The following is a 42,132-nucleotide window of genomic DNA, read 5'->3' on the forward strand; positions in this document are numbered from 1 at the left end:
GATACGGCAATTCCGTGATCCTAAATGCGTTACCTATGTCTCCCGACACCTGTTACCCATGTCTCCCGGCAGAACACGAAGCGATACCCATCCTGCGAAGAGCACCTCGACGCAAATCCACGGGCGAAAAAAAAGTGTTACCGGCAAGGCCGATAACACTTTTTCCGCCAGCTGCGCGCAGCGTCAGGCGAGGCTCTTGCTCACCACCTCGTAGACGTCGCTGGACAGCTCGCCCGAGGCCAGGATGCGCTCCAGCTCGGCGCGCATCAGGCCCTGGCGCGCCGGGGCGTACTTGCGCCAGCGGGTCAGCGGCGCCAGCAGGCGCGAGGCGATCTGCGGGTTGAGCGCGTTGAGGGTGATCACCTGGTCGGCCAGGAAGCGGTAGCCCGCTCCGTCGGCGCGGTGGAAGTTGACCAGGTTCTGGTTGGCGAAGGCGCCGATCAGGGCACGAATCTTGTTCGGGTTCTTCAGGGTGAAGGCCGGGTGGCCCATCAGCGCCTGCACGCGCTCCAGTCCGCCGGGCAGGGTGCAGCCGGCCTGCACGCTGAACCACTGGTCCATCACCAGCGGGTTGTCCTTGAAGTAGTCGGCGAACATTTCCAGGCCCTTGGCCTTCTCGTCGTCGTACGGCGAGTTGACCAGCACCGCCAGGGCGGTCAGGCGTTCGGTCATGTTGTCGCAGGACTCGTACTGCTCCAGGCAGGCCGCCAGCACCTCGTCGCCGCCCACCAGCATCAGGTAGGACAGCGCGATGTTCTGCAGGCTGCGCCGGGCGATGTGCTCGGCCTCGGCCACGTACGGGGTCTTGCGCGAGGTCTCGCGGTTGGCCTGGTAACGCTGCCACAGCGGCTCGCGCAGGGCCTCGGCGATGCGCTTGCGGGTGAACTCGCGGGCGGCGTGGATGGCCTCGACGTCGGCCACCTCGCTCAGTTCGGTGAGGTAGGCCTCGCTGGGCAGCGAGAGCATCTCGGCGACCATCGCCTGGTCCAGCGCGTTGTCCTGCAGCAGGGTGTGGAAGACGCTGAGCAGGCGCTCGTCGAGCACCAGTGGCTCGCCGCGCTGGTGCTGGCCGATCAGCTCCTGGAGCACCTGCACCGAGAGCTGCTGGCCGGCTTCCCAGCGGTTGAAGCCGTCCTCGTCGTACTGCATGAGGAACATCAGCTGGTCGCGGTCGTAGGGGAAGCTCAGCTTCACCGGCGCGGAGAAGCCGCGCAGCAACGAGGGCAGCGGCTTATCGGCCAGGCCGACGAAGGTGAAGGACTGCTCCGCCTCGGTCACCTGCAGCACGCGGTTGCTGCCGTGGGCATGCTCCTCGCCGGCCAGGCGCAGCGGCAGCGGGTTGCCCAGGGCGTCGAGCAGGCCCATTTCCACCGGGATGACGAAGGGCTGCTTGACCTGCTGGCCCGGGGACGGCGGGCAGCTCTGGCGGAAGGTCAGAGTGTAGCTCTGCGCCGCCGCGTCGTAGCTTTCCTCCACCGCCAGGCGCGGGGTGCCGGACTGGCTGTACCAGCGCTTGAACTGCGTCAGGTCGACGCCGTTGGCGTCTTCCATGGCCTTGACGAAGTCGTCGCAGGTCACCGCCTGGCCGTCATGGCGCTCGAAGTACAGGTCGGTGCCCTTGCGGAAGCCCTCGGCGCCGAGCAGGGTGTGGATCATGCGCACCACTTCCGAGCCCTTCTCGTAGACGGTCAGGGTGTAGAAGTTGGAAATCTCGATGAACGAGTCCGGGCGCACCGGGTGGGCCATGGGGCCGGCGTCCTCGGCGAACTGGTTGGTGCGCAGGAAGGCCACGTCCTCCACGCGCTTGACGGTGCGCGAGTTCATGTCGGCGGAGAACTCGCTGTCGCGGAACACGGTGAAGCCTTCCTTGAGCGACAGCTGGAACCAGTCGCGGCAGGTCACGCGGTTGCCCGACCAGTTGTGGAAGTACTCGTGGGCCACCACGCCCTCGACGCGCTGGTGCGCGGCGTCGGTGGCGGTCTCGGCCTTGGCCAGCACGCAGCTGGAGTTGAAGATGTTGAGCCCCTTGTTCTCCATGGCGCCCATGTTGAAGTCGTTGACTGCGACGATCATGAAGATGTCCAGGTCGTACTCGCGGCCGTAGACCTTCTCGTCCCAGCGCATGGCCTTCTTCAGGCTGTCCATGGCGTGCTGGCACTTGTCGATGTTCTCCGGCTCGACGTAGATGCGCAGGGCGACCTCGCGCTCGCTCAGGGTGGTGTAGGTGTCTTCCACCGCCCAGAGGTCGCCGGCGACCAGGGCGAACAGGTAGGCCGGCTTCCTGAACGGGTCCTGCCAGGTGGCCCAGTGCCGCCCGTCCTCTTCCGAGCCGCTGGCCACCGGGTTGCCGTTGGACAGCAGCACCGGGTACCTGTGCTGCTCGGCCGAGACGGTGGTGGTGAAGCTGCTCATCACGTCCGGGCGGTCGAGGTAGTAGGTGATCTTGCGGAAGCCCTCGGCCTCGCACTGGGTGCAGAACATCTTGCCGGACTTGTACAGGCCTTCCAGCGCGGTGTTGCTCTCCGGGTGGATGCGCACCGTGCTGTCGACGGTGAACTGCCGGGCGGTGGGCTGCAGGGTCAGGTGGTTCTCGTCCAACTGGTAGTCGCCCTCCTCCAGTACCCGGTCGTCCAGGGCCACCCACTGCAGCTCCAGCTGCTGGCCGTCGAGCACCAGCGGCGGCAGGCCCTCGCCGCGCTCGGGGTTGCGGCGCATGACCAGTTGCGCGTGGACCAGGGTGTGGTCCTCGTACAGTTCGAAGGTCAGGTTGGTCTCGTCGATCAGGTACTCGGGCGCCTGGTAATCCTTGAGGTAGATGACTTTCGGTTGATCAGTGCGCATGGTGGCCCTCCGGGCAGCTGCAAGCTCCAGGCTTTACGCTGCAGGTTCGTTGTTCGCCGGCTCAGCTTGCCGCTTGAGGCTCATAGCTGATAGCCAGCTGATAAGCTGTGTACTTACGGATATTGATGACGCCGGTGTCGAAGATCAGGTACTGGCCCTTGATGCCTTGCAGGGTACCCTCCACCACCGGCGTCTTGTCCAGATCGAAGCTGGTGATCTTGGCCAGATAGGCCTCCACCGGGTAGCGGATCTCGATCGGTTCGAGGTCGGTCACCGGCTGGATCGCCTGCAGGCCGAAGCGCTGTTGCAGCTCGCGCAAGCCCTCGGCGCAGTGGTCGAACAGCTGCTCGCGGATGGCCGCCAGGTCCAGCGGCTCGGCCTCGCCCTTGAGCAGGGCGCGCCAGTTGGTGCGGTCGGCCACCTGGCTGCGCAGCAGGTCCTCGACCAGCCCGGACTGCTGGCGCGTGGCCACGCGCAGGATCGGCAGCGCCTGGCGCGCGCCCTGGTCGATCCAGCGGGTCGGCACCTGGGTGGCGCGGGTGATGCCCACCTTCACCCCCGAGGAGTTGGCCAGGTAGACCACGTGGTCGGTCATGCAGAAGCGCTCGCCCCACGCCGGCTCGCGGCAGGTGCCATCGTCGTAGTGGCACTTTTCCGGGCTGACGATGCAGCTGTCGCATTGCGCCAGCTTGGTGAAGCAGGGGTAGCAGTAGCCCTGGCTGAAGCTTTTCTTCGTCTTGCGCCCGCAATGGCAGCAGAAGATCGCGCCCAGGTACTCCAGGCGCACCGTCCTGCCGATCAGCGGGTTGACCGCCAGCTCCTCGTCGCCGAGGCGGAAGGCGTACTGCACGGGGCTTTCCAGGCGCGCCGACATCTTGCTCAGGGCGCCGCGTCCAAGCTCTTCCATCAAAACCCGGCCATCAGTGCAGCGAATTGGACGAGAAGAGGATGTTGGGGATCGGCTCGGCGTGGGACTCGCACGCCTGCGGGCCCATGTAGCCGGTGCGCTGGTCTTCGGGCAGGTTCTGCAGCTCCCAGGCGATCATCGCCTGCAGGCACAGTTCCTTCTGCTCCTGGGTGAGCTTGCGGCCGTCCGGCCACTTGCCGATCTCCACGGCGAGCTTGAGGCCCTCGTAGATTTCCGGGGTGATGTTCTCGATGGTTTCGGCGAAGGACGACATGGGGCCGGCTCCTGCTGGGGGCAAAACCGGCATTCTACCGGGCCCGGCGCTTCGGCGCACGGGCACAGGTCAGGTGGTGGGTTCGCGAGCAAGCTCGCTCCTACGAAAAGCGGTGCTCCCTGCAGGAGCGAGCTTGCTCGCGAACCTCTAGGCGCCGCGCCCGCGCGCCAGCAGCCCGCCCAGCGCGCCGGTCAGGCAGCCGATCACCAGCCCGCCGACGTGGGCGCCGTTGGCGATGGAGCCGAAGCCCAGCAGGTCGATGACGCCGGACAGGCACACCAGCAGCCAGATCAGCATCATCGCCACTACGCCCCTGGGCAGGCGGTAGGCCGGGGTCGGCGCCAGCAGCTGGAAGATCCAGCAGTGCCCGAGCAGGCCGTAGAGCACCCCGGACAGGCCGCCGAACAGGCTCGGCCCGGAAGCCAGGTACTGCACGACGTTGGACACTAGGCCGAAGCCCAGGCTCAGGCCCAGCAGCAGGATGCCGCCCTGGCGGTACTCGATGCGCCGGCCCAGCTCCCAGTACCACATGGCGTTCATCGCCAGGTGCAGCCAGCCGAAGTGGATCAGCATGGGCGTGAACAGGCGCCACCACTGCCCCGCCGCCAGGCCGTCGGCCAGCGGCTGGAACATCACCCGGTCGCTGCCGACCAGCTGGAAGTCCTGGAAGGTGAACCAGCGCAGGGTGTCCGGGTTGCCGCCAAGCAACGTCAGGGCGGCGACCACGAAGGTCACCAGCAGCACCGCGGTGGTCACCTTGCTGGCCCGGACCTGGGCCAGGAAACCCGGCCCGCGGCGCCGTGGCTGGGCCGTGGCGGCCAGCTCGGGGTCGCCCTGGGGGTAGCGCCGGTAGAGGTCACGCACCTGCTCGGCGAGGCTTTCGTCCGGCACCCAGAGCACCTGTTCGCCGGCCTCCTCGCTGACCCGGAAGGGTACGTTCAGGCGCTGCAGCAGGCCGACGAAACCGGCGAGGTCCGCCGCCAGGGGCAGGCGCATGGCTACTACCGCACTCACTCATCCTCTCCCGGACGCTTCACGTCCACCCAGACGAACTTGTCGCGCTGCAGGCGCGTCTCCTGGTCCAGCCGGTAGGCCACCAGCTTGCCGTACATGACCGCGCTGTAGTCCAGGCAGGCCAGGTTCGGGCGGATCGGCGCCGGCGTGCCGCTGCGCCAGTAGTGGCCGACGAACAGCAGCGGCTGGTCGGCGCCGTAGCTCAGCAGGCTGGACTTCTGCTCGGCGCTCAGGCGCTCGGCGGCCACCTCGTCGGGCAGCGCGTCGGGCTGGAAGACGATATCGCCGTAGGTCTCCGGCTCGCGGTCCTCCTCCCAGAACTTGGTGCGGAAGAAGGCCCGGGTGAAGCCGTCGCTGCCGGTCAGCGTCATGCCGTGGGGCAGGCGCATGTCGGTGCCGCGCAGCAGCCGGTTGCACACCTGGTAGGCGAAGCTGCCGTGCGCGGCGGAAGTCTGGACGAAGGCCTCGTCGATGCGCCCGTCGGGGAACTGCCGGCGCAGCGAGTCGATCAGCCCGTTGTCCCAGCAGGCATGGACCATGCGGAAGCGCCCGGCGTCGAGGAACAGCGGCAGCTGCTGGAACCAGCCGAGGAAATCGCGCCAGTCGCCGGGGTGGCCCTCGAACTGGTCGAGGGTCTCCTGGATCAGCCGCGCGTGCCGCGGGGTGTGCTCGCGCACGTACTGGCGGCCGCTGCCCGGCGCCGCCGGGGTGGACCAGCCGAGCAGGTTGAATTCGTGGTTGCCCATGATGCACAGGGCCTCGCCGGCGGCGACCATGTCGTGCACCCGGTGCAGGGCCTCGCGGATGCGCGGGCCGCGGTCGACGATGTCGCCGAGGAACAGCGCCTGGCGCCTTGGGTGGCGCCACACGCCGCCGTGCAACTGGTAGCCCAGCTGCTCCAGCAGGCGGTCGAGGGTGTGCGCGCAGCCGTGGACGTCGCCGATCAGGTCGTAGCCACGGCCCGGGTCGAGTTCGCTCACTCGGCGCTCCCCAGGCGGCTGCCCCAGCCGAGCTTGGTCCGGCAGACCTCGTAGTAGTTGTGGTCGATCGGGTGGATCAGGCGCAGCTTCTGCGGCTTCTTGCTCACCGTGACCATGTCGCCCGGCGCGCAGGTGAAGTGGTTCTGCCCGTCGCAGGAGACCTGCGGGTAGATCTGCATGTTCGGCGACACCACGATCTTCAGCTCGCTGTTGCCGTCGACCACGATGGGCCGGCTGGACAGGGTGTGCGGGTACATGGGCACGATGACGATGGCGTCCAGCTTCGGGTGCATGATCGGCCCGCCGGCGGACAGCGAGTAGGCGGTGGAGCCGGTGGGCGTGGCGACGATCAGGCCGTCGGCCTTCTGGCTGCAGACGAACTGGCCGTCGATGTGCAGTTCGAACTCGATCATCCGCGTCGACTTGCCGGGGTGCAGCACCACGTCGTTGAGCGCGTCGCCCTGGCCGATGGACTCGCCGTGGCGGCGCACCTGGGCGTCCAGCAGGAAGCGGCTCTCGACGATGTACTGGCCGCCGAGCACCTCGGCCACCTTGGTCTCCAGCTCGTCCGGGCGGATGTCGGTGAGGAAGCCCAGGCTGCCGCGGTTGATGCCCAGCACCGGCACCTTGTGCCGGGCCAGCGCGCGCGCCGCGCCGAGCATGCTGCCGTCGCCGCCGACGACGATCACCAGGTCGCAGATCTCGCCCATGATCTTCCGCGAGCAGGTCTGCAGGCCGTGGCCGGGCAGCACTTCGGCGATGGTGTCCTCGAGGATCACGTGCAGGTGCCGCTCGGTCAGGAAGCGCTTCAGCCGACGGATGGTTTCCAGCACCTGGGTGCTGCCGAGGCGGCCGATGATGCCGATATTGCGAAAGGATTCCATGAGACTCCAGGCGGCGGTGCGAGCGGGAATGACGGAATTATGGGGGAAACCCCCGAACAGCGGCAAACCCGCGCGGCAGCGCGGGCGTTCGGCTAGGCTGCACAAATGAAGCCGACCGCCCATCTGCTCGAAGAGCTGCTAGCCGAACTGCGCCAACCCGCGGTGCGCGACCTCGCCTGGACCCTGCTCGCCGAACCCCTGCTGGATGCCGGCCCCCTGCCCCTGCGCCATCCGCTGGCGGCGAGCCGCTGGCTGGCCGAGCCACGGCTTCTGGAAGACTGGCTGCGCGCGCAGGAAAGCGACAGCGAGGCGCTGCGGGCCTGGCTGCAGCGTTCGCCACAGCAACGCCTGGGGCGCTACTACGAGCGCCTCTGGCAGTTCGCCCTGCAGCAGGCCCCCGACCTGCGCCTGCTCGGCGCCAACCTGGCGGTGCGCGACAACGGCCACACCCTGGGCGAGCTGGACCTGCTACTGGAAGACGACGACGGCCTGCACCATTTCGAGCTGGCCATCAAGCTCTACCTGGGCCCCAGCCGCGAAGGCCCGGAGGACTGGCTGGGCCCCGGCGCCGAGGACCGCCTGGCGAACAAGCTGCGCCACCTGCGCGAGCACCAGCTGCCGCTCTCCTCCAGCCCGCACGGCCGCGCGCTGGTCGCCGGTTTCAGCCAGGCCCCGGTGCAAGCCGCGCTCTGGCTGGGCGGCTACCTGTTCTACCCCTGGCCCGGCGAGTGCCCGGCGCCGGAAGGCGCCAACCCCGAGCACCTCGGCGGTTCCTGGCTGCACCGCCGCCACTGGCCCCTGTACCGCGCCCAGGGCGCGGGCCGCTGGCAGCCGCTGCCACGCGGCGAATGGCTGGCCCCGGCTCGCAAGGCCGACGACGAGAGCTGGACGCCGGAACGCTTCGACGCCTGGCTGGCGCAACTGCCGGCGGACGCCTTTCCCCAGCTGCTGGTGCGCCTGGAGCAGGACCGGGGCGAATGGCACGAGGCCGAGCGGCTGTTCCTGGTCGGGGACCAGTGGCCAAGAGTGCATAACGGGTATTCCCATTGAGAGGAGCATGGCTCGCTCCTACGAAGAGCAGCGCGGCGCGGTCGGCAAGACAGTCGCGCCTACGTCCGTGCCCTCCAGAAACCGTAGGGCGCATAACCGTTCGCGGTTATCCGCCGCCGGTCCGAGCGCCATGGCCATATGGGTGCCAGATGAGCCGTCCGATCGGCGGATAACGCTTCGCGTTATTCGCCCTACGTGTTCGCCGTGGGGTACGGCACATACCTGTAGGAGCGGGCCCTGCCCGCGATTTCGCGCGCAGGGGAATGGCGTCGGTATGCCCGGCTGGCGCGCACGAATGCCCTACGGCAATCGCCGCAAGCGCTCTTCCATCGCCCGCCGCCCCTGCAGGCCACCGCTGTGCACGGCGATCAACCGGCTGCCAGGAGGCACACGGCCAGCACATACCTCGTCATGAAGGGCCAGCAGCAGCTTGCCGGTGTACAGCGGCTCCAGCGGCACGCCGGTCGCCGCCTCGAAGTCGGCCATGAACCGCGCCAGCCCGGCGTCCACCTTGCCGAAACCGCCGCGGCTGGCGTCCAGCAGGCGATAGCCGGCGTCTTCGCGCCCCGCCTCGGCCAGCAGGCGCGGCAGCATGGCCTCCACGCCATGGCCGGGCGGAACCGCCAGGGCGCCGGTCACCGGGTGCGCTCCCCGCTCGCCCAGCACCAGCCCGGCCAGGGTGGTGCCGGTGCCACAGGCGGCCCAGAGCTGGTCGTAGCCGTTCCAGCCGATGCCCGGCAGTTGCCCGGGCAACTGCGCCACCAGCGGCGCGCAGCCCAGCGCACCGGGCAGGCCGCCACCGCCCTCGTCCACCGCCAGCAGGCGTGGGTAGCGTTCCCGCCAGGTATCCCAGAAGCCTTCGGCATGGCGCTCACGGTAGCCGGCGTAGCCGAGCCAGTGCAGTTGCATGCCCCAGGCGCGCAGGTCGCGCACCGTGGGCGTGTCCTGCTCGTTGCCGCGCAGCAGGCCGACGCTGGCGAAGCCGAAGCGCTGGCCGGCGGCGGCCAGGGCGTGCAGGTGGTTGGAATGGGCGCCGCCGAGGCTGATCAGGCCGTCCAGGCCCTGCTCGGCGGCCTGGCGCAGGTAGGGCGCCAGCTTGAACCACTTGTTGCCGGACACCCGCTCGTCGACCTGGTCCAGGCGCAACAGGGCCAGCTCGACGCCGGCCCGCTCCAGCCAGTCGAGGCGCACCTGTTGCAGCGGGGGTAACGGGCGCCAGTCGGGAAATCGCAGGGCGGCCACCTAGCCCGCGGTCACGCCGCGCAGACCGCCGCTGGTCTTGTGCCGGGCGCAGCAGTTGCTGTCGCCGTCGACGAAACGGCCGGGGGTATCCACCCGGTCGACCGGCAGCGCGCAACGTTCGCCGTTGGACAGGTGGCCGTCGCAGGTCGGCTGCTGGTAGTGGGCCAGCCACTGGCGATACTGGGCTTCGGAGACGAAGCATTTGGCGGCGGCGTAGGCCATGGGGTTTTCCTGGTAGCGCGGGATGTCCTGCAGGGGAATGGTCAGGTGCCCGGCGCCGGGATGATAGACGACGAAGATCACCCCGAGCGAGGTCAGCTTCTCCAGCAGCGCATCGCTCTCCGCCCGCGCCGCCTGGGCGGCCAGCTCGCGGCGCAGGGCCTCGTTGTCCTGCTGCAGCTGGCGGTCCAGCTCGCTGCGGTAGCTCAGCTCGGCGTCGCGCACCGCCAGCTGTTCCTTGTACTGGGCGATCACCGCCGCGACCTTGGCATCGGCCTCGCCTTCGAATTGCGCGCGCAGCTCCTCCAGCTCCACGCGCCCCTGCTGCTCGATGCTGCGCAGTTGCGCGGTCAGCTCCTCGCGGCCGCGCTGGAAGCCGTCCACCCGCTCGTCCAGCTCGCGGCGCAGGCCGGCGTTGATCTCTTCCTCGCGCTTGAGCCCCTCGCGCAGCGCAGCCAGCTCGGCCTGCAGCACCTTGACCTGTTCCTCGGCGCCCAGGCGCAGGCGCTGCAGTTCCTGCTCGTGCTGCTGGCTCAGGCTGGACAGGCGCGAGGCCTGCTGGCCGAGCAGCTCGGCGGTCTTCTGCCGCTGTTCCTCGAGCATCGCCTGGGCCAGCTTCTCGGCCTGCTCCCGCGGGTCTTCCGCCGGCGCCGCGTACCACTGGTGCTCGGCGGCGACCTTCAGGCGCTGCGGCTCGACGGCGACGGGCTCTTCCTCGACCAGCAGGCCGAGGTGGTTGCGGCGGATGGCGTCGCGCAACATCACCAGGTGGTTGTTGCCCGTCACCAGGCTCGGGTCCCACAGGTGCATCTGGTGCCAGGACACCGGGCACTGGCTGCGGCAGGCCAGGCGGATGGGCCCGGCGCCCATGTCCGGGCCGCGCCCGGCGCGGTCGGCGAGCTGGCGCAGCGGCAGGTTCCAGCCGCGGTCGGCCTCGCCGTTGTCGTCGAAATCCAGGTAGAAGAACACCGCCGCCTTGACCTGCAGGCGCGCGTTGATCAGCACGTAGGCCAGGCGCATCTGCCGGTCGGCGTATTCGTGCATCTGCACGACGTTGTCGAGCAGGGCCTCGAATTCGGGATAGAGCATCTGCTTGCAGATGCCTCGCTCATCGAAGAAGGCCACGGCCTCGACCATCTGAGGCTTCTTCTGCAGGCTCATGACGGGACCTCTGGACTGTCGCGAACAGGGTTGGGCCCGCAGAGGGGCCGGCGGCCGGGCCTCGAGCGCACCGGTGCCGGGGCAAGTCTAGGGGAAATGGTGACGCAGGCAATGTGACTGGGTTGGCAGTCGCTCGGCCGTTCGTAAGAAAGCGACGTACGACAGACGGAAAACTGTGACGGGTTCCGCCCTTTGCCGCCCGGACAGCGCGTCCGGGCGGCAGGGACGGTGGATCAGAGTTCTGCGGCCAGGCGCGAGCCCTGGTTGATGGCGCGCTTGGCGTCCAGCTCGGCGGCCACGTCGGCGCCGCCGATCAGGTGCACCTTCTGCCCGGCGGCGACCAGGCCGTCGTGCAGCTCGCGCAGCGGCTCCTGGCCGGCGCAGACGACCACGGTATCCACCGGCAGCACCTGCGGCTCGCCTTCTTCGCCGATGCGGATGTGCAGGCCGGCGTCATCGACCTTGAGGTACTCGACGCTGTTGAGCATCTGCACCCGCTTGTTCTTCAGCCCGGTGCGGTGGATCCAGCCGGTGGTCTTGCCCAGGCCGTCGCCGACCTTGGACTTCTTGCGCTGCAGCAGGAACACCTGGCGCGCCGCGGCATGCGGGTGCGGCTGGATGCCGGCGACGCCGCCGCGGGCCTCCAGGGCCTCGTCGATGCCCCACTCCTTCCAGAAGGCATGGCGGTCCAGGCTGGTGGACTCGCCGTCGTGGGTGATGTACTCGGAAACGTCGAAGCCGATGCCGCCGGCGCCGATCACCGCCACCTTCCGCCCCACCGGCTTGCGTTCGAGGATGGCGTCCAGGTAGCTGATCACCTTCGGGCTGTCGATGCCGGGGATGGCCGGGGTGCGCGGGACGATGCCGGTGGCCAGGAGGATCTCGTCGAAGCCGCCCTTGGCCAGGTCGTCGACCGACACGCGGGTGTTCAGGCGCACGTCGACGCCGGTGGTCTCCAGCTTGCGCTTGAAGTAGCGCAGGGTCTCGTAGAACTCTTCCTTGCCCGGCACGCGCTTGGCCACGTTGAACTGCCCGCCGATCTCGCCGGCGGCGTCGAACAGGGTCACCTGGTGGCCACGCTCGGCGGCCACGGTGGCGGCGGCCAGGCCGGCCGGGCCGGCGCCCACCACGGCGATCTTCTTCACGTGGGTGGTGGGGATGTAGTTCAGCTCGGTCTCGTGGCAGGCGCGCGGGTTGACCAGGCAGCTGGTCAGCTTGCCGCCGAAGGTGTGGTCCAGGCACGCCTGGTTGCAGCCGATGCAGGTGTTGATCTCGTCCGCGCGGCCTTCGGCGGCCTTGTTGACGAAGTCCGGGTCGGCGAGGAACGGCCGGGCCATGGAGACCATGTCGGCGTCGCCCTCGGCCAGCACCTGCTCGGCTACCTCCGGGGTATTGATGCGGTTGGTGGTGCACAGCGGGATACCCACCTCGCCGCGCAGCTTGGCGGTGACCTTGGTGAAGGCTGCGCGCGGCACCTTGGTGGCGATGGTCGGGATGCGCGCCTCGTGCCAGCCGATGCCGGTATTGATGATGGTCGCGCCGGCCTTTTCGATGGCCTTGGCCAGCAGGACGATCTCGTCCCAGGTGCTGCCGCCCTCCACCAGGTCGAGCATCGACAGGCGGTAGATGATGATGAAGTTCGGCCCCACCGCCTCGCGCACGCGGCGGACGATCTCCACCGGCAAGCGCATGCGGTTCTCGTAGCTGCCGCCCCAGCGGTCGGTGCGCTGGTTGGTGTGGGCGACCAGGAACTGGTTGATGAAGTAGCCTTCCGAACCCATGATCTCGACGCCGTCGTACCCGGCCTGCTGGGCCAGCACGGAGCAGGTGACGAAGTCCTGGATCTGCTTCTGGATGCCTTCCTCGTCCAGCTCGCGCGGCTTGAACGGGTTGATCGGCGCCTGGATGGCGCTGGGCGCCACGGATTTCGGACTGTAGGCGTAGCGCCCGGCGTGGAGGATCTGCATGCAGATCTTGCCGCCGGCCTCGTGCACCGCCTGGGTGACGACCTTGTGCTTCTCGGCTTCCTCGACGGTGGTCAGCTTGGCCGCGCCGGCGTACACGCCGCCTTCCTCGTTCGGGCCGATGCCGCCGGTGACCATCAGGCCGACGCCGCCGCGGGCGCGCTCGGCGAAGTAGGCGGCCATGCGCTCGAAGCCGTTCGGCTTCTCTTCCAGGCCGGTGTGCATCGAGCCCATCAGGGTGCGGTTGCGCAGGGTGGTGAAGCCCAGGTCCAGGGGCGCGAGCAGGTGCGGGTAGCGGGCGGCGGTCATGATTCCTCCACATCGGGCATGGTTGCCGGGGCCTCGGACGGGCCACGGTCGGTATGGGGCAGACTCTAAGCAGCGCCCGGGGCGCGCTCAATGACCGGAAATGACAACTTACTGATCGAAGATGACAGCACGGCTTGGCAAGCCGGCGCCGCTCCCCTACCCTGGCAGCCAGTCCCGGAGCCCTGCATGCGCAAGCTGACATTCCTCATCCTGGTCACCCTCTTCGCCGCCTACGCCGGCTGGGCCGAGCGCCGCCCGGTGGGCCACTACCTGTCCGACCTGCGCAGCCAGGTGGTGCTGAACCAGGGCGCGCCCTCCGAACGCGGCAACCTGCTCGGCGTGCAGCCGGAGCTCTACGCCGCCGACTACCAGAACGTCGAGCGCCTGCGCCTGAAGCTTGCGGCCTACCTGGAGAAGGCCCGCAGCGAGGGCCTGCTCGGCCCGCGCACGGTGGTGGTGTTCCCCGAGCACATCGGCACCTGGCTGGTGGCCGCCGGCGAGAAACCCGAGGTCTACCAGGCGCAGCACCTGGCCGAGGCCATGAAGTGGATGGCCGTCAGCAACCCGGTGAAGCTGGCCCGCGGCTGGCTCATCGCCAAGGGTCGCGACCGCTTCACCGACGCCCTGTTCCGCATGAAGGCGGTGGACATGGCCCACGACTACCAGACGCTGTTCGGCGGCCTGGCCCGGCAGTTCGGCGTGACCCTGGTGGCCGGCTCCATCGTCCTGCCCAACCCCAAGGTGGAGGACGGCGTGCTGGTCACCGGCAACGGCAGCCTGTACAACGCCAGCCTGGTGTTCGGCAGCGACGGCAAGCCCCTGGGCCAGCCGCAGCGCAAGGTCTTCCCCATCGACGACGAGAAGCCTTTCATCCGCGCCGGCCACAGCGACAACCTGCAGGTGCTGCAGACCCCCGCCGGGCGCCTGGGCGTGCTGATCTGCGCCGACGCCTGGTACCCGATCAACTACGCGGTGCTGGCCTCGGAAAAGGTCGAGCTGCTGGCGGTGCCCGCCTTCCTCACCGGCAACGGCCAGTGGCAGCGGCCCTGGCGCGGCTACAACGGCGCGCGCACGCCTTCCGACGTGCAGCTCAAGCCCGGCGCGCTGAGCGAAGGCGAGGCCTGGCAGCAGTTGGCCCTCGGCGGACGCCTGGCCGCCAGCGGCGCCCAGGCCGGCATCGCGGTGTTCCTGCGCGGGCAGTTGTGGGACCTGGGCAGCTCCGGCCCCGGCCTGGTGGTCGACCGCGGCGGCCAGCAGCTCGCCGAGGACGGCCCGGGCGCGCGCCTGATCAACCTCTGGCTGTGACCATGAAGCAACCGGGCATGCGGCTGGGCGACCTCTCCATAGGTTTCGTCCACGGCCTGGCCGACGCCCTGGAAGAGCGCGGCGTGCCGGCGCAGCCCCTGCTGCTGCAGTATGGCCTGGACGCGGCGCGCCTGGCCGAGCCCGGCGGACGCCTGTCGATCCCGCGCTACATGCGCCTGGGCCATGCCGCCATCCAGCTCAGCGGCGACCCCGCGCTGGGCCTGCGCATGGGCCAGTTCAGCCGCATCCAGCAGCTGGGCCTGGCCGGCGTCAGCGCCGCCCTGGCCCCCGACCTGCGCGCCGCCAGCCGCGCGCTGATCCGCTTCGAGCCGCTCTACGCGCAGAACTACCGCGGCCGCTCGAGCCTCGCCGAGGACGCCGGCGGCGCCTGGCTGAGCTTCTACTCCATCAGCCCCTACAACGCCTACAACCGCTTCGTGGTGGATTCGGTGCTGGCCGGCTGGCTCAGCTACCTCGGCCGCATCGCCGGGCAGGCGGTGCGCCCGCTGCGGGTGGAGATCGAGTACCCGGCGCCGGACTACGCGGCGCGCTACGAGGAATTCTTCAGCTGCCCGGTGGAGTTCGGCGCCGGCGCCAACCGCTTCCGCCTCGACCAGGCCACGCTCTCCCTCGGCAACCGCGAACATTGCCCGAGCACCTGGCGCCAGCTGCTGGAACTCTGCGAGAAGGAACTGGAGCAGTTGACGCGCACCCGCAGCCTGCGCGAACGCGTGGTGCAACTGCTGGGGCCGCTGCTCAACGGCCGCGAGCCGGACCTGGAGGAAGTCGCTGCGCGCCTCAAGCTGCCGACCTGGACGCTGCGTCGCAAGCTGGCCGAGGAAGGCACGCAGTTCCGCAGCATCCTCAACGAGACGCGCCGCGACCTGGCGATGATCTACATCCGCGACACGGACCTGGCCTTCGGCGAGATCGCCTACCTGCTCGGCTTCGCCTCGGCCGAGGCCTTCCAGCGCGCCTTCAAGCGCTGGAGCGGCCAGCCGCCGGGGGAATACCGCCGCACGCAGCGGCAGGCCGGCTGATCACATCTCGGTGGCGTCGTCCGTCGGCTCCGGCGGATCGCACTCGGCGCGGCGTGCTTCGAGCAGTTCTTCCTGGGTCGTCCATTGAAGGCAATGGGTCCAGCCTGGACGGCCCGGATGACCTCCGCATGACCGCGGGTTTTCCCGGCGCAACGAAAAAGCCCCCAGGCATGACTGCCTGAGGGCTTTGAATATGGCGCAGCGGACGGGACTCGAACCCGCGACCCCCGGCGTGACAGGCCGGTATTCTAACCGACTGAACTACCGCTGCGCGTCGGCTGGACTTGCGTCCAAGGGTGTTGCAGCCTTCCATCCTGCCTGTCGCTACGGAGCTTGCGCTCTACGTGGCGGCGAGTTCGGGGTAGTGAACTCCAGGAGGGGGAAGATGGCGCAGCGGACGGGACTCGAACCCGCGACCCCCGGCGTGACAGGCCGGTATTCTAACCGACTGAACTACCGCTGCGCGTAACTTGCGAGATGGTGGGTGATGACGGGATCGAACCGCCGACCCTCTGCTTGTAAGGCAGATGCTCTCCCAGCTGAGCTAATCACCCTTCGTCTCGAAGTGGGGCGCATTCTACCGGGGACGAATCCTAAGTCAATGCCCTGATTGAATTTTTTTTGGAATTTCGCGTTCGCAGAAACGCGAATGCACGGATCCCTGCGTAGGGCGCATGACGCCCACGGCGTTATCCGCCGTTTTTGTGTCGGGTTTCGGTAGCGGACAATCGCGGACGGAGTCCGCTCCTACGCTGCCCCGCCTCCCGCGCTCCCACAGTTCCAGGGAAGCTCGGACGTAGGAGCAACTGTCTCGCGGCCTGCGCCTAGTTGCTCTTCGTAGGAGCGAGCTTGCTCGCGAACCGCATGGCACCGCGTTTGTTCGCGAGCAAGCTCGCTCCTACGAGAAGCCACGCTCGCCTGGAACGTAGGACTCCGTCCGCGATCCGGCCGCCGGGCCCAAACGAAAAAGGGCGGCCCCCGGGCCGCCCTCCTCCGTCACCATCCCGACCTCAGTCGAGATAGATCATCTTGCGCGTCATGCCGCCGTCGACGACGAACTCCTGGCCGCTGACGAAGCCGGCGTTGTCGCCCAGCAGCCAGGCCACCAGCGCGGCGACGTCTTCCACCGTGCCGACGCGGCCGACCGGGTGCTGGTCGTGATCCAGCTCGGTGAGCGGCACCGCTTCGCGCTCGTGGCGATCGCGGGCATCGATCCAGCCGGGGCTGACCGCGTTGACGCGGATTTCCGGGCCCAGGCTCATGGCCAGCGCGTGGGTCAGCGCCAGGAGGCCGCCCTTGCTCGCCGCGTAGGCTTCGGAGCTGCGTTCGGACTGGTGCGCGCGGGTCGAGGCGATGTTGACGATGCTGCCCTGGTGCGCCCGCAGGTAGGGCGCGCAGTGCTTGGCCAGCAGCATCGGGCCGCTGAGGTTCACCGCCAGGGTGCGGTTCCACTCGTTGAGCGTCAGGCTCTCCAGGGGCGTGATGCCCGGGCGGGCGATGGCCGCGTTGCACACCACGGCGTCGAGGCGGCCGAACTGCCCGAGCACCTCGGCCACGGTCTGCGCCACCTGGCTCTCCTGGGACACGTCCAGGGCGATGAACCAGGCCTTGTCGCCCAGCGCCTCGGCGACCTTGGCGCCGCGCTCGCGGTCCTGGTCGACCAGCACCACCTGCCAGCCCTCGGCGATCAGCCAGGCGCCGATCCCCAGGCCGATGCCCCGCGCCGCGCCGGTGACCAGCGCGACCTTGCCGTTTCCGATGATCGATGCCAGGTCGCTCACAGTGCCGCCAGGCCTCGTGCCAGGTCCTTCTTGATGTCGTCGACGTCTTCCAGGCCCACTGCGACGCGGATCAGGTTGTCGCGGATGCCGGCGTTCGCGCGCTCCTGCGGCGACAGGCGGCCGTGGGAGGTGGTCGCCGGGTGGGCGATGGTGGTCTTGGTGTCACCCAGGTTGGTGGTGATGGAGATCATCCGGGTGGCGTCGATGAAGCGCCAGGCCGCGGCCTTGTCGCCCTTCACCTCGAAGCTGACCACCGCGCCGAAGCCCTTCTGCTGCCGCTTGGCCAGCTCATGCTGCGGGTGGCTGGCAAGGCCGGCGTAGTAGACGCGCTCGATGCCCGGCTGCTGTTCCAGCCACTCGGCCACGTCCTGGGCCGCGGCGCAATGCGCCTGCATGCGCACGCGCAGGGTTTCCAGACCCTTGGTGAAGATCCAGGCGTTGAACGGGCTGAGGGTCGGGCCCGCGGTGCGCAGGAAGCCGACCACGCCTTCCATCAGCTTGCGGCTGCCGGCGACCACGCCGCCCATGCTGCGGCCCTGGCCGTCGATGTACTTGGTCGCCGAGTGGATCACCACGTCGGCGCCGAGCTTCAGTGGCTGCTGCAGCGCCGGGGTGCAGAAGCAGTTGTCCACCGCCAGCAGCGCGCCATGGGCGTGGGCGATCTCGGCCAGGGCGGCGATGTCCACCAGCTCGGCCAGGGGGTTGGACGGCGACTCGACGAACAGCAGCCGGGTGTTCGGCTTGATGGCCGCTTCCCAGGCCTTGAGGTCGCTCAGCGGCGGGTAGTCCACCTGCACGCCGAAGCGCTTGAAGTACTTCTCGAACAGGCTGATGGTCGAGCCGAATACGCTGCGCGAGACCAGCACGTGGTCGCCGGCGCTGCAGTGGGTCATCACCAGCGAGAGGATGGCCGACATACCAGTGGAGGTGGCCACCGCCTGCTCCGCGCCTTCCAGGGCGGCGATGCGCTCCTCGAAGGTGCGCACGGTCGGGTTGGTGTAGCGCGAGTAGACGTTGCCCGGCACCTCGCCGGCGAAGCGCGCGGCGGCGTCGGCGGCGCTGCGGAATACGTAGCTGGAGGTGGGGAACAGGGCTTCGCCGTGTTCCGCCTCCGGGGTGCGTTGCTGCCCGGCGCGTACCGCCAGGGTGTCGAAGGCCGCGCCTTCCAGGTCACTGTCCAGGCGACCGGCTTCCCATTCCTGTGCCATCCCCTGATCTCCTTCAGTCGTTGTACAGGTCGATGATGGCGCTGACCGCGTTGGCCTTGGCCTTGGTCGCGTCGTTGCGCGCCTGCTCGATCCGGTTCAGATAGGCTTCGTTGACGTCGCCGGTCACGTACTGGCCATCGAAGACCGCGCAGTCGAAGTGCTCGATCTTGATCTTGCCGCCGCCGACCGCGTCGATCAGGTCCGACAGGTCCTGGTAGACCAGCCAGTCGGCGCCGAGCAGCTCGCACACCTCTTCGGTGCTGCGGTCGTGGGCGATCAGTTCGTGGGCGCTCGGCATGTCGATGCCGTAGACGTTGGGGTAGCGCACGGCCGGCGCGGCAGAGCAGAAGTAGACCTTCTTCGCCCCGGCCTCGCGGGCCATCTGGATGATCTGCTTGCTGGTGGTGCCGCGGACGATGGAGTCGTCCACCAGCATCACGTTCTTGCCGCGGAACTCCAGCTCGATGGCGTTGAGCTTCTGGCGTACCGACTTCTTGCGCGCGGCCTGGCCGGGCATGATGAAGGTGCGGCCGATGTAGCGGTTCTTGACGAAGCCCTCGCGGAACTTCACGCCCAGGCGGTTGGCCAGTTCCAGGGCGGAGGTGCGGCTGGTGTCCGGGATCGGGATGACCACGTCGATGTCGTGCTCCGGGCGCTCGCGGAGGATCTTCTCGGCCAGCTTCTCGCCCATGCGCAGGCGCGCCTTGTACACCGAGATGCCGTCCATCAGCGAATCCGGGCGGGCCAGGTAGACGTGCTCGAAGATGCACGGCGAGTACTTCGGGTTGGCCGCGCACTGGCGGGTGAACAGCTTGCCTTCCTCGGTGATGTACACCGCCTCGCCCGGGGCCAGGTCGCGGATCAGGGTGAAGCCGAGCACGTCCAGGGCCACGCTTTCCGAGGCGATCATGTATTCCACGCCGTTCTCGGTGTGGCGCTGGCCGAAGACGATCGGGCGGATCGCGTTGGGGTCGCGGAAGCCGACGATGCCGTAGCCGGTGATCATCGCCACCACGGCGTAGCCGCCGACGCAGCGGGCGTGCACGCCGGCCACCGCGGCGAAGACGTCTTCCTCAGTGGGCTGCAGCTTGTTGCGCACCGCCAGCTCATGGGCGAAGACGTTGAGCAGCACTTCCGAGTCGGAGTTGGTGTTGACGTGGCGCAGGTCGGACTCGTAGATCTCCTTGGCCAGTTGCTCGACGTTGGTCAGGTTGCCGTTGTGCGCCAGGGTGATGCCGTAGGGCGAGTTGACGTAGAACGGCTGGGCCTCGGCCGAGCTGGAGCTGCCGGCGGTCGGGTAGCGCACGTGGCCGATGCCGACCTTGCCCACCAGGTGCTGCATGTGGCGCTGCTGGAAGACGTCACGGACCAGGCCGTTGTCCTTGCGCAGGTAGAGCCTGTCGTCCTGACAGGTGACGATGCCGGCAGCGTCCTGGCCGCGATGCTGGAGAACGGTGAGCGCGTCATACAACGCCTGATTGACGTTCGACTTGCCCACGATACCGACGATGCCACACATGCGACGCAACCCCTAGTTGGTTTACAGGCTAAAAAATCCGTTCCCGCCGCCCCATCGGGGCCGGCGTCGGGCGGCGCCTCGGCGCCACCCTGGCCCGGCCATCACTGGCCGGGCAGCATACTCCCCATCCCGACCGGCGGTGCCAGCTGGCCACTGGCGAACCAGTGCCCGGCCAGGTTGAGGACGATGTTCTTCGACCAGTCGGCGACCAGCAGGAAGTGCGGCAGCAGCACCGACTGCTGCCACCACGGGTCCTGTTGCACCGGCGCCAGGCTCAGCAGGCCGACCAGCAGCACCACCAGCAGCACGCCACGGGCGCCGCCGAAGGCCATGCCGAGCACGCGGTCGGTGCCGGACATGCCGGTCACCCGGACCAGTTCGCTGATGAGGAAATTGACCAGCGCCCCCAGCAGCAGGGTGACCACGAAAAGCAGCGCGCAGGCAGCGATGATGCGGCCGGACGGCAGCTGGATGTAAGGCGCGAGATGCTCGGCCAGTGCGCCGCCGAACATCCAGGCGACCGCACCCGCGACAATCCAGGTGAGCAGGGACAGGGCTTCCTTGACGAAGCCGCGGCTCAGACTGATCAGGCTGGAAATGACGACGATGCCGACCATCGTCCAATCGACCCAGGTAAATGCCACGTTGCGGCCCAGAAACGAAAAAGGCCCCGCATTTTAGCAGAGCCCCGGGCTTTAGCGGAGCCCCCGATGCATCGGGAGCCGCTCATCGGTGTCAGCCGCGTTCGGGCTGGAAGCGCACCACGAAGCCGTTGAGCTTCTGCTGCTTGCTCAGTTGCTCCTTCAGGCGGTCGGCCTCGGCGCGCTCGATCACCGGCCCGACGAAGACCCGGTTCATGCCGTCGAAGCTGCGCACGTAGGCGTTGTAGCCCTGGCTGCGGAGGGACTTCTGCAGTTCCTCGGCGCGGGCGCGGTTGGACAGGCTGGCCAGTTGCACCGACCAGCTCACCGCCAGCTTGTCGGCATCCAGGCGCTGGGCCGGGGCGGCGGGCGCACTGGCCTGGGCCGGCGGCGTGGCCGGTTGCTGGGCCGGCGCGGCCGGGCGCGGCGCCGGGGCGACGGGCTGCTGGGCCGGTGCCTGCGGCAGGCTGGCGATAGGTGTCGAGGGCGCGGTGGCCGGCACGGCCGGGGCGGGGCTGATCACCGGCGCCTCGACCTGGGCCTGGGCGGCGGGCGCCTGCGGGGCTTCAGCCACCGGGGCCTGGGGCTCCGGCACCGCGGTCGGCTGCACGTCTACCGGGGGCATGGCCGGCGTCTTCGGCATCGCCGGGGCGTCGACCGTCACCTGGCGCACCTCGTCCTGGCGGCTGAACAGCATCGGCAGGAAGATCACCGCCAGCGCCAGCAACACCAGCGCACCGACGATCCGCTGCTTGAGCCCCTTATCCAGCAAAGCCATTGCCACTCCCCCGTTTCTTGACCGCTTGTCAGTCCTGGTTGCCGTCCAGCCAGCTCAGGGCATCCGCCACGCTGTAGAAGGAGCCGAACACCAGGATCTCGTCGTCCGCCGTCGCCTTGGCGCACTGTGCCTCGAGCGCCGTGGCGATGTCCTCATGCACACTGGCCTGCGCGCCACGCGCAAGCAAGGCTGCCGCCAGCTCGCCGGCCGGGCGCGAGCGCGGCGTGGGCAAGGGGGCGACGGCCCAATCCTGCACCAAGCCGAGCAAGGGTTCCAGCACCCCGCCCAGATCCTTGTCCGAAAGCAGGCCGAAAACCGCCAGGCGACGCCCCTTCGGCGGCCGCGCGGCAAGGCGGCGGGCCAGGTAGTCGGCGGCATGGGGGTTGTGCCCGACGTCCAGCAGCAGGTGCCGCGGCTGCCCCTGGCGGTGCGCCACGCGGCGGTCCAGGCGGCCGCTCACGCGGGTCCGCTGCAGGGCCGCGAGCAGGCGCTCGGGCTGCCACGGCAGGCCCAGCAAGGCGTAGACCTGCAGCGCCAGGGCGGCATTCTCCATGGGCAGGTCGAGCAGGCTCAGGTGGTGCAGGCGCAGCGGTGTGCCGTCGGCGCCGCGGCCGTGCCAGTGCCAGTCGTGCTCGCCGATGGCCAGGTCGAAGTCGCGGCCGCGCAGCAGCAGCGGCGTGCCCAGGGCGCGGGCCTGGTCCAGCAGCGGCTGCGGTGGTTCCAGGTCGCCGCACACGGCCGGCTTGCCGGCGCGGAAGATGCCGGCCTTCTCGAAGGCCACGCTGTCGCGGGTGTCGCCCAGCCATTCGGCATGGTCGAGGCCGATGCTGGTGACCACGGCGACGTCGGCGTCCACCAGGTTGACCGCGTCCAGCCGGCCGCCAAGGCCGACTTCCAGGACCACGGCATCGAGACCGGCGCGCTCGAACAGCCAGAAGGCCGCCAGGGTGCCCATCTCGAAGTAGGTCAGGGAGGTTTCGCCGCGCGCTGCCTCGACCGCGGCGAAGGCCTCGCAGAGCGCCTCGTCGGAAGCCTCGCGGCCCTCGATGAGGACACGCTCGTTGTAGCGCAGCAGGTGCGGCGAGGCGTACACGCCGACCTTCAGGCCCTGCTCGCCGAGCAACTCGGCGAGGAAGGCGCAGGTGGAACCCTTGCCATTGGTGCCGGTGACGGTCACCACGCGCGGCGCCGGGCGCCCCAGGCCGAGGCGGGCGGCCACCTCGCGGGAGCGCTCCAGGCCCATGTCGATGGCCGAGGGATGCAGCTGTTCGAGGTAGCCGAGCCAGTCGGCCAGGGAACGCTGGCTCATCCTGCGAGGGCGGGGCTGGGAGCGTGGGTGAACTTGGCCAGCAGGCTGGCCAGGCGGTCGCGCATCTGCGCACGGTGCACGATCATGTCGATGGCGCCGTGCTCGAGGAGGAACTCGCTGCGCTGGAAGCCTTCCGGCAGCTTCTCGCGCACGGTCTGCTCGATCACCCGCGGGCCGGCGAAGCCGACCAGGGCCTTGGGCTCGCCGACGATCACGTCGCCGAGCATGGCCAGGCTTGCGGAAACGCCGCCGTAGACCGGGTCGGTCAGCACCGAGACGAACGGGATGCCTTCCTCGCGCAGGCGCGCCAGGGCGGCGGAGGTCTTGGCCATCTGCATCAGCGAGATCAGCGCTTCCTGCATGCGCGCGCCGCCCGAGGCGGAGAAGCAGATCATCGGGCAGCGGTGCTCCAGGGCGTAGTTGGCGGCGCGCACGAAGCGCTCACCGACGATGGAGCCCATGGAGCCGCCCATGAACGAGAACTCGAAGGCCGCGGCCACCACCGGCATGCCGTGCAGCTTGCCGCTCATGGCGATCAGCGCGTCCTTCTCGCCGGTGTCCTTCTGCGCGGCGGCCAGGCGGTCCTTGTACTTCTTGGTGTCGCGGAACTTCAGGCGGTCCACCGGCTCGAGCTCGGCGCCCAGTTCCTCGCGGCCTTCCTCGTCGAGGAAGATGTCCAGGCGGGTGCGCGCGCCGATGCGCATGTGGTGGTCGCACTTGGGGCAGACGTCCAGGGTCTTTTCCAGCTCCGGCCGATACAGCACGGCGTCGCAGGACGGGCACTTGTGCCACAGGCCTTCCGGTACCGAGCTCTTCTTCGCCTCGGAACGCATGATGGAAGGGATCAGCTTGTCTACCAGCCAGTTGCTCATGCTCTGTTCTCCAATGCGGGGCCAGTGCGCTCAGCGGCCCGAAGCCTTGCGCCTGCCCGTGAGCAGAAAAAATCACCATCGGCGCCGCGGCTCGGCCACGGCCCCTCGAAATCGCGGCGCGCCCTGGGCGGCGCCTTCGCCAGGCCGACACGGGTCGGCGCTGGCGTGACAAAAACGTCAACAGCTCCTAATGACGGCGGCAGACCGCCCGCCGTCACATGCACCTCACCGCGAATCCGCCTCGCGGCACTGGCGGATGAAGGCGCGGATCTTCCCGGCGTCCTTGATCCCCTTGCCCACCTCCACCCCGCCGCTGACGTCCACGGCGTAGGGGCGCACCTGGCGGATCGCCGCGGCGACGTTGTCGGCGTTCAGGCCACCGGCCAGCACCAGCGGGCGCGGCAGGGCCTCGGGAATCAGGGACCAGTCGAAGGCCGCGCCGGTTCCGCCGGGAACGCCCTCGACGTAGGTGTCCAGCAGGATGCCGGCGGCCCCCGGGTAACGCGCGGCCTGCGCGGCGATGTCGTCGCCGGCCTTGACGCGCAGCGCCTTCAGGTAGGGCTTGTGGTAACCCTCGCAGTCCGCGGCGCTCTCGTCGCCGTGGAACTGCAGCATGTCCAGCGGCACCGCATCGAGGATCTCGCCCAGTTCGCAGCGGCTGGCGTTGACGAACAGGCCCACGCTGGTGACGAAGGGCGGCAGCGCCGCGACTATGGCGCGCGCCTGCTGCACGCTGACCGCGCGCGGGCTCCTGGCGTAGAACACCATGCCGATGGCGTCGGCACCCGCCTCGGCCGCGGCCAGGGCGTCCTCGACACGGGTAATGCCACAGATTTTGATGCGAACGGCGGACAAGATGCGGCGACCTTCCTTCAAAGCAATCCGTCGATGGTAGCAAATGCCCCGGACAGCGTCAGCCGAGCGTATCGGGCAAAGATGAAAGGAAATGTGGCCCCAGGTAGCGCTGCGGCAGCGCGAAGGCCTCGGGGTACTCCACCCGCACCAGGTAGAGCCCGAAGGGGTGCGCGGTCACTCCGCCGGCGCGGCGGTCACGCGCCGCCAGCACCTCGTCGACCCACTCCGGCTCGCGTTCGCCCGCCCCCACCGTCATCAGCACCCCGGCGAAGTTGCGCACCATGTGGTGGAGGAAGGCGTTGGCGCGCACGTCCAGCACGATGAAGCGGCCGTGCTCCAGCACCTGCAGGTGGTGCACCGTCTTGATCGGCGACTTGGCCTGGCACTGCACGGCGCGGAACGAGGTGAAGTCATGGGTGCCGACCAGCTTCGCCGCCGCCGCGCGCATGCGCGCGACGTCCAGCGGCCGGTGGTTCCAGGTGACTTCCTCGGCCAGGTGCGCCGGGCGGATCGGGTCGTTGTAGATGACGTAGCGGTAGCGCCGCGCCATCGCCGAGAAGCGCGCATGGAAGTCCGCCGGCATGACCTTGGCCCAGGTCACGCTGATGTCCGCCGGCAGGTTGGCGTTGCTGCCCATCACCCAGGCCTTCAGCGGCCGCTCGACGCGGGTGTCGAAGTGCACCACCTGGCCGCTGCCGTGCACCGCGGCGTCGGTGCGGCCGGCGCACATCACCCCGATCGGCTCTGCCGCGACCTTGGACAGGGCCCGCTCCAGCGCTCCCTGCACCGACGGCACGCCGTCCTCCTGGCGCTGCCAGCCGCGGTAGCGCGCGCCCTTGTATTCGACGCCCAGGGCGATCCTGGTGACGTCAGCGGTGGCGACCTCACCCACCGCGCTCTCGAACTCGTTCAACTGCTCAGGCCATCCCGAAAAGGCAATCCAGCGCGCTATTCTGCCTGGATTGCCGCGCCCGGGCGATGCGCCTCGACCGGCGCGCCACCGGGCGCAGCATTTGCGCCCCGCCGAAACGACGATGGCAGCCCGGAGGCTGCCATCGTTTCACCCGCACCGCGCTCAGGACAGGCGTTCGAGCAGCTCGCGGGCTTCCTTCTGCTGCTGGTCGCTGCCTTCGCTGATGACCTCGTCGAGGATGTCGCGGGCACCCTCGGCGTCGCCCATGTCAATGTAGGCGCGGGCCAGGTCGAGCTTGGTGGCGGCCTCGTCGGCGCCGGAGAGGAAGTCGAACTCGTCGTCCAGCGCGTCCTCATCCAGCGAGGACGCGTCCAGCGAAGCGGCCTCCAGCGACGGCTCGGCCTCGATCTCGTCTTCCAGCGGCGCCGCCGGGCTGGCCGGCCGCTCGAGGTCGCTGGCGAGCTTGTCCAGCTCGGCGCTGACCTGGTCCAGCTGCGCCGCGAAGCTGTCGTCGGCCGGCAGCTCCTGCGGGGCCTCTTCGGGCAGCGACAGGTCGAAGTCGTCCGCCAGGCCCTCGACCGGCTTGGCCTCAGGCTCGGGCCCCAGGTCGAAGCTGAAGTCGTCGTCGGCGCTCGCGGCGAGCCCGGCGCCTTCCTCACCCAGGTCGAAGAGGAAGTCCTCGTCCTTGGCCGCGGGGGCCGCCGGCTCGTCCGGCAGGTCCAGGGTGAAGTCGTCCAGCGCGTCGCTGGCCGTGGGCGCCACGGGGGCGGCCTTCGCCAGGTCGTCGTCGAGGTCGAGGTCGAAGGCGAAGTCGTCGTCCGGCTGGGCCGGCTGGGCCGCCGCGGCGGGCGCATCCAGGCCCAGGTCGGCTTCCAGGTCGAAGTCCTCGAGGGTCAGCTCGTCGGCCTTGGCTTGCGGCTCGGTGGCGGGGTGCGGCTGGTCGTCGTCCAGCTGCAGGTCGTCCAGGCCCAGGTCGAAGGCATCGTCCAGGTCACCGGCCGCCGCCGCGACAGGCTCGGCGGGCGCGGCGTGGTCCTGGGTCAGGTCGAGGTCGTCGAGACTGAAGTGTTCCAGTTCGTCGCTGCTGGCGGCGGCCGCGGCCAGGCCACCGGCCACGGCAGCCGCCGCGACCATGCCCGGGTAGCGCGATTTCAGCTGCTCCACCTGCGGCTCGGCGCCACCCAGTTCGCGCAGTTCGTTTTCCTGGCGGGCGAAGCCCTCGCGGTCGCCGATCTCGGCCAGGACTTCCATCAGCTTCAGGCGCAGGTCGGCGCGCTGCGGTTCGTCGTAGATGGCGCCCTGCAGCAGTTCGGCGGCCTGGTTGAAACGGCCGTAGGCGATGTAGATGTCGGCCTCGCCCAGCGGGTCGCCGGTCTGCGCGGCGACCTTCTCGCCGGCGGCCGGCGTGCTGGCCGGGGTCACGTCCTCGTCGGCCAGGCTCAGGCTGTCGAATTCGCCGGCAGCCAGTTCCAGCGGCTCGTCCGTCCCGCTCGGGCCGCTCACCGCGGGCTCGACCTTGGCGGCCTCGGCCTGGGCCGCGCGGCGGCGCAGCAGGAGCAGCACCAGCAGCAGGACCAGCACCAGGCTGCCGCCGATGGCGGCCAGCAGGGTCGGGTTGGCCAGCAGTTCCTCAATCAGCCCCGGCTGGTTCTCGGCGGCCGGGGCCGGTGCGGCAGGCTTGGGCGCCGCCGGCTTGGGTTCGGCCGGCTTGGCGGCCGCCGGCGGTGCTGGTTGAGCAGGGGCGGCGGCCTCGGGCTGCGGAGCCGGCGCGGCAGGGGCTTCGGCGGCGGGCGCCGGCGGCTGGCCGGCGGGCGCGGAACCCGGCGCGGCCGGCTGCGGCGGAGTCGCCAGCTCGCCCTGGAGCTTGGCCAGTTGCGCGTCCTTCAGCTGGATCAGCTTCTGCAGCTTGTCCAGCTGGCTCTGCAGGTCGGTCATGCGGCCCTGCAGTTCGTCGTTCTCGCGGCGGGTGCTGTCCAGGCTTTCCTGGGTCACGGCCAGCTTGTCGGAAAGCGCCTTGCCGTTCTTCGCCCCCTTGTCGGAACCCTTGTTCTTGCCGGCTTCGCCGGAGACCAGGCGCAGGTTGTCCTTGCTCTCGGCCTGCTCGGGCGCCGCACCGGCATTGGCGCGGCGGGTGGCGTCCAGCTGGCGGGAGGAACCGGCCAGGCTGCGGCCCTCGCGCCAGGCGCTACGCTGTTCGCGCACCTGCACGTCGGCGTCGCCGGCGGAGCGACTGCGGATCTGTTCGGCATCTGGCAGGCGCAGCACCTGGCCGCTCTTCAGGCGGTTGATGTTGCCGTCGATGAAGGCGTCGGGGTTGAGGTCCTGGATGGCCAGCATGGTCTGGTTGACGGTCACGCTGCCATCAGGACGAGCGCGGGAAGCGATTTCCCACAGGGTGTCGCGGGAACCGGTGCGGTACTCGTTACCGTCCAGGCGGGCCTGGCGCGGCGCGCTGGCCGCGGGGGCCGGCTCCACGGCGCGGGGTGCGGCCGGGGCGGCGGCCACGGGCTGGCGCGCGATGGGTGCGGGCGCCGCAACCGGGGCACGCGGCGCGGCGGCGGCAGCCACCTGCGGCGAGTACAGCGGCGGGTCGAGCAGCACGGTGTATTCGCGCAGCACCCGGCCACTGGGCCAGAGCACCTCCACGAGGAAGTTCAGGTAGGGCTCCTGCACCGGCTTGTCGGAGGTCACATGGATGACGCTCTTGCCGTTGGGCTGGACCACCGCGGTGAACTTGAGCCCGGTGAGGAAAAAGTTGCGATCGACGCCGGACTTGCTGAAGTCCTCCGGCGAAGCCAGCTTGGGAATGATCTCGCCGGCTGACAGGTCGCGGACGTCCGTCACGTCGATATCGGCATTCAGCGGCTGGTTCAGCGCCGAGTGCAGGTGGATGTCCCCCAACCCCAGCGCGTGAGCCATGCCGGTGGTCAACGCAGAAGCAGCCGCAATTGCCTGCACCAGTTTACGAAGCCGGACCATAATCTAATCCCTTGTTTTAACAGCTTTCTTCTGGATTCGTGCGTTTCGGACCGAGCGCCTGGCGCCTGCGATCGCGGCGTCGAAAACACCGTGATCTCCCCCCGCCAGGGCCGTCCAAGCCAGTATTGCCAAGCTAGAATGCTTCTTCAAATATTCGATAAGTATCTTTTACAGATAGTGTTTTATCAATAATGCAGCCAGGCCCGCAGCATTCAGCCCCAAGCCTTTTCGCACATTATCAGACGCAATCCACAAATTGAGGTTGCAGGGGCCAGCGGCCCCCTGACGCACCCGCCCGACCTGGATGGCATCCTGGCCCAGGGCATCGCCGATCACCGTCGGGTAATCGTCCTCGACCAGCTCGATGCCTTCGGCGGCCTCCAGAGCGGCCCGCACCTGCGACAAGGCTATCGGCACGGCGCTGCGCAAGTTGAGGTTCAGGGCGTCGCCGAAGAACACCGGGGCCAGCAGGCAATCCGCCTGCACCCTGCCCTGCAGCTCCGGCAGCAGTTCGTTCAGCTCGGCGTTCAGGCGCCGCTCGATGGCGCTGTAGCCCGAGGCGTCGGCCGCACCGACCTGGCCCAGCAGGTTGAAGGCGTACTGGCGGTCGACGAGGCGCGGCTCCACGGGGCGCGCATTGAGCAGTTCGGCGGTCTGCCGCGCCAGTTCCTGCACGCCTTCGCGGCCCAGCTGCGAGGCGGACAGACAGGCGGTCAGCGATAGCTCCTGCAACTCGACGCAGCCGCGCAGGGCGGCGACCACTTCGGCCACCTCGGCGGCCGGGGCGCAGGGCACGCGCAGCAGCGCCGGGAAGCTGAGCTCGCCCAGGCGGGCCGGGTTCAGCGCCGGCAGCACCAGGGCGCCTTCCACGCTGCCGCTCAGGTCGATCACCGTGCAGCCCTGGGCCAGGGCGCGCGCGGCGTGCTCGCCGGCCACCTCGGCCGAGGTGGCGAACAGCGCCAGCTTCACCTGGGCGAAGGGGAAACCGTCCAGCTCGCGCACCCGCAGGTTGCGGCCGCGGAAGGGCACGCTCTTGCCGGCGGACTCGCCGCTGGCCAGCAGGTGCAGCTCGGCCACGGGGCAGTCCAGCTCTTCCAGCAACTCGACCAGCGCTTCGCCAACCAGACCGGTGGCCCCTACTACAGCAACATCGACGGACATCGAAAATCCCATGGGCTAGAAGGAAACAAGACGCAGCACTTTACTGCCCCCTTCCCCGCCCAGGCAATCGCACCCGCGGCCGTCGATCGCCGTTCGCCCTCACCCTATCGGGCCGTCTCCTGCGCGGCAGCCGGCGCCGCCTGCGGCGTTGGGGTGCCCGCCACGGCGACCGGCGGCTCGGCCGCGGCCTGTTGCCGCGACTGCGCCGCCAGGCGCGCCACCAGGGTGGCGATCTGCGCGTCCTTGAGTTCGATGAGCTTGTTCAGCTTGTCCAGTTGGCTCTGCAGGTCGCCGATCCGGCTGGTCAGCTCCTCGCCCTGGCGGCGCGCGCTGTCCAGGTCTTCCTGCAGCAGCGCCAGGCGCTCCGCGGCGGCCTTCGCCTGAGGCTGCTTCGAGGCCTGCCCGGAAAGCAGACGCAGGTTGTCACGAACCTCCGCCACGGCCGGCGCAGCGCCGGGCGCCGCCTTGCGGGTGGCGTCCAGTGCGCGGGGGCGTTCGCGCCAGCGGGCTTCCTGGGCTTGGAAGTGGCTCACCGCCGCGGCGTGCCCCTGGGCACGGACCTGGCTGGCGTCGGGCAGGCGCAGCACGGCGCCGACCCGCGGCCGGTTGGCGTTGCCGTCGAGGAAGGCCTGCGGGTTGAGCGCCTGGATCGCCCGCATGGTCTGCATCACCGAGGCATCTCCGGCCGGCCGGTGGCGGGAGGCGATGGCCCAGAGGGTATCGCCGGCAGCGATGCGGTGGCCGCCCGAAGGCTCCGGCGCGGCACTGACGGGCACCTGCTGCGCCGACGGTGCGATAGCCGTCGACGGTACGGCGGATACGACCGGCGCGCTGGGCGCCTGGGCGACGGCCTGGTAGCTCGGCGGGTCCAGCAGCAGGGTGTATTCGCGCATGGCCCGCCCTTGCGGCCAGACCACCTGCAGCACGAAATTGACGTAGGGCTCGCGCACCGGCGCGCTGGACCGCATGCGGATCACCCCGCGGCCGTTGCGCCCGACCTCCGGGGTGAAGCGCAACCCGGAAAGGAAGACGTAGTTGGGCTCCATGCCCAGCCGCTCGGCCTCCTGCTGCGGCACCAGGCTGACCTTGAGGTCCTCGCTGCCCAGGTCGCCCATGCCGCGCAGCTCGATCCGTGCATCCAGCGTCTGGCCCAGCGCGGCCTGCGAAGCGATATCCCCCAGTTCCAGCGCGCTGGCGCGCGCCGGCAGGAAAGCGGCCGCGACGGCGGCGGCCAGAAACAAATGCGCGAAGCGGAACATCCCCATCCCCTGCTGTCGATGACTCCCTCCGGCGGCCCCTGCCCGCCGGCCGGCCCCAACGGGCCGGGCAGCGAGGATAATCACAGGGCGCCGGGCGCCAGCCCGCGCTCCGTCACAGAAAACGACGCCGGCGCCGGCGACTTCGCCGTTCTGTCGAGTGATCGACTTTTTCCGCCTGTACAAAGCAAGACGCCGGCACTGGGCCGGCGTCTTCGGGGCGGGAAGCGATCAGCGCTCCAGCAGGATGCGCAGCATGCGCCGCAGCGGCTCGGCCGCGCCCCACAGCAGTTGGTCGCCGACGGTGAAGGCGCCGAGGTACTGCGAGCCCATGTTGAGCTTGCGCAGGCGGCCCACCGGGACGCTCAGGGTGCCGGTGACGGCGGCCGGGGTCAGCTCGCGCATGCTGATCTCGCGCTGGTTGGGGATCAGCTTGACCCAGGGGTTGTGCTGGCTGATCAGGCCATCGATATCGGTCAGCGGCACGTCCTTGTTCAGCTTGATGGTCAGCGCCTGGCTGTGGCAGCGCATGGCGCCGATGCGCACGCAGATGCCGTCCACCGGGATCGGGTTCTTGAAGCGGCCGAGGATCTTGTTGGTTTCCGCCTGGCCCTTCCATTCCTCGCGGCTCTGGCCGTTCGGCAGTTCCTTGTCGATCCACGGGATCAGGCTGCCGGCCAGGGGCGCGCCGAAGTGCTCGGTGGGCAGGGCTTCGCTGCGGATGGCCTCGGCGACCTTGCGGTCGATGTCGAGGATGGCGCTGGCCGGGTTGGCCAGGTCGTCGGCCACGGCGGCGTTGATCGCGCCCATCTGCTTGATCAGCTCGCGCATGTTCTGCGCGCCGGCGCCGGAGGCGGCCTGGTAGGTCATGGCGCTCATCCACTCGACCAGGCCGGCTTCGAACAGGCCGCCCAGGGCCATCAGCATCAGGCTGACGGTGCAGTTGCCGCCGATGTAGTTCTTGGCGCCGGCGTCCAGCGACTGGTCGATGACGCGGCGGTTCACCGGGTCGAGGACGATCACCGCGTCGTCCTGCATGCGCAGGCTGGAGGCGGCGTCGATCCAGTAGCCCTGCCAGCCGGCTTCGCGCAGCTTGGGGAAGACTTCGTTGGTGTAGTCGCCGCCCTGGCAGGTCAGGATGACGTCGAGGGTCTTGAGTTCCTCGATGCTGTAGGCGTCCTTGAGGGTGGCGATGTCCTTGCCGATGGACGGACCTTCGCCACCGACGTTGGAGGTGGTGAAGAACACCGGCTCGATCAGGTCGAAGTCCCGCTCTTCCAGCATCCGCTGCATGAGCACCGACCCCACCATGCCACGCCAACCGATCAGACCTACACGCTTCATCGCTACTACACCTTCGAATAAGTGGTGGACCGCCGCCCCTGCCCGTTCTTTGCGGGAGCCCAGGGGCGGGCGAACCGGAGAGATTACAGATTCCGCAGCGCGGCGACTACCGCATCGCCCATTTCGCGGGTTCCGACCTTCTGGCAGCCTTCGGACCAGATGTCGCCGGTGCGCAGGCCCTGGTCGAGGACCTGGCTCACCGCCTGCTCGATGGCGCTCGCCGCGGCGCCCTGGTTGAAGCTGTAGCGCAGCATCATGGACACCGAGAGGATGGTCGCCAGCGGGTTGGCGATGCCTTTGCCGGCGATGTCCGGCGCCGAGCCGTGGCACGGCTCGTACATGCCCTTGTTGTTGGCGTCCAGGGACGCAGAAGGCAGCATGCCGATGGAACCGGTGAGCATGGAAGCCTCATCCGACAGGATGTCGCCGAACATGTTGTCGGTGACCATCACGTCGAACTGCTTGGGCGCGCGCACCAGCTGCATGGCGGCATTGTCGACGTACATGTGGGAGAGCTCGACGTCCGGGTAGTCCTTGGCCACTTCCTCGACGATCTCGCGCCACAGCTGGCTGGAAGCCAGGACGTTGGCCTTGTCCACCGAGCACAGCTTCTTGCCGCGCACGCGGGCCATGTCGAAGCCGACGCGGGCGATGCGGCGGATCTCGCTTTCGCTGTACGGCAGGGTGTCGTAGGACTGGCGCTCGCCGTTGTCCAGCTCGCGGGTGCCGCGCGGGGCGCCGAAGTAGATGCCGCCGGTCAGCTCGCGGACGATGAGGATGTCCAGGCCGGCGACGATTTCCGGCTTCAGGCTGGAGGCGTCGGCCAGTTGCGGGTAGAGGATGGCCGGGCGCAGGTTAGCGAACAGGCCCAGTTGCGAACGGATCTTCAGCAGGCCGCGCTCTGGGCGGATGTCACGCTCGATCCTGTCCCACTTCGGCCCGCCCACGGCGCCCAGCAGCACGGCGTCGGCCTTGCGCGCGCGCTCCAGGGTCTCGTCGGCCAGCGGCACGCCGTGCTTGTCGATGGCGGCGCCACCGATGACGTCCTCGGTCAGCTCGAAGCCCAGCTGGAACTTGTCGTTCGCCAGTTCGAGAACCTTGACCGCCTCGGCCATGATTTCCGGGCCGATGCCGTCGCCGGGGAGAACCAGAATCTGTTTGCTCATCAATTTTTTCCTTCGGAAAGAGGCTACAGGCTGCAGGCCACAGGCTTCAGGCTTTTTCCTGCCGCCTATAGCCTGCCGCCTGCAGCCGTTATTTTGTCGCCCAGAGCACCAGCACGTCGGTGCTGAAGGAGCCCTCGGCGTCGATCTCGAAATACTCGCGCACCTCAATGCCCACGGAAAGCTGCAGGGCGCGGATGGCCTGGCGCATCACCTCGGGGGTGCGCATGCGCTCGACCCAGGAACTGAACTCCAGGCGCAGGCGCTGGCGGGTGCAGGCGCTGACCGCCAGCCCCGCCTCGCCGACCAGGCGCGCCCACTCGGACGGCGAATAGTCGCGCACGTGGCTGGTGTCGCGCAGCACTTCCACCGCCTGCAGGTGGGTGTCCAGCAACGGCAGCCCGGGGGCCGCCACGTCGATGAAGCAGGCCGTGCCGCCCGGCTTCAGCACCCGGCGCACTTCGCGCAGGGCCTGGCCGACGTCGCGCCAGTGGTGGGCCGAGTAGCGGCTGAAGACGAAGTCGAACTCGCCGTCCTCGAACGGCAGCTGCTCGGCCACGCCCTGGTGCGTAAGGATGTTGCCCAGGCCGCGCTCGGCAGCGGCCGAGGCCACCACGGCGAGCATCTGCTCGGAGAGGTCGTAGGCCACCACTTCGCCGGCCAGCGGTGCGACATGGAAGCTCACGTGCCCCGCCCCGCACCCCAGGTCCAGCACGCGGGCGCCGCGGGTCGCCGACAGTCGCTCGCGCAGCTGGGCGAACTCCTCGCCCTGGGCGTGCACGGCGCTGTTCAGGTACGCGTTGGCCTGAGCGCCGAACTGGCGCTCGACCACGGCTTCATGGCGACTCTGGGTCATGGTTTTCTCCTCGTGGTGCGACGCCATTCAGGCGTCGCGGAACAACCAGGGCTGGCGCTGCTTGTAGCCGGTCTCGAAGTCGCGGATGGCGTCCGCGGCCTGAAGGGTCAGGCCGATGTCGTCCAGGCCGTTGAGCAGGCAGTGCTTGCGGAAGGCGTCCACTTCGAAGTGGTACTGCTTGCCGTCCGGGCGGGTCACGGTCTGCGCGGCGAGGTCGACGGTCAGCTGGTAACCCTCGGTGGCCTCGCACTGCTGGAACAGCTCGTCGACTTCCTCGTCCTTCAGGATGATCGGCAGCAGGCCGTTCTTGAAGCTGTTGTTGAAGAAGATGTCGGCGAAGCTCGGCGCGATCACGGTGCGGAAACCGTACTCGTCCAGCGCCCAGGGCGCGTGCTCGCGGGACGAGCCGCAGCCGAAGTTCTCGCGGGCCAGGAGCACGCTGGCGCCCTGGTAGCGCGGGAAGTTCAGCACGAAGTCCTGGTTGATCGGGCGCCTGGAGTTGTCCTGGTTCGGCTGGCCGACGTCCAGGTAGCGCCATTCGTCGAACAGGTTGGGGCCGAAGCCGGTGCGCTTGATCGACTTGAGGAATTGCTTGGGAATGATCTGGTCGGTGTCGACGTTGGCGCGGTCGAGCGGCGCGACGAGACCGGTGTGCTGGGTAAAGGCTTTCATGTTCGGTCTCCTCAGGCCTGCATCAATTCACGAACGTCGATGAAGCGGCCGGTCACCGCGGCGGCGGCGGCCATCGCCGGGCTCACCAGGTGGGTGCGGCCACCGGCGCCCTGGCGGCCCTCGAAGTTGCGGTTGGAGGTGGACGCGCAATGCTCGCCGCTCTCCAGGCGGTCCGGGTTCATCGCCAGGCACATGGAGCAACCCGGTTCACGCCACTCGAAGCCGGCTTCGAGGAAGATCTTGTCCAGGCCTTCCTGTTCGGCCTGCGCCTTGACCAGGCCGGAGCCCGGCACCACCAGCGCCTGCTTGACGGTGGCGGCGACCTTGCGGCCCTTGGCCACGGCGGCGGCGGCGCGCAGGTCTTCGATCCGCGAGTTGGTGCAGGAACCGATGAACACCCGGTCGAGCTGGATGTCGGTGATCGCCTGGTTGGCGCTCAGGCCCATGTACTTGAGGGCGCGGACGATGGAGTCGCGCTTGACCGGGTCGGCTTCGACGGCCGGGTCCGGCACGTTCTGGTCGACGGCCAGGACCATTTCCGGCGAGGTGCCCCAGCTGACCTGCGGCTTGATGTCCTCGGCGCGCAGCTCGACGATGGTGTCGAAGTGGGCGTCGGCGTCGGAGACCAGGTCGCTCCAGGCTTCCACGGCCTTGTCCCAGTCGGCGCCCTGCGGGGCGAACGGCCGGCCTTTCACGTAGGCGATGGTCTTCTCGTCGCAGGCCACCATGCCGACGCGGGCACCGGCCTCGATGGACATGTTGCAGATGGTCATGCGGCCTTCCATGGACAGCTCGCGGATGGCGCTGCCGGCGAACTCCAGGGCATGGCCGTTGCCGCCGGCGGTGCCGATCTTGCCGATCACCGCGAGGACGATGTCCTTGGCGGTCACGCCGAAGGGCAGCTTGCCCTCCACGCGCACCTGCATGTTCTTCATCTTCTTGGCCACCAGGCACTGGGTGGCGAGCACGTGCTCGACCTCGGAGGTGCCGATGCCGTGGGCCAGCGCACCGAAGGCGCCGTGGGTGGAGGTGTGCGAGTCGCCGCAGACCACGGTCATCCCCGGCAGGGTCGCGCCCTGCTCCGGGCCGACCACGTGGACGATGCCCTGGCGCACGTCGTTCATCTTGAATTCGAGGATGCCGAAGTCGTCGCAGTTCTCGTCCAGGGTCATGACCTGGATGCGCGAGACTTCGTCGGCGATGGCTTGCAGGCCGCCCTTGCGCTCGGCCTGGGTGGTCGGCACGTTGTGGTCCGGGGTGGCGATGTTGGCGTCGATGCGCCACGGCTTGCGGCCGGCCAGGCGCAGGCCTTCGAAGGCCTGCGGCGAGGTCACTTCGTGGAGGATGTGGCGGTCGATGTAGATCAGCGACGAACCATCATCGCGGCGCTTCACCTCGTGCAGTTCCCAGAGTTTGTCGTAGAGCGTCTTGCCGGCCATCAGAGATTCCTCATCAGCGTATTTCTATGCCCCTTGGGCTTGTGGGGATGATGCTATGGTCTGTCGACGAATAACTCAAATTCATATTTTTCATCCGAAGGATTCCCAAAAGGAATGCGGCAGGCTATAAGCTGCAGGCGGCAGGCAAGAGCGCTCCACCCGCTCTTCGCCTGCAGCCTGAAGCCTGCCGCCTGGAGCCGCCCTGATGGACCTGACCAGCCTCAACACCTTCCTCGCCATCGCCGAGTCCGGCAGCTTTTCCGAGGCCGGCGAGCGCCTGCACCTGACGCAGCCGGCGGTGAGCAAGCGCATCGCCGCCCTGGAGAGCCAGCTGGGCGTGCGCCTGTTCGACCGCGTCGGCCGCGAAGTGAGCCTGACCGAGGCCGGCCGCGCCCTGCTGCCGCGGGCCTACCAGATACTCAACGTGCTGGACGACACCCGCCGCGCACTGACCAACCTCAGTGGCGAGGTCAGCGGCCGCCTGGTGCTCGCCACCAGCCACCACATCGGCCTGCACCGCCTGCCGACGCTGCTGCGCGCCTTCACCCGGGCGCACCCGCAGGTGGCGCTGGATATCCAGTTCTGTGACTCGGAAGTGGCCTACGAGGAAATCCTCCACGGCCGCGCCGAACTGGCGGTGATCACCCTGGCCCCGGAAACCGCCGAGCCGGTGCGCGCGGTGCCGGTGTGGGACGACCCGCTGGACTTCGTCGCCGCCCCCGAGCACCCGCTGGCCATGCAGGGCCCGGTGTTCCTCGCCGACGTGGCGCGGCACCCGGCGGTGTTCCCCGGCGGCAACACCTTCACCCACCATATCGTGCGGCGCATGTTCGAGGCCGAGGGGCTGACGCCGAACATCGGCATGAGCACCAACTACATGGAGACCATCAAGATGATGGTTTCCATCGGCCTGGCCTGGAGCGTGCTGCCGCGCACCATGCTCGACGAGACCGTGGTGCGCCTGCCGCTGCAGGACATCCAGCTCAGCCGCCAGCTGGGCTACATCCTGCACACCGAGCGCACCCTGTCCAACGCCGCGCGCGCCTTCATGGCGCTGCTCGACGCCCAGGCGGTGGCGCCCATGGCCTGCGTGGTCTGAAACGGCGGAAAAGAAAAAGGCGCCTTTCGGCGCCTTTTTCATGGCTGGACCATCAACCCTCCAGCGCGGGACGCTGGCCGTTGATGGCAATCCGCTTGGGCTTGGCTTCCTCGGGAACGATGCGTACCAGTTCAATGCTCAGCAGGCCGTTCTTCAGCGATGCGCCCTGGACCTCGATATGGTCGGCGAGGCGGAAGGACAGCTTGAAGGCGCGCTGGGCGATACCCTGGTGCAGGTAGGTGACACCCTCGGAAGCTTTCTCGCGCTTGCCACCGGTGACGGTCAGCACGCCACGCTCCACTTGCAGCTCCAGGTCCTCTTCCTGCAGGCCGGCGGCGGCGACCACGATGCGGTACTGGTCGTCACCATGCTTCTCGACGTTGTAGGGCGGGTAGGAACTGCCGCTTTCGCTGCGCAGGGCGGACTCGAACAGATCGTTGAAACGATCGAAACCGACGGACTGGCGGAACAGCGGTGCGAGAGAAAGTACGTTGCTCATGCGAATCTCCTGAATAATTCAGCAAGGTCATCTATGGAGCCTGTCTGCAGGACTCCGGGAGCGGGACCCGGTTTCGGCCTCCCGCACGAATACAGATAGGGGCGCAACGGCGCCTTTCAAGCCCCCTAGCAGAAGGAACCGCCACATGCGCAAAGTCATGCTGATCACCGGCGCCAGCCGCGGCATCGGTGCCGCCACTGCGCTGCTCGCCGCGGAACGCGGCTATGCCGTTGCCATCAACTACCGCCAACGCGGTGAAGCGGCCGAAGCCCTGGTCCGGCGCATTCGCGAGGCCGGCGGCCGGGCCGAGGCCTTCGCCGCGGACGTCGCCGAGGAGGCCGAGGTGGTGCGGCTGTTCCTGGCCGTCGACAAGGCCTTCGGCCGCCTCGACGCGCTGGTGAACAACGCCGGCATGCTGGAGCGCCAGATGCGCCTGGAGGAGATGGACGCGGCGCGCCTGCAGCGGGTGTTCGCGGTGAACGTCACCGGCAGCTTCCTCTGCGCCCGCGAGGCGGTGCGGCGCATGGCCAGGTCCCATGGTGGCGCGGGCGGCAGCATCGTCAACGTGTCCTCCATGGCCTCGCGCCTGGGCTCGCCCAACGAGTACATCGACTACGCAGCAGCCAAGGGCGCCATCGACAGCATGACCATCGGCCTGGCCAAGGAAGTGGCGGCCGAGGGCATTCGCGTCAACGCCGTGCGCCCGGGACTGATCGACACGGAAATCCACGCCAGCGGCGGCGAGCCGGGGCGCGTGGAACGGCTGAAGAGCGCCATTCCGCTGGGCCGCGGCGGCCAGGCGGAGGAAGTGGCGCGGGCGATCCTGTTCCTGGCCGGGGACGAGTCGAGCTACAGCACCGGGAGCTTCATCGATGTCAGTGGTGGGCGGTAGCGGGGAAACGCCCATGCCTCACGGCGAACTGTAGGAGCGGATTTATCCGCGATTGCGCTGCCCGGGATCGACATATCGCGGACGGAGTCCGCTCCTACAAGGAACACCTCGCAGGATGGCGTTGAGCGAAGCGATACCCATCGCCATGGCCTATCGGGCTCCCGCGTAGGGCGCATAACGCCTATGGCGTTATCCGCCGCTCGGCAGACATCGGCGCCCCAGCCAACGGCGGATAACCGCGAACGGTTATCCGCCCTACGAGAAAGGCACCCGTCGTAGGACCTTGTCCGCGATAGCCGGGGTTCCGGCACGGTTCGCGGATGAGATCCCCCCATACACCGTGCCCTTGTAGGAGCGCGCCCTGCGCGCGAATCGCGGGCAGGGCCCGCTCCTACAGGTTGGCGCCGAATTTCCCACCTATGCCGGACAACCCGCTCGCCACTACCGGAAACGCCTCGGCTACGCGGCCTCTTCCACCTCGACCTGCAGCAGCCGGTCGATCAGCTCGCAGTCGCTCTCGCGGCGGATCTGCGCGAACAGTTCCAGCGCCTCGGGATAGCTGCGGGTGAGCATGCCCAGCCACTGCTTCAGGCGCCCCGGCGCATAGCGTGGCGCCAGCTTGCGCCGGGCCTGGCGCCAGAAGTCGTCGAGCAGCACGCGCACTTCGTGCCAGGGCATCGGCTGCACGTCCCTGCCCTCGCGCCAGGCGGCTATCTGCCGGGCCAGGTCGGGGCGCGAGACCAGGCCGCGGCCGAGCATGATGTCGTCGACGCCGCTGATGGCGCGGCAGCGCAGGTAGTCATCGAGGGTCCAGACCTCGCCGTTGGCGAACACCGGCACCTTCACCGCGTCCGCCACCTTCGCCACCCATTCCCAGTGCGCCGGCGGCTTGTAGCCATCGGTCTTGGTCCGCGCGTGGACCACCACGTGGGCGGAACCGCCGTCGGCCAGGGCGCGGGCGCAATCCAGCGCGCCGTCGGGGGCCTCGTAGCCCAGGCGCATCTTCGAGGTCACCGGGATGTGCGCCGGCACCGCGCGGCGCACGGCCTCGACGATGGCGAACATCAGCTCCGGCTCCTTGAGCAGGACGGCGCCGCCGCGGGACTTGTTCACCGTCTTCGCCGGGCAGCCGAAGTTCAGGTCGATCACCGGCGCGCCCAGCTCGCAGGCGTAGGCGGCGTTTTCCGCCAGGCACTGCGGGTCGGAGCCGAGGAACTGCACGCGCATCGGCGTGCCGGCGCGAGTGCGGCTGCCGTGCAGCAGTTCCGGCGCCAGCTTCTCGTAGGTGGCGAGCGGGTGCAGGCGGTCGGTGACGCGGATGAACTCGGTGACGCACCAGTCGATGCCGCCGACGCGGGTAAGCACGTCGCGGAGGATTTCGTCGACCAGCCCCTCCATCGGGGCCAGGGCAATTTGCACGGCAGGGAACCTTTAGTGTCGAAGGCGGCGAATTCTAGGGGCAGTCACCGCCCGCGCAAAGCGCCGTCAGGCCGGCGTGGCGCCGAGCAGCGCGCGGCCATAGCCTTCGATGAACTCGGCCGGCATGCGCTTGGGCCGGCCGCTGGAGAGTTCGATGCAGACGAAGGTGGTGCGGGCGCGCAGCAGGGTCACGCCGTCGGCCGGGCGCACCAGCTGGAAGCGGCGGTCCATGCGCAGCTTCTGGTCGGACTCGACGATCCAGGTGCCCATCTGCAGTTCCTCGCCCTCATAGGCGGCGGCGAGGTAGTCGATTTCGTGGCGCACCACCGCCATGGCGCGGTTGAGGCGGCGGTATTCGGCCAGGTCCAGGCCCAGGCGCTGCGAGTGGCGCCAGGCGCAGCGCTCCAGCCAGCTGACGTAGACGGCGTTGTTGGCGTGGCCGAGGCCGTCGATGTCCTCGGCGCCCACGCTGATGTCGATGACGAAGGGTTCGGGCAGGTCCCAGGCCATGCGCTTGCTCCATTCCGGGGCCGGGTCCGGGGACCCGGCCGCATGATCGAAGCCGGCAGTTTACAGGGCTCGGCGGCGTCCTGCCCCTCCCCTGTCGTCAGGAGGCCAGCGCCAGGGGCAGCAGGTATTGCTCTTCCTGGCCCTCCAGCAGCGCCAGCACGGCGTCGCTCAGGCGCGGGTCGGCCAGCACGCGCTGGTGGCCGCCGCCTTCCAGGCGCAGCAGGCGGCTGCGTGGCCAGGCCGCATGGATGTCCTGGGCGTCTTCCACCGGCACCTGCGGATCGTCTTCGGCGTGCACCACCAGGCCGGGCATGCCCAGCGTGTAGCGGCTCACGTCCAGCTGCGCCGCCGGCATGCCGGTGTAGGCCTCGACCTGACGGATGAAGCGATACCGCGCCTCGGTCGGCAACCCCATGAAGCTGCCGAAGCGGCGCAACACGGAAATGACCCGGCTCGGCGCGGCTATGCTGACCAGCGCCTCGGTGCGCAGCCCCATCTGGGTGGCCAGCAAGGCACTGGCGCCGCCCATGGAGTGACCGATCACCGCGCGCAGCGGCGGCAGCTCGCTGGCGGCCTCCAGCAAGGCGCGGGCGAACAGCAGCGGATGGGCTTCGCGCCCCGGCGAACGGCCATGGGCCGGGCCATCCAGCGCCACCACGGCATAACCGGCGCCGACCAACTCGCGGATCAGGTGGGCGAACTGTGTCGGCCGCCCCTCCCAACCGTGCATCAGCAGCACCGCCGGGCCTTCGCCCCAGCGCAGCGCGGAGAGGCCGAAGCGCAGGGTGATGCGCTCGGAACTGGCCAGCAGCGGCAGCTCCCAGTCGCGCGGCGGCAGCGCCCGCGGGCTCATGAAGATTTCACGCATGCGCCGCGCCGCCCATTCCGGCGCCACACGCCCCAGGGTGGCGTTGACGCCACGGATCCAGGTCAAGCTGCTCATTGCCAGGTCCTCCTTAGAGGTCTCAATTCACCGCTTTCTTGGCGGCACGCAGGACACGGTCGGACAGGTCGCCCGGGCCCAGGGCCCGCGCCAATGCCAGTCCGCCCACCATCAGGGCGATGTCGGCGAGCACGGTGTCGGCGTCCTCGGGACGCTCGGCCAGCTCGGCGACCATGAGTTCGAGATGTTCGGCCAGGGCTTCGTGGAAGCTCTCCGGCAATTGCGCCATGTCGCCCAGGGAACTGGGGATGGGGCAGCCCGGCTCCTCGCTGTCGCGGTGCCTGCGCGACAGGTAGAAGGCCGCGACCAGTTGCCGGCGCTCGCTGAACGGCATGTCCGGGTCGAAGTGCTTCAGCTTGGCCCGGCGCGTCGACAGCAGGTGGCGGAAGGCCTCCAGCATCAGCGCGTCCTTGCTCTGGAAGTGCGCGTAGAAGCCGCCGACGGTCAGCCCGGCGGCGCCCATCACTTCGCTGACGCTGGGCTCCAGCGGCCCACGGCGGACCAGGGCGTCGGCCGCGGCGCAGAGGATGCGTTCGCGGGTCTGGGCCTTCTTCTCACTCACGGCCTTTTCACTGCTGGCGGTCTTGCGGCTCATGGCGGCCTCCAAAAATATTATGAGCGAAATATTATGCTCATAATAAAAATCAGCAAGCGGCGAAGACGACCGTCGGTCGGGCAGCAAGGTTTTCGGAAGGGGAAAAACAAAAGGGCCACTCGAAAATTGAGTGACCCTATAGGCCCCGCAGAGCGGGAAAATTGGCGTCCCCTAGGGGACTCGAACCCCTGTTACCGCCGTGAAAGGGCGGTGTCCTAGGCCACTAGACGAAGGGGACG

Annotated in this window: 36 protein-coding genes and 4 tRNA genes; 5 read left to right on the plus strand and 35 right to left on the minus strand. The window is 68.9% G+C overall.

Translation table 11 applies throughout. From position 1 onward, the window contains the following. Positions 1-183: 183 nt before the first annotated feature. From pepN to VV867_RS26780, 6 genes are all read right to left on the minus strand, one after another. On the minus strand, positions 184-2,841 hold the full coding sequence (pepN, locus tag VV867_RS26755) for an aminopeptidase N (RefSeq protein ID WP_328568006.1): 2,658 nt from the start codon (positions 2,839-2,841) through the stop codon (positions 184-186). Between the two features lie 61 nt (positions 2,842-2,902). Further along, a complete protein-coding gene (locus VV867_RS26760; protein WP_177412039.1) occupies positions 2,903-3,748 on the minus strand; it encodes a DUF2797 domain-containing protein in 846 nt (281 codons plus the stop codon). 13 nt (positions 3,749-3,761) lie between these two features. Further along, positions 3,762-4,022, minus strand: coding sequence for a YeaC family protein (locus VV867_RS26765; RefSeq protein ID WP_109933512.1), 261 nt, complete (start codon positions 4,020-4,022; stop codon positions 3,762-3,764). A gap of 147 nt (positions 4,023-4,169) precedes the next feature. After that, positions 4,170-5,036: a rhomboid family intramembrane serine protease gene (locus tag VV867_RS26770; protein WP_328568007.1), complete on the minus strand. Its 867-nt coding sequence runs from the start codon at positions 5,034-5,036 to the stop codon at positions 4,170-4,172. Then, a complete protein-coding gene (locus tag VV867_RS26775) occupies positions 5,033-6,016 on the minus strand; it encodes a metallophosphoesterase (protein ID WP_328568008.1) in 984 nt (327 codons plus the stop codon). Before VV867_RS26775 ends, VV867_RS26770 begins: the two co-directional genes overlap by 4 nt. Then, the gene (locus VV867_RS26780; protein ID WP_089393754.1) at positions 6,013-6,900 is read right to left on the minus strand and encodes an NAD(+) kinase; all 888 of its coding nucleotides are present in this window, start codon (positions 6,898-6,900) and stop codon (positions 6,013-6,015) included. Before VV867_RS26780 ends, VV867_RS26775 begins: the two co-directional genes overlap by 4 nt. 105 nt (positions 6,901-7,005) lie before the next feature. On the opposite strand from VV867_RS26780, the gene VV867_RS26785 reads away from it, so the two are divergent. Next, positions 7,006-7,950, plus strand: a complete 945-nt coding sequence (locus VV867_RS26785) for a DUF1853 family protein (protein WP_109933515.1) — start codon at positions 7,006-7,008, stop codon at positions 7,948-7,950. Between the two features lie 300 nt (positions 7,951-8,250). Here VV867_RS26785 and VV867_RS26790 read toward each other — a convergent pair whose 3' ends face one another. The 3 genes from VV867_RS26790 to VV867_RS26800 all read right to left on the minus strand — a co-directional run bounded on the left by VV867_RS26790 (position 8,251) and on the right by VV867_RS26800 (position 12,845). Further along, positions 8,251-9,150 (minus strand): 1-aminocyclopropane-1-carboxylate deaminase/D-cysteine desulfhydrase, encoded by a 900-nt coding sequence (locus tag VV867_RS26790; RefSeq protein ID WP_328568021.1) that lies wholly within the window; start codon positions 9,148-9,150, stop codon positions 8,251-8,253. Positions 9,151-9,192: 42 nt separating this feature from the next. Continuing rightward, a complete protein-coding gene (locus VV867_RS26795; protein ID WP_109933516.1) occupies positions 9,193-10,572 on the minus strand; it encodes a chromosome partitioning protein ParA in 1,380 nt (459 codons plus the stop codon). Between the two features lie 233 nt (positions 10,573-10,805). After that, positions 10,806-12,845, minus strand: a complete 2,040-nt coding sequence (locus VV867_RS26800; protein WP_109933517.1) for an NADPH-dependent 2,4-dienoyl-CoA reductase — start codon at positions 12,843-12,845, stop codon at positions 10,806-10,808. Between the two features lie 186 nt (positions 12,846-13,031). Here VV867_RS26800 and VV867_RS26805 point away from each other — a divergent pair, with 186 nt between their 5' ends. Both VV867_RS26805 and VV867_RS26810 read left to right on the plus strand, forming a co-directional pair. After that, complete coding sequence (locus tag VV867_RS26805) at positions 13,032-14,150, plus strand: carbon-nitrogen hydrolase family protein (RefSeq protein ID WP_109933518.1); 1,119 nt, start codon at positions 13,032-13,034, stop codon at positions 14,148-14,150. 2 nt (positions 14,151-14,152) lie between these two features. Further along, positions 14,153-15,190 (plus strand): AraC family transcriptional regulator, encoded by a 1,038-nt coding sequence (locus VV867_RS26810; protein WP_109933519.1) that lies wholly within the window; start codon positions 14,153-14,155, stop codon positions 15,188-15,190. Between the two features lie 194 nt (positions 15,191-15,384). Here the strand turns inward: VV867_RS26810 and VV867_RS26815 are convergent. The 20 genes from VV867_RS26815 to leuC form a co-directional block, all read right to left on the minus strand. Beyond that, positions 15,385-15,461: transfer RNA gene (locus VV867_RS26815), tRNA-Asp, on the minus strand. A 115-nt stretch (positions 15,462-15,576) separates the two neighbouring features. Then, positions 15,577-15,653, minus strand: a tRNA-Asp gene (locus tag VV867_RS26820). 15 nt (positions 15,654-15,668) lie between these two features. After that, positions 15,669-15,744 (minus strand) — tRNA-Val (locus VV867_RS26825). Between the two features lie 456 nt (positions 15,745-16,200). After that, positions 16,201-16,962, minus strand: coding sequence for an SDR family oxidoreductase (locus VV867_RS26830; RefSeq protein WP_089393829.1), 762 nt, complete (start codon positions 16,960-16,962; stop codon positions 16,201-16,203). A gap of 5 nt (positions 16,963-16,967) precedes the next feature. Next, on the minus strand, positions 16,968-18,179 hold the full coding sequence (locus VV867_RS26835) for an O-succinylhomoserine sulfhydrylase (RefSeq protein ID WP_109933249.1): 1,212 nt from the start codon (positions 18,177-18,179) through the stop codon (positions 16,968-16,970). Positions 18,180-18,192: 13 nt separating this feature from the next. Continuing rightward, on the minus strand, positions 18,193-19,698 hold the full coding sequence (purF, locus tag VV867_RS26840; protein ID WP_109933250.1) for an amidophosphoribosyltransferase: 1,506 nt from the start codon (positions 19,696-19,698) through the stop codon (positions 18,193-18,195). A gap of 101 nt (positions 19,699-19,799) precedes the next feature. Continuing rightward, positions 19,800-20,342 carry a CvpA family protein gene (locus VV867_RS26845; RefSeq protein WP_109933251.1) on the minus strand — a complete coding sequence of 181 codons (543 nt, stop codon included), beginning with the start codon at positions 20,340-20,342 and terminating at the stop codon, positions 19,800-19,802. 91 nt (positions 20,343-20,433) lie between these two features. Next, positions 20,434-21,117 (minus strand): SPOR domain-containing protein, encoded by a 684-nt coding sequence (locus VV867_RS26850; protein ID WP_328568009.1) that lies wholly within the window; start codon positions 21,115-21,117, stop codon positions 20,434-20,436. A 28-nt stretch (positions 21,118-21,145) separates the two neighbouring features. Beyond that, on the minus strand, positions 21,146-22,426 hold the full coding sequence (gene folC, locus VV867_RS26855) for a bifunctional tetrahydrofolate synthase/dihydrofolate synthase (RefSeq protein WP_328568010.1): 1,281 nt from the start codon (positions 22,424-22,426) through the stop codon (positions 21,146-21,148). Then, entirely contained in the window at positions 22,423-23,298 is an 876-nt protein-coding gene (gene accD, locus VV867_RS26860; protein WP_089393764.1) for an acetyl-CoA carboxylase, carboxyltransferase subunit beta, read from the minus strand. The genes folC and accD overlap by 4 nt, the downstream gene beginning before the upstream one ends. Positions 23,299-23,523: 225 nt before the next feature. Continuing rightward, the gene (locus tag VV867_RS26865; RefSeq protein ID WP_328568011.1) at positions 23,524-24,153 is read right to left on the minus strand and encodes a phosphoribosylanthranilate isomerase; all 630 of its coding nucleotides are present in this window, start codon (positions 24,151-24,153) and stop codon (positions 23,524-23,526) included. A 58-nt stretch (positions 24,154-24,211) separates the two neighbouring features. After that, the gene (gene truA, locus VV867_RS26870) at positions 24,212-25,066 is read right to left on the minus strand and encodes a tRNA pseudouridine(38-40) synthase TruA (protein ID WP_328568012.1); all 855 of its coding nucleotides are present in this window, start codon (positions 25,064-25,066) and stop codon (positions 24,212-24,214) included. A 162-nt stretch (positions 25,067-25,228) separates the two neighbouring features. Continuing rightward, a complete protein-coding gene (locus VV867_RS26875; protein ID WP_328568013.1) occupies positions 25,229-28,045 on the minus strand; it encodes a FimV/HubP family polar landmark protein in 2,817 nt (938 codons plus the stop codon). 168 nt (positions 28,046-28,213) lie between these two features. Further along, positions 28,214-29,206: an aspartate-semialdehyde dehydrogenase gene (locus VV867_RS26880; protein WP_328568014.1), complete on the minus strand. Its 993-nt coding sequence runs from the start codon at positions 29,204-29,206 to the stop codon at positions 28,214-28,216. Positions 29,207-29,310: 104 nt separating this feature from the next. After that, positions 29,311-30,465 (minus strand): type IV pilus assembly protein FimV, encoded by a 1,155-nt coding sequence (locus tag VV867_RS26885; protein WP_328568015.1) that lies wholly within the window; start codon positions 30,463-30,465, stop codon positions 29,311-29,313. Between the two features lie 228 nt (positions 30,466-30,693). Next, positions 30,694-31,806 carry an aspartate-semialdehyde dehydrogenase gene (gene asd / locus VV867_RS26890; protein WP_109933258.1) on the minus strand — a complete coding sequence of 371 codons (1,113 nt, stop codon included), beginning with the start codon at positions 31,804-31,806 and terminating at the stop codon, positions 30,694-30,696. An 83-nt stretch (positions 31,807-31,889) separates the two neighbouring features. After that, the gene (gene leuB, locus VV867_RS26895; protein WP_328568016.1) at positions 31,890-32,972 is read right to left on the minus strand and encodes a 3-isopropylmalate dehydrogenase; all 1,083 of its coding nucleotides are present in this window, start codon (positions 32,970-32,972) and stop codon (positions 31,890-31,892) included. 88 nt (positions 32,973-33,060) lie between these two features. Continuing rightward, positions 33,061-33,825, minus strand: coding sequence for a class I SAM-dependent methyltransferase (locus VV867_RS26900; protein WP_328568017.1), 765 nt, complete (start codon positions 33,823-33,825; stop codon positions 33,061-33,063). A gap of 27 nt (positions 33,826-33,852) precedes the next feature. Further along, positions 33,853-34,497, minus strand: a complete 645-nt coding sequence (gene leuD, locus VV867_RS26905; RefSeq protein ID WP_109933261.1) for a 3-isopropylmalate dehydratase small subunit — start codon at positions 34,495-34,497, stop codon at positions 33,853-33,855. Between the two features lie 11 nt (positions 34,498-34,508). Continuing rightward, positions 34,509-35,936 (minus strand): 3-isopropylmalate dehydratase large subunit, encoded by a 1,428-nt coding sequence (gene leuC, locus VV867_RS26910; protein WP_109933262.1) that lies wholly within the window; start codon positions 35,934-35,936, stop codon positions 34,509-34,511. A gap of 205 nt (positions 35,937-36,141) precedes the next feature. Between leuC and VV867_RS26915 the strand changes: the two genes are divergently transcribed. After that, positions 36,142-37,035 (plus strand): LysR family transcriptional regulator, encoded by an 894-nt coding sequence (locus VV867_RS26915; protein WP_074984799.1) that lies wholly within the window; start codon positions 36,142-36,144, stop codon positions 37,033-37,035. 52 nt (positions 37,036-37,087) lie between these two features. On the opposite strand, the gene VV867_RS26920 is transcribed toward VV867_RS26915, so the two are convergent. Then, positions 37,088-37,534 carry an Hsp20 family protein gene (locus tag VV867_RS26920; protein WP_109933263.1) on the minus strand — a complete coding sequence of 149 codons (447 nt, stop codon included), beginning with the start codon at positions 37,532-37,534 and terminating at the stop codon, positions 37,088-37,090. Positions 37,535-37,679: 145 nt separating this feature from the next. On the opposite strand from VV867_RS26920, the gene VV867_RS26925 reads away from it, so the two are divergent. Further along, positions 37,680-38,426, plus strand: a complete 747-nt coding sequence (locus VV867_RS26925; protein ID WP_275627251.1) for an SDR family oxidoreductase — start codon at positions 37,680-37,682, stop codon at positions 38,424-38,426. 459 nt (positions 38,427-38,885) lie between these two features. On the opposite strand, the gene VV867_RS26930 is transcribed toward VV867_RS26925, so the two are convergent. From VV867_RS26930 to VV867_RS26950, 5 genes are all read right to left on the minus strand, one after another. Further along, on the minus strand, positions 38,886-39,845 hold the full coding sequence (locus tag VV867_RS26930) for a tRNA dihydrouridine synthase (protein ID WP_328568018.1): 960 nt from the start codon (positions 39,843-39,845) through the stop codon (positions 38,886-38,888). A gap of 66 nt (positions 39,846-39,911) precedes the next feature. Next, positions 39,912-40,355, minus strand: a complete 444-nt coding sequence (locus tag VV867_RS26935; protein WP_328568019.1) for an acyl-CoA thioesterase — start codon at positions 40,353-40,355, stop codon at positions 39,912-39,914. 97 nt (positions 40,356-40,452) lie between these two features. Then, positions 40,453-41,298, minus strand: a complete 846-nt coding sequence (locus VV867_RS26940; RefSeq protein ID WP_328568020.1) for an alpha/beta hydrolase — start codon at positions 41,296-41,298, stop codon at positions 40,453-40,455. Between the two features lie 22 nt (positions 41,299-41,320). Beyond that, entirely contained in the window at positions 41,321-41,860 is a 540-nt protein-coding gene (locus VV867_RS26945; RefSeq protein WP_109933942.1) for a TetR/AcrR family transcriptional regulator, read from the minus strand. 195 nt (positions 41,861-42,055) lie between these two features. Next, a tRNA-Glu gene (locus VV867_RS26950) sits at positions 42,056-42,131 on the minus strand. Position 42,132 lies beyond the last annotated feature (1 nt).

The sequence above is a fragment of the Pseudomonas sp. JH-2 genome, assembly GCF_036231725.1.
Classification (GTDB): Bacteria; Pseudomonadota; Gammaproteobacteria; order Pseudomonadales; family Pseudomonadaceae; genus Pseudomonas; species Pseudomonas delhiensis.

Excerpts from the sequence above, each read along its gene's own strand:
- pepN (WP_328568006.1), bottom strand. The coding sequence starts at position 2,841 with ATGCGCACTGATCAACCGAAAGTCATCTACCTCAAGGATTACCAGGCG.
- VV867_RS26760 (WP_177412039.1), bottom strand. The coding sequence starts at position 3,748 with ATGGAAGAGCTTGGACGCGGCGCCCTGAGCAAGATGTCGGCGCGCCTG.
- VV867_RS26765 (WP_109933512.1), bottom strand. The coding sequence starts at position 4,022 with ATGTCGTCCTTCGCCGAAACCATCGAGAACATCACCCCGGAAATCTAC.
- VV867_RS26780 (WP_089393754.1), bottom strand. The coding sequence starts at position 6,900 with ATGGAATCCTTTCGCAATATCGGCATCATCGGCCGCCTCGGCAGCACC.
- VV867_RS26785 (WP_109933515.1), top strand. The coding sequence starts at position 7,006 with ATGAAGCCGACCGCCCATCTGCTCGAAGAGCTGCTAGCCGAACTGCGC.
- VV867_RS26795 (WP_109933516.1), bottom strand. The coding sequence starts at position 10,572 with ATGAGCCTGCAGAAGAAGCCTCAGATGGTCGAGGCCGTGGCCTTCTTC.
- VV867_RS26800 (WP_109933517.1), bottom strand. The coding sequence starts at position 12,845 with ATGACCGCCGCCCGCTACCCGCACCTGCTCGCGCCCCTGGACCTGGGC.
- VV867_RS26805 (WP_109933518.1), top strand. The coding sequence starts at position 13,032 with ATGCGCAAGCTGACATTCCTCATCCTGGTCACCCTCTTCGCCGCCTAC.
- VV867_RS26810 (WP_109933519.1), top strand. The coding sequence starts at position 14,153 with ATGAAGCAACCGGGCATGCGGCTGGGCGACCTCTCCATAGGTTTCGTC.
- VV867_RS26835 (WP_109933249.1), bottom strand. The coding sequence starts at position 18,179 with ATGGCACAGGAATGGGAAGCCGGTCGCCTGGACAGTGACCTGGAAGGC.
- purF (WP_109933250.1), bottom strand. The coding sequence starts at position 19,698 with ATGTGTGGCATCGTCGGTATCGTGGGCAAGTCGAACGTCAATCAGGCG.
- VV867_RS26850 (WP_328568009.1), bottom strand. The coding sequence starts at position 21,117 with ATGGCTTTGCTGGATAAGGGGCTCAAGCAGCGGATCGTCGGTGCGCTG.
- folC (WP_328568010.1), bottom strand. The coding sequence starts at position 22,426 with ATGAGCCAGCGTTCCCTGGCCGACTGGCTCGGCTACCTCGAACAGCTG.
- accD (WP_089393764.1), bottom strand. The coding sequence starts at position 23,298 with ATGAGCAACTGGCTGGTAGACAAGCTGATCCCTTCCATCATGCGTTCC.
- VV867_RS26875 (WP_328568013.1), bottom strand. The coding sequence starts at position 28,045 with ATGGTCCGGCTTCGTAAACTGGTGCAGGCAATTGCGGCTGCTTCTGCG.
- VV867_RS26880 (WP_328568014.1), bottom strand. The coding sequence starts at position 29,206 with ATGTCCGTCGATGTTGCTGTAGTAGGGGCCACCGGTCTGGTTGGCGAA.
- VV867_RS26885 (WP_328568015.1), bottom strand. The coding sequence starts at position 30,465 with ATGTTCCGCTTCGCGCATTTGTTTCTGGCCGCCGCCGTCGCGGCCGCT.
- asd (WP_109933258.1), bottom strand. The coding sequence starts at position 31,806 with ATGAAGCGTGTAGGTCTGATCGGTTGGCGTGGCATGGTGGGGTCGGTG.
- leuB (WP_328568016.1), bottom strand. The coding sequence starts at position 32,972 with ATGAGCAAACAGATTCTGGTTCTCCCCGGCGACGGCATCGGCCCGGAA.
- VV867_RS26900 (WP_328568017.1), bottom strand. The coding sequence starts at position 33,825 with ATGACCCAGAGTCGCCATGAAGCCGTGGTCGAGCGCCAGTTCGGCGCT.
- leuD (WP_109933261.1), bottom strand. The coding sequence starts at position 34,497 with ATGAAAGCCTTTACCCAGCACACCGGTCTCGTCGCGCCGCTCGACCGC.
- leuC (WP_109933262.1), bottom strand. The coding sequence starts at position 35,936 with ATGGCCGGCAAGACGCTCTACGACAAACTCTGGGAACTGCACGAGGTG.
- VV867_RS26915 (WP_074984799.1), top strand. The coding sequence starts at position 36,142 with ATGGACCTGACCAGCCTCAACACCTTCCTCGCCATCGCCGAGTCCGGC.
- VV867_RS26920 (WP_109933263.1), bottom strand. The coding sequence starts at position 37,534 with ATGAGCAACGTACTTTCTCTCGCACCGCTGTTCCGCCAGTCCGTCGGT.
- VV867_RS26925 (WP_275627251.1), top strand. The coding sequence starts at position 37,680 with ATGCGCAAAGTCATGCTGATCACCGGCGCCAGCCGCGGCATCGGTGCC.
- VV867_RS26935 (WP_328568019.1), bottom strand. The coding sequence starts at position 40,355 with ATGGCCTGGGACCTGCCCGAACCCTTCGTCATCGACATCAGCGTGGGC.
- VV867_RS26940 (WP_328568020.1), bottom strand. The coding sequence starts at position 41,298 with ATGAGCAGCTTGACCTGGATCCGTGGCGTCAACGCCACCCTGGGGCGT.